This is a genomic window from Modestobacter caceresii, from assembly GCF_000761485.1.
GTDB lineage: Bacteria > Actinomycetota > Actinomycetes > Mycobacteriales > Geodermatophilaceae > Modestobacter > Modestobacter caceresii.
Genome location: NZ_JPMX01000024.1, coordinates 70,130 through 117,683 on the forward strand (window position 1 = coordinate 70,130; position 47,554 = coordinate 117,683).

47 protein-coding genes are annotated in these 47,554 nt (G+C 73.2%); 24 read left to right on the forward strand and 23 right to left on the reverse strand.

Features of this window, described 5'->3' with window-relative positions; all coding sequences use genetic code 11:
* Positions 1-162 (reverse strand): biotin/lipoyl-containing protein (locus tag IN07_RS26255; protein WP_331437125.1); only part of this gene is annotated, 162 nt, incomplete at its 3' end.
* A 78-nt stretch (positions 163-240) separates the two neighbouring features.
* Positions 241-1,623, reverse strand: a complete 1,383-nt coding sequence (gene lpdA, locus IN07_RS07670; protein ID WP_036334837.1) for a dihydrolipoyl dehydrogenase — start codon at positions 1,621-1,623, stop codon at positions 241-243.
* Between the two features lie 124 nt (positions 1,624-1,747).
* Here lpdA and IN07_RS07675 point away from each other — a divergent pair, with 124 nt between their 5' ends.
* The gene (locus IN07_RS07675) at positions 1,748-2,143 is read left to right on the forward strand and encodes an oxidoreductase (protein WP_231558046.1); all 396 of its coding nucleotides are present in this window, start codon (positions 1,748-1,750) and stop codon (positions 2,141-2,143) included.
* Positions 2,144-2,180: 37 nt separating this feature from the next.
* Here the strand turns inward: IN07_RS07675 and IN07_RS07680 are convergent, their stop codons facing one another.
* Complete coding sequence (locus tag IN07_RS07680) at positions 2,181-3,695, reverse strand: leucyl aminopeptidase (RefSeq protein ID WP_036334842.1); 1,515 nt, start codon at positions 3,693-3,695, stop codon at positions 2,181-2,183.
* A gap of 69 nt (positions 3,696-3,764) precedes the next feature.
* Between IN07_RS07680 and gcvT the strand changes: the two genes are divergently transcribed.
* Positions 3,765-4,883: a glycine cleavage system aminomethyltransferase GcvT gene (gene gcvT / locus IN07_RS07685; RefSeq protein ID WP_036334934.1), complete on the forward strand. Its 1,119-nt coding sequence runs from the start codon at positions 3,765-3,767 to the stop codon at positions 4,881-4,883.
* A gap of 24 nt (positions 4,884-4,907) precedes the next feature.
* Here gcvT and IN07_RS07690 read toward each other — a convergent pair whose 3' ends face one another.
* The 3 genes from IN07_RS07690 to IN07_RS07700 all read right to left on the reverse strand — a co-directional run bounded on the left by IN07_RS07690 (position 4,908) and on the right by IN07_RS07700 (position 7,359).
* Positions 4,908-6,068: a YihY/virulence factor BrkB family protein gene (locus IN07_RS07690; RefSeq protein ID WP_036334844.1), complete on the reverse strand. Its 1,161-nt coding sequence runs from the start codon at positions 6,066-6,068 to the stop codon at positions 4,908-4,910.
* A gap of 134 nt (positions 6,069-6,202) precedes the next feature.
* Positions 6,203-6,919 carry a DUF3618 domain-containing protein gene (locus tag IN07_RS24370; protein ID WP_064972382.1) on the reverse strand — a complete coding sequence of 239 codons (717 nt, stop codon included), beginning with the start codon at positions 6,917-6,919 and terminating at the stop codon, positions 6,203-6,205.
* The gene (locus IN07_RS07700) at positions 6,916-7,359 is read right to left on the reverse strand and encodes a phage holin family protein (RefSeq protein WP_052091014.1); all 444 of its coding nucleotides are present in this window, start codon (positions 7,357-7,359) and stop codon (positions 6,916-6,918) included. Before IN07_RS07700 ends, IN07_RS24370 begins: the two co-directional genes overlap by 4 nt.
* A 143-nt stretch (positions 7,360-7,502) precedes the next feature.
* On the opposite strand from IN07_RS07700, the gene IN07_RS07705 reads away from it, so the two are divergent.
* Complete coding sequence (locus IN07_RS07705) at positions 7,503-7,715, forward strand: hypothetical protein (RefSeq protein ID WP_036334846.1); 213 nt, start codon at positions 7,503-7,505, stop codon at positions 7,713-7,715.
* A gap of 100 nt (positions 7,716-7,815) precedes the next feature.
* Here IN07_RS07705 and IN07_RS07710 read toward each other — a convergent pair whose 3' ends face one another.
* Positions 7,816-8,799, reverse strand: a complete 984-nt coding sequence (locus IN07_RS07710; protein WP_036334848.1) for an aldo/keto reductase family protein — start codon at positions 8,797-8,799, stop codon at positions 7,816-7,818.
* Positions 8,800-8,861: 62 nt separating this feature from the next.
* Complete coding sequence (locus IN07_RS07715; RefSeq protein ID WP_036334851.1) at positions 8,862-9,479, reverse strand: DUF3043 domain-containing protein; 618 nt, start codon at positions 9,477-9,479, stop codon at positions 8,862-8,864.
* Positions 9,480-9,683: 204 nt separating this feature from the next.
* Between IN07_RS07715 and IN07_RS07720 the strand changes: the two genes are divergently transcribed.
* Complete coding sequence (locus IN07_RS07720; RefSeq protein WP_036334939.1) at positions 9,684-10,040, forward strand: HesB/IscA family protein; 357 nt, start codon at positions 9,684-9,686, stop codon at positions 10,038-10,040.
* A 448-nt stretch (positions 10,041-10,488) separates the two neighbouring features.
* Here IN07_RS07720 and asnB read toward each other — a convergent pair whose 3' ends face one another.
* The 3 genes from asnB to IN07_RS07740 are packed head-to-tail and all read right to left on the reverse strand — an operon-like array spanning position 10,489 to position 13,202.
* Positions 10,489-12,423 (reverse strand): asparagine synthase (glutamine-hydrolyzing), encoded by a 1,935-nt coding sequence (gene asnB / locus IN07_RS07730; RefSeq protein ID WP_036334853.1) that lies wholly within the window; start codon positions 12,421-12,423, stop codon positions 10,489-10,491.
* A 49-nt stretch (positions 12,424-12,472) separates the two neighbouring features.
* Positions 12,473-12,847: a DUF3817 domain-containing protein gene (locus IN07_RS07735; RefSeq protein ID WP_231558047.1), complete on the reverse strand. Its 375-nt coding sequence runs from the start codon at positions 12,845-12,847 to the stop codon at positions 12,473-12,475.
* Entirely contained in the window at positions 12,837-13,202 is a 366-nt protein-coding gene (locus IN07_RS07740; protein ID WP_036334854.1) for a metalloprotease, read from the reverse strand. The genes IN07_RS07735 and IN07_RS07740 overlap by 11 nt, the downstream gene beginning before the upstream one ends.
* Positions 13,203-13,510: 308 nt before the next feature.
* On the opposite strand from IN07_RS07740, the gene ctaC reads away from it, so the two are divergent.
* Together ctaC and IN07_RS07750 are read left to right on the forward strand one after the other, a co-directional pair.
* Positions 13,511-14,386 carry an aa3-type cytochrome oxidase subunit II gene (gene ctaC, locus IN07_RS07745; RefSeq protein ID WP_197058389.1) on the forward strand — a complete coding sequence of 292 codons (876 nt, stop codon included), beginning with the start codon at positions 13,511-13,513 and terminating at the stop codon, positions 14,384-14,386.
* A 33-nt stretch (positions 14,387-14,419) separates the two neighbouring features.
* Positions 14,420-14,821, forward strand: coding sequence for a cytochrome c oxidase subunit 4 (locus IN07_RS07750; RefSeq protein WP_036334856.1), 402 nt, complete (start codon positions 14,420-14,422; stop codon positions 14,819-14,821).
* Between the two features lie 131 nt (positions 14,822-14,952).
* On the opposite strand, the gene IN07_RS07755 is transcribed toward IN07_RS07750, so the two are convergent.
* The 5 genes from IN07_RS07755 to ctaE all read right to left on the reverse strand — a co-directional run bounded on the left by IN07_RS07755 (position 14,953) and on the right by ctaE (position 20,001).
* On the reverse strand, positions 14,953-15,561 hold the full coding sequence (locus IN07_RS07755; protein ID WP_052091016.1) for a class I SAM-dependent methyltransferase: 609 nt from the start codon (positions 15,559-15,561) through the stop codon (positions 14,953-14,955).
* Between the two features lie 146 nt (positions 15,562-15,707).
* On the reverse strand, positions 15,708-17,390 hold the full coding sequence (gene qcrB, locus IN07_RS07760; protein WP_081975263.1) for a cytochrome bc1 complex cytochrome b subunit: 1,683 nt from the start codon (positions 17,388-17,390) through the stop codon (positions 15,708-15,710).
* Complete coding sequence (qcrA, locus tag IN07_RS07765; protein ID WP_036334857.1) at positions 17,390-18,499, reverse strand: cytochrome bc1 complex Rieske iron-sulfur subunit; 1,110 nt, start codon at positions 18,497-18,499, stop codon at positions 17,390-17,392. Before qcrA ends, qcrB begins: the two co-directional genes overlap by 1 nt.
* Entirely contained in the window at positions 18,496-19,377 is an 882-nt protein-coding gene (qcrC, locus tag IN07_RS07770) for a cytochrome bc1 complex diheme cytochrome c subunit (RefSeq protein ID WP_052091017.1), read from the reverse strand. Before qcrC ends, qcrA begins: the two co-directional genes overlap by 4 nt.
* Positions 19,378-19,386: 9 nt before the next feature.
* A complete protein-coding gene (gene ctaE, locus IN07_RS07775; protein WP_036334859.1) occupies positions 19,387-20,001 on the reverse strand; it encodes an aa3-type cytochrome oxidase subunit III in 615 nt (204 codons plus the stop codon).
* Between the two features lie 135 nt (positions 20,002-20,136).
* Between ctaE and IN07_RS07780 the strand changes: the two genes are divergently transcribed.
* Both IN07_RS07780 and trpD read left to right on the forward strand, forming a co-directional pair.
* Positions 20,137-20,559, forward strand: a complete 423-nt coding sequence (locus tag IN07_RS07780; RefSeq protein WP_036334860.1) for a hypothetical protein — start codon at positions 20,137-20,139, stop codon at positions 20,557-20,559.
* A 4-nt stretch (positions 20,560-20,563) separates the two neighbouring features.
* Entirely contained in the window at positions 20,564-21,610 is a 1,047-nt protein-coding gene (gene trpD / locus IN07_RS07785; RefSeq protein WP_036334862.1) for an anthranilate phosphoribosyltransferase, read from the forward strand.
* Positions 21,611-21,674: 64 nt separating this feature from the next.
* Here the strand turns inward: trpD and IN07_RS07790 are convergent, their stop codons facing one another.
* Positions 21,675-21,965 carry an Lrp/AsnC family transcriptional regulator gene (locus IN07_RS07790; RefSeq protein WP_036334864.1) on the reverse strand — a complete coding sequence of 97 codons (291 nt, stop codon included), beginning with the start codon at positions 21,963-21,965 and terminating at the stop codon, positions 21,675-21,677.
* Positions 21,962-23,824 (reverse strand): DEDD exonuclease domain-containing protein, encoded by a 1,863-nt coding sequence (locus tag IN07_RS07795; RefSeq protein WP_081975264.1) that lies wholly within the window; start codon positions 23,822-23,824, stop codon positions 21,962-21,964. Before IN07_RS07795 ends, IN07_RS07790 begins: the two co-directional genes overlap by 4 nt.
* Positions 23,825-24,108: 284 nt before the next feature.
* On the opposite strand from IN07_RS07795, the gene IN07_RS07800 reads away from it, so the two are divergent.
* The 4 genes from IN07_RS07800 to IN07_RS07815 all read left to right on the forward strand — a co-directional run bounded on the left by IN07_RS07800 (position 24,109) and on the right by IN07_RS07815 (position 28,299).
* Positions 24,109-24,492 carry a hypothetical protein gene (locus IN07_RS07800; protein ID WP_036334865.1) on the forward strand — a complete coding sequence of 128 codons (384 nt, stop codon included), beginning with the start codon at positions 24,109-24,111 and terminating at the stop codon, positions 24,490-24,492.
* 318 nt (positions 24,493-24,810) lie between these two features.
* Complete coding sequence (locus tag IN07_RS07805) at positions 24,811-25,797, forward strand: C40 family peptidase (RefSeq protein ID WP_231558048.1); 987 nt, start codon at positions 24,811-24,813, stop codon at positions 25,795-25,797.
* Positions 25,798-25,885: 88 nt separating this feature from the next.
* Entirely contained in the window at positions 25,886-27,169 is a 1,284-nt protein-coding gene (locus IN07_RS07810) for a M48 family metalloprotease (RefSeq protein WP_036334869.1), read from the forward strand.
* Positions 27,166-28,299, forward strand: coding sequence for a glycosyltransferase family 4 protein (locus IN07_RS07815; protein WP_036334871.1), 1,134 nt, complete (start codon positions 27,166-27,168; stop codon positions 28,297-28,299). Before IN07_RS07810 ends, IN07_RS07815 begins: the two co-directional genes overlap by 4 nt.
* A gap of 54 nt (positions 28,300-28,353) precedes the next feature.
* Here the strand turns inward: IN07_RS07815 and IN07_RS07820 are convergent, their stop codons facing one another.
* On the reverse strand, positions 28,354-30,087 hold the full coding sequence (locus tag IN07_RS07820; protein ID WP_156119077.1) for an AMP-dependent synthetase/ligase: 1,734 nt from the start codon (positions 30,085-30,087) through the stop codon (positions 28,354-28,356).
* Positions 30,088-30,319: 232 nt separating this feature from the next.
* Between IN07_RS07820 and IN07_RS07825 the strand changes: the two genes are divergently transcribed.
* Genes IN07_RS07825 through IN07_RS07840 form a run of 4 tightly spaced genes read left to right on the forward strand, consistent with a single transcriptional unit; the run spans position 30,320 to position 33,415 of the window.
* Positions 30,320-30,751, forward strand: a complete 432-nt coding sequence (locus IN07_RS07825) for an SRPBCC family protein (protein ID WP_036334875.1) — start codon at positions 30,320-30,322, stop codon at positions 30,749-30,751.
* The gene (locus IN07_RS07830) at positions 30,751-31,932 is read left to right on the forward strand and encodes an ArsA family ATPase (RefSeq protein WP_231558049.1); all 1,182 of its coding nucleotides are present in this window, start codon (positions 30,751-30,753) and stop codon (positions 31,930-31,932) included. The genes IN07_RS07825 and IN07_RS07830 overlap by 1 nt, the downstream gene beginning before the upstream one ends.
* On the forward strand, positions 31,929-32,396 hold the full coding sequence (locus IN07_RS07835; RefSeq protein ID WP_156119078.1) for a hypothetical protein: 468 nt from the start codon (positions 31,929-31,931) through the stop codon (positions 32,394-32,396). The genes IN07_RS07830 and IN07_RS07835 overlap by 4 nt, the downstream gene beginning before the upstream one ends.
* Positions 32,393-33,415 carry an ROK family protein gene (locus tag IN07_RS07840; RefSeq protein ID WP_052091018.1) on the forward strand — a complete coding sequence of 341 codons (1,023 nt, stop codon included), beginning with the start codon at positions 32,393-32,395 and terminating at the stop codon, positions 33,413-33,415. Before IN07_RS07835 ends, IN07_RS07840 begins: the two co-directional genes overlap by 4 nt.
* A gap of 43 nt (positions 33,416-33,458) precedes the next feature.
* Here IN07_RS07840 and IN07_RS07845 read toward each other — a convergent pair whose 3' ends face one another.
* From IN07_RS07845 to IN07_RS07855, 3 genes are all read right to left on the reverse strand, one after another.
* On the reverse strand, positions 33,459-34,691 hold the full coding sequence (locus tag IN07_RS07845) for an ornithine cyclodeaminase, nickel-pincer nucleotide-dependent (RefSeq protein WP_036334877.1): 1,233 nt from the start codon (positions 34,689-34,691) through the stop codon (positions 33,459-33,461).
* 92 nt (positions 34,692-34,783) lie between these two features.
* Positions 34,784-35,476, reverse strand: a complete 693-nt coding sequence (locus IN07_RS07850; RefSeq protein WP_036334878.1) for a hypothetical protein — start codon at positions 35,474-35,476, stop codon at positions 34,784-34,786.
* Complete coding sequence (locus IN07_RS07855) at positions 35,473-36,264, reverse strand: alpha/beta hydrolase (RefSeq protein WP_036334880.1); 792 nt, start codon at positions 36,262-36,264, stop codon at positions 35,473-35,475. The genes IN07_RS07850 and IN07_RS07855 overlap by 4 nt, the downstream gene beginning before the upstream one ends.
* A gap of 93 nt (positions 36,265-36,357) precedes the next feature.
* Between IN07_RS07855 and IN07_RS07860 the strand changes: the two genes are divergently transcribed.
* From IN07_RS07860 to IN07_RS07880, 5 genes are all read left to right on the forward strand, one after another.
* Complete coding sequence (locus IN07_RS07860; protein WP_036334881.1) at positions 36,358-37,140, forward strand: lysophospholipid acyltransferase family protein; 783 nt, start codon at positions 36,358-36,360, stop codon at positions 37,138-37,140.
* Between the two features lie 156 nt (positions 37,141-37,296).
* Complete coding sequence (locus IN07_RS07865; RefSeq protein WP_036334882.1) at positions 37,297-38,586, forward strand: cation:proton antiporter domain-containing protein; 1,290 nt, start codon at positions 37,297-37,299, stop codon at positions 38,584-38,586.
* A 35-nt stretch (positions 38,587-38,621) separates the two neighbouring features.
* Positions 38,622-39,128: a polyadenylate-specific 3'-exoribonuclease AS gene (locus IN07_RS07870; protein WP_231558050.1), complete on the forward strand. Its 507-nt coding sequence runs from the start codon at positions 38,622-38,624 to the stop codon at positions 39,126-39,128.
* Positions 39,129-39,154: 26 nt separating this feature from the next.
* Positions 39,155-40,366: a PucR family transcriptional regulator gene (locus IN07_RS07875; protein WP_036334884.1), complete on the forward strand. Its 1,212-nt coding sequence runs from the start codon at positions 39,155-39,157 to the stop codon at positions 40,364-40,366.
* A 143-nt stretch (positions 40,367-40,509) separates the two neighbouring features.
* On the forward strand, positions 40,510-41,157 hold the full coding sequence (locus IN07_RS07880) for a hypothetical protein (protein WP_036334886.1): 648 nt from the start codon (positions 40,510-40,512) through the stop codon (positions 41,155-41,157).
* A gap of 39 nt (positions 41,158-41,196) precedes the next feature.
* On the opposite strand, the gene IN07_RS07885 is transcribed toward IN07_RS07880, so the two are convergent.
* The gene (locus IN07_RS07885) at positions 41,197-43,287 is read right to left on the reverse strand and encodes a methyl-accepting chemotaxis protein (protein WP_231558051.1); all 2,091 of its coding nucleotides are present in this window, start codon (positions 43,285-43,287) and stop codon (positions 41,197-41,199) included.
* Positions 43,288-43,473: 186 nt separating this feature from the next.
* Here IN07_RS07885 and IN07_RS07890 point away from each other — a divergent pair, with 186 nt between their 5' ends.
* The 3 genes from IN07_RS07890 to IN07_RS07900 all read left to right on the forward strand — a co-directional run bounded on the left by IN07_RS07890 (position 43,474) and on the right by IN07_RS07900 (position 47,500).
* A complete protein-coding gene (locus IN07_RS07890; RefSeq protein ID WP_036334890.1) occupies positions 43,474-44,811 on the forward strand; it encodes a class II 3-deoxy-7-phosphoheptulonate synthase in 1,338 nt (445 codons plus the stop codon).
* A complete protein-coding gene (locus tag IN07_RS07895) occupies positions 44,811-45,866 on the forward strand; it encodes a threonine aldolase family protein (RefSeq protein ID WP_052091019.1) in 1,056 nt (351 codons plus the stop codon). Before IN07_RS07890 ends, IN07_RS07895 begins: the two co-directional genes overlap by 1 nt.
* A gap of 134 nt (positions 45,867-46,000) precedes the next feature.
* The gene (locus tag IN07_RS07900; protein WP_036334891.1) at positions 46,001-47,500 is read left to right on the forward strand and encodes a GntP family permease; all 1,500 of its coding nucleotides are present in this window, start codon (positions 46,001-46,003) and stop codon (positions 47,498-47,500) included.
* Positions 47,501-47,554 lie beyond the last annotated feature (54 nt).

Below are 47,554 nucleotides of genomic sequence, written 5' to 3' on the forward strand. Positions count from 1 at the left end.
GCCCGCCGCGGGGGAGGGGATCTCGGTGTCCACCTTGTCGGTGGAGACCTCCAGGAGGGGCTCGTCGACCTCGACCTGGTCACCCTCCTGCTTCAGCCAGCGGGTGACCGTGCCCTCGGTGACGCTCTCGCCCAGGGCGGGCATGGTGACGGACGTCGGCATCGAAGGCAGGTCTCCTCAGGTCGTGGGGTGGTGCTGAGCGGGTCGTGCGGGTCCAGCGGTCGTGCTGAGCAGGTGGTGTCAGTTGTGCGCGTGCAGCGGCTTGCCGGCCAGGACCAGCGCCGCCTCGCCGAGGGCCTCGCTCAGCGTCGGGTGCGGGTGGATCAGCTGGGCGACCTCCTCCGGCAGGGCCTCCCAGTTGTAGACCAGCTGGGCCTCGGCGATCATGTCGCCGACCCGGCTGCCGACCATGTGCACGCCGACGACCGGCCCGTTGCCGGCGACGCGGATCAGCTTGACCGCGCCCGCCGTCTTCAGGATCGCGGCCCGGCCGTTGCCGGCCAGGTCGTAGGTGGCGACCTCGACCTCGCCGTGCTTCTCCTTGGCCTGGGCCTCGGTCAGGCCGACGGAGGCGACCTCGGGCTCGGAGTAGGTGACCCGCGGGACACCCGCGTAGTCGATCGGCACGACCGGCAGGCCGGCGAGGCGCTCGGCCACCAGGATCCCCTCGCCGAAGCCCACGTGCGCGAGCTGCAGGGTCGGGATCAGGTCACCGACGGCGGAGATGGTCGGCACGTTGGTCTGGCAGTACTCGTCGACCAGGACGTAGCCACGGTCCATGGCGACGCCGGCCTCCTCGTAACCCAGGCCCTCGCTGACCGGGCCACGGCCCACCGCGACGAGCACGAGCTCGGCCTCGTAGTCCTTGCCGTTCTCCAGGGAGACCTTCACGCCGTCGGCGGTGGTCTGCACCTTGGCCACCCGGCTGCCCAGGGAGAAGTCGATCTTGCGGCGGCGGAAGGCGCGCTCCAGCAGCTTGGAGGACGACTCGTCCTCCAGCGGCACGAGGTGGGGCAGGCCCTCGACGATGGTCACGTCGACGCCGAAGGACTTCCAGGCGCTGGCGAACTCGCAGCCGATGACGCCGCCGCCGAGGATGATCGCCGACGTCGGCACCCGGTCGAGCTTCAGCGCGTGGTCGCTGGTGATCACCTTGGTGCCGTCGATCTCGATGCCGGGCAGGGAGCGGGCGTAGGACCCGGTGGCCAGCAGCACGTGCTTGCCCTCGAAGGTCTCGTCGCCGACCTGGACGGCGGTGGGGGAGACCAGCCGGCCCTCGCCGCTCACGTACTTGATGCCGCGGCTCTTGATCAGGCCCTGCAGGCCCTTGTGGTTCTTGGAGATGACGCCGTCCTTGTAGGCGTTCACCCCGTCCATGTCGATGCCCGAGAGGGTCGACTTGACGCCGAACTGCTCGCCCTCGCGGGCGTTGTCGGCGACCTCGGCGGTGTGCAGCAGGGCCTTGGTGGGGATGCAGCCGCGGTGCAGGCAGGTGCCGCCCACCTTGTCCCGCTCGATCAGGACGACGGACATGCCGAGTTCGGCGGCCCGCAGTGCGGCGGCGTAGCCACCCGAGCCACCACCGAGGATGACCAGGTCAGCGGGGGTGGTCGGTGCGCTCACGGCTGCTCCTCAGTGCTGGGTGGCCCGGAGCTGCTCCGGGCACGGCGATCCTGCGCGTGCCCATCCTGCCACTCCCGGGAACGGCGCGTTCGGATGCTCCGTTGCTCCTTGCAAGAGCGTCGCGGTGCAGTCCGCGGCAGGCGAGGACGGGGGCAGTGCGATGGGGCTGATCGACCGGCTGCGGAGCCGCAGGGCGAGGGGCGCCGCAGGGGACGGTCGGGGCCGGCGCGGCACGCTCGACCGCCCGTCGGGGTCGGCGGACCTCAGCCACCTGGAGCAGTTCGTCGCCACCCGGCGCGGCGTCGAGGGGTACGTCGAGCCCCGTACCGCGGTGACCGAGACGACGATCCTGCTGGTCGCCGCCGACGGGGAGTGGACGCGGCGACGGATCGACGGCCCGGACACCGCCCGCAAGCTGTCCCGCGACCTCGCCGTCCCGGTCTACGACGCGCAGATCACCGGCTACCCGCAACGGATGCGTGACTGGTCCGCGCGCCAGCGGGCGGACGACGAGCTGTAGCCCCCGCCCCCGGGTCGGGGGGCAGGGGGCCGGCAGCTCACTGTGCGGCGATGAGGCCCTCGATCGTGGCGAGCAGGGTGCGGACCGGGACACCGGTGCCGCCCTTGGGCGTGTAGCCCCAGGGCGCCCCGGTGTTGTAGGCCGGACCGGCGACGTCGATGTGCGCCCAGGGCAGGCCGGCGGGCACGAACTCGGACAGGAAGTGCCCACCCACGAGCATCCCGCCCATCCGGTCGGCGTTGGCGTTCACCAGGTCCGCGATCGGGGAGTCCAGCCCGCGTCGCAGCTCCGGCGGCAGCGGCATCGCCCACATCGGCTCCCCGCTGCGCCGGCTGGCCGCGACGACGGCGTCCCGCAGGTCGTCACTGCCCATCACGCCGGAGGTGCGGGTGCCCAGCGCGACCAGCTGCGCGCCGGTCAGCGTCGACGTCTCCAGCAGGTGGGTGGGGGAGTCCTCGACGGCGCGGCAGATGGCGTCGGCCAGCACGACCCGGCCCTCGGCGTCGGTGTTGGTGATCTCCGCCTTCTTGCCGTTGCGGAAGGTGACCACGTCGGCCGGACGGTAGGCGGTGCCGCTGGGCATGTTCTCGGCGATCGGCACGGTGGCGGTCACGTCGACCGGGAGGCCGAGCTCGGCGACGAGGCAGACGGTGGCGATCACGGCCGCGGCGCCGGCCATGTCGCTCTTCATGTCCTCCATCTTCGCCGCGGGCTTGATCGAGATGCCGCCGCTGTCGAAGGTGATGCCCTTGCCGACCAGCGCGACGCTGGTCTTGGCCCTCTTGCCCTTGTACTCCAGGCGCAGCAGTCGCGGACCGCGGCTCGAGCCGCCGCCGACGGCGAGGATGCCCCCGTACCCGCCGGCCGCCAGGGCCTTCTCGTCGAGCACCTCGACCGACAGCCCGGCCTTCTTGCCCGCGGCGGCACCCCGGGCGGCGAGCTCCGCCGGGTACAGGTCGTTGGGCGGGCTGTTGACCAGGTCACGGACCAGGGCGACGGCGGCGGCGACCGCGCGCACGCGGGCCAGCGGTGCCTTCGCGGCGCCGGCGTCGGGGACGACGAGTTCCACCGAGGACGGCGGGGCGGGACGGTCGGCCGGGAGGTCGGACTTGTAGGCGGTGAACTCGTACGCGCCGAGCAGCGACCCCTCGCCGACGGCGTGCAGCCGGTCGGTGTCCGGTGCGCCACCCACGGCGGCGAGCAGGCTGACCAGGGAGCTGCGGCCGGTCAGCGCGCGGCTGGCGGCACCGGCGGCCCGGCGGACCGCCTCCGCCGAGTACGAGCCGTCGGCCTGCGGGGCGCCCAGCCCGGCCACGGCGACGACCGGGAACGGACCCTGGCCGAAGGTGGGCAGCTTGGTGACCTCGTCCTCGGCCCCGCGGGCGCCGAGATCGGCCAGCGCGGCCAGGAGCCGACCGCCGAGGAGCCGGTCGACCGCGTCGGCCCCGGGCGTGGACAGCAGGCCTGCCGGTCCCTGGCCGACCCCGACGACGAGGGCGTCGGCGGTCAGCTTCTCGAGCGGGCGGTCGGTGGCGGAGATGGTAGGCGGCACCCGTCGATCGTAAGGAGGTGGTGAGGACGGCGTACGACCGGCAGGCCGCCGACCACTAGCGTGCTGGCGGTGAGCCCGCTGACCTCCCCCCTGCACGATCGTCACGTCGCCGCCGGTGCGAAGTTCGCCGACTTCGGTGGCTGGTCCATGCCGATCGAGTACGCCGGTGGTGGCGTGCTGGCCGAGCACACCGCGGTCCGGGAGGGCGTCGGGCTCTTCGACGTCTCGCACCTGGGCACCGCGACGGTGCGTGGTCCGGGGGCCGCCGACTTCGTGAACTCCTGCCTGACGAACGACCTGGGCAAGATCGGGCCCGGCCAGGCCCAGTACACGCTGTGCTGCGTCCCCGACGGTGAGCCGCAGGCGGGGGGCGTGGTCGACGACCTGATCGTCTACCTGCACGGCCCGGACGACGTCCTGCTCGTGCCCAACGCGGCCAACGCGGCCGACGTGCTGGCCCGGCTCTCGGCCGAGGCGCCGGCGGGGGTCACCGTCACCGACCGGCACACCGAGGTCGCCGTCCTGGCGCTGCAGGGACCGCGCTCACCGGAGGTGCTGGCGGCCGTCGGCCTGCCCGGCGAGCTGCCCTACATGTCCTTCGCCGAGACATCCGGCTCCGGCGGGGACGAGGTCACCGTCTGCCGGACCGGCTACACCGGCGAGCACGGCTACGAGCTGCTGGTCGCCGCCGAGCGTGCCGGGACGCTGTGGGACGCGCTGCTGGCTGCCGGCGAGCCCGAGCAGATCCGGCCGTGCGGCCTGGGCGCCCGGGACACCCTGCGCACGGAGATGGGGTACCCACTGCACGGCCACGAGCTGTCGCGGGACATCACCCCCAACCAGGCGCGGTCGGGGTGGGCCGTGGGCTGGGGCAAGGACGCGTTCTGGGGGCGCGAGGCGCTGGCCGCGGAGAAGGCGGCCGGCGCGCCGCGTCAGCTGTGGGGTCTGCAGGCGCCGGGTCGTGGGATCCCGCGCCCCGGCATGCTCGTGCTCGGTGCCGACGGCTCGCGGGTCGGCGAGGTCACCAGCGGCACGTTCTCCCCGACCCTGCGGACCGGGATCGCCCTGGCCCTGCTGGACAGGTCCGCCGGTGTCGCCGAGGGGACCGAGGTCGCCGTCGACGTCCGGGGACGGCCCCAGACGGTCGTCGTCCGGCGTCCCCCGTTCGTGGAGTCGCACGTCCGCTGAGGGCCGGGGCGCCGCTCGTGGTGACTACTTGCTGGGCACCGGGGGGTCGGGCACCTCGTCGGCGACCACGGCGTCCCGCTTCCCCATCGGCTCGGGATCGCCCTGGGTGGTGTCCTGCGCGGTCTGGTGCTCGGTCTCGGCGTTGATCTCCGCGCCCAGCAGCACCAGGTAGCAGGTCAGGTACAGCCACAGCATCAACACGATGACGCCGGCGATCGCGCCGTACGTCTCGTTGTAGGAACCGAAGTTGTTCACGTAGAAGCTGAAGGCGACGCTGACGACCGCCCAGATGACGGTGACCACCAGGGAGCCGAGGCTCACCCAGCGGATCTTCGGCGCATCCCGGTCCGGGGCGACGCGGTAGAGCACCGCCAGGGAACCGACCACCACGGCCAGCAGGAGCACCCAGCGCAGGACCTGGGCCAGGACCGTGCCGACACCGCCCAGCGGGAGCGCGTCCAGCACCACCGGGACCACGGCGATGAGGGCGAAGGTGATGAGGATGAAGACGATCGCGCCCAGGGTGAGCACCAGGGAGAGCGCGCGCAGCTTGAGGAAGTTGCGGGTCTCGACCTCGTCGTAGGCGATGTTCACCGCCTTCACCATGTTGTTCACACCGCCGGACGCCGTCCACAGCGCACCGAGCACCGAGGCGATCAACCCGAAGGTGAGCGCCCCGCCGGCGTTGCTGGTGATGTCGGTCAGCTGCTCGGTGAGGATCTCCTGGGCGCTCTCCGGGAGCTGGTCGGACAGCGACTCGATCTGCTGGGTGACCTGCTCGGGGGAGGCGACCAGGCCGTAGATCGAGATGGTCGCGATCAGCGCCGGGAAGATCGAGAGGAAGGCGAAGAAGGCCACCCCACCGGCGATGATCGGCATGTTGTCGGCGTTGTTCTCCGCCCAGGACCTCTTGAGGACCTGCAGCCAGCCGCGCGGTGGGATGTCCGTGGGCCGGTCGGCGTGGATGCCCGGCATCTCCTCGGCCTCGGGCACCTCCGGAGCCGGGCGGGCGGCTTCCCGCTGCTCGCCGCGGACGACGGCCGTGGAGGATGCCCCGCTGGCCCCGTCGTCGCGTCCCGCAGCGCGGGCTTCTGCAGCCCTCATCGCGGCCCGCCGCTCGGCCTTCTCCTGGACCCGCACGCGGATGTTCTCCACGGCGCTGCCCGGCCGCCCGTTGTCGACCATCGGTCTCGTCCCCTTGTCTCGGGTCTGCAGGTGGATCGGTGGAACGGCGGCGTCCACCGGTTCCCGGCCGGCCCCACGCGGGGGCCGGCCGGGAGGCGGACCGTGCAGCTCAGGCCGGGTTCACCGGCGTGAGCTCAGCGGCTCAGCTGGGCCAGCGTGCGGCGCCAGCCGGAGCGACGGCGCGGCAGGCGCCGGGCGGCGGCCCGCTGGGTCGCGGTGACCTGCTGCACCGCGACGCGCTCGCCGGCCCGCACCCGGGCAGTGGCGGCCCGCTGCGTGGCCGACAGCTGCCTCGACGCGGCCCGCTGCTTCGCGGACAGCTGCTCGGTGGCGGTGCGCTTGTGCGCGGTGAGGCTCTTGACTGCGGCCTTCCGGCGAGCCGTCGCGGCCTTTCGGCGGACCTCGGCGCGCTCGGCCGCCTTCTTCCGTGCCGCCACGCGCTCCTTGCCGGCGCGCTTCGCCCGCTGCTGGGCCGCCTTCCGGGCCGCTGCCTGACGGCGGGCGGCCTGCTTGGCCGCCGCCCGCTCCTCCGCGGTCCGCCGGCGCTTGCGGCGCCAGGAGAGCAGCCCGATGACCGCGGTGAGGGCGGCCACGCCGCCACCGATGACGGCCGGCGGGTTCTCCCGGTACGTCTCGACCGCGGTGTCCTTCGTCCGGTTGGCGCTCTCCAGTGCCGAGCTCTTGGCCTGGTCGACGCGCTCGTGGGCCCGGGCCGGGACGTCGAGCCGGTGGCTGAGCTCGTCGACCGTGCGGCCGAGCTGTTCCCGGGTCTGCTCGATGTCGGCGCGGATCGCGTCGGGGTCGTTGGGCCCCGCAGCGCCGTCCGCTCGGGTGTCGTCGGCTCCGGTCATCGGGACGCACTCTCCTTCACGGTCGCGACGTCGGTCTTGACGCTCGCGATGGCCTCGGTCGGCACCGGCGGGGCGGCCTGCTGGACGTCCTTCTTGCCGATCAGGGCGAGCACGGCGGCGACCACGAAGAGCACGACGGCGACGATGACGGCGGCCAGCCAGCCGGGGAGGACCAGGGCGAGGGCGAGGACGGCGGCCGCGACGAGCACCTGGAGACCGAGGAAGCCGAACAGCCCGGCGCTGCCGAAGAGGCCGGCTCCCAGCCCGAACTTCTTGGCCTTGGTGCTGACCTCGGCCTGGGCCAGGCGCATCTCGTCCCGGACCAGCCGGGTCAACTGCTCGGAGAGCTGCCCGATCAGCTGACCGGTGGAGGCGTTCTCGGGGGCGGGCGGGGGCGTCTCCACCCGGCTGGCACCGGCGCCCGTGGTGGGCTGGCTCATCTGTACTCCGCGTGGTCGGGCGTGGGTGATGCCCTCACCATGCCCCTGTGCTTACCGCGTAAACCAAGATCGCCACCGCACGCGCCGGTACGGCCGGCTCGGTCCGGGCTGCTCCGGGGGCAGGAGATCGCTAGCCTGCCGCCATGAGCTGGACCTGGCAGCTGGAAGACCCCTCGGGTGCGCCGATCGACCCTGCCACGCTCGGGGTGGAGGTGCCCGAGTGCGACAACCAGGGCGACGCCGAGTCCTGGCTGGGGGAGTCCTGGCGTGACCTGCTGGAACGCGGCGTCGCCACGGTGACGCTGCAGGAGGACGGCGAGCGGGTGTACGGCCCGATGGGCCTGGCGGCGAACTGAGGCGGCCCGCCCTGTCCCACGGCTCGTGGGCCGGCGGCGGGCCTCTGGGAGAGGGGCCCGCCGCCGGCCTGCGAGCGGGGGGTGGAGGGCTGTGCCCTGCTCAGCCGCGCGAGGTCTTGGCGGGGTCGCGCTCCACGACGTCGCCCAGCACCTGGTCGATGCGGGTCAGGACCTCGGCCGGCAGCTGGACACCGGCGGCCTGCACGTTGTCGTGCACCTGCTCGGGCCGGCTGGCGCCGATGATGGCGGCCGCCACGTTCCGGTTCTGCAGCACCCAGGCGATCGCCAGCTGCGCCATCGACAGGCCCAGCTCGTCGGCGATGGGCCGGAGCTCCTGGACGCGGGTGAGCACGTCGTCGGTCAGGTAGCCCTTCATCGACCCGCCCACCGTGGCGTGCCCGCCGCGGCTGTCGGCCGGCGGCTGCTGGCCGGGCAGGTACTTGCCGGTGAGCACGCCCTGCGCCAGCGGGGACCAGACGATCTGGGAGAGGCCCTCCTGCTCGCTGGTGGGCACCACCTCGGCCTCGATGACCCGCCACAGCATCGAGTACTGCGGCTGGTTGCTGATCAGCTGGACCTTGAGCTCGCGAGCCAGCTCGGCGGCGGCGGCGATCTCCTCGGCGCGCCACTCGGAGACGCCGAGGTAGAGCACCTTGCCCTGCCGCACCAGGTCGGCGAAGGCGGTCATCGTCTCCTCCAGCGGCACCGAGGAGTCGTACCGGTGTGCCTGGTACAGGTCGACGTAGTCGGTCTGCAGCCGCTGCAGTGACGCGTTGCAGCTCTCGGTGATGTGCTTGCGGGACAGGCCGCGGTCGTTGGCCCCCCGGCCGGTGGGCCAGTAGACCTTCGTGAAGATCTCCAGGCCCTCCCGGCGCTGGCCGGCCAGCGCCCGGCCCAGGACCGACTCGGCCTTCGTGCCGGCGTAGACGTCGGCGGTGTCGAAGGTGGTGATCCCGACGTCGAGGGCGGCCCGCACGCAGGCGTGGGCGGCGTCCTCCTCGACCTGGCTGCCGTGGGTCAGCCAGTTGCCGTAGGCGATCTCGGAGATGGTCAGGCCGGAGCGGCCGAGGCGTCGTGTCTGCACGACTGCGGAGACTACTTAGCGGGGCTCACCAGCGTCGGCCCGTCCTGCGGGAGGGTCCCTCTTCAGACCTCGGCGCCCAGCGGCACCTGCGGCTTGGGGAAGCGCCAGCGGCGGATCATCGTGGCCCGGCTGACGCCGTACCAGACCAGGCTGCGCATCTTCTGGTCGGTGTCCGGGAAGCGCTCGGTGACCTTCGCCTTGATCTTGCGGCCGAGGAGGAACGAGTCGCCGATGATCACCAGGAAGAAGGCGAACCACACGAACACGGTGTAGCTCTGCACGGCCGGGATTGGGATGAAGTAGCCGACCAGCACCAGCGCGGCGACCGCCAGGAAGAAGCTGCCGGCGTTGCGGCGGGCGTCGACGACGTCGCGGACCAGTCGGCGCACCGGGCCGCGGTCACGGGCGGGCAGTGCGCTGTCGTCGCCGCGGGCCACGGCGAGACGGGTGTTGCCACGGCCCGCGACCTGCTGCTCGCGCATCCGCTTGTAGGCCTCCTTGCGGGTGGTGGGCGGCGGCGGCACCGGCCCACTGCGCCGTCCCTGCGCCTCGTTGCGGCGCGGGGTGGGGCGGCCCTTGCCCGTCGTGCCGACCGCCGTCGACCCGTGCGGGGTGACGGTGGTGACGGCGTCCGACGCCGTGTCGGAGGTGGGACGGCGGCCGGGCAGGCGGAGCTTCACGGCGGCGAGTCTACGTGGACACCGCCTCTCATCAGGGGCGCCACGACAGCGGTGTGCCCCGGGCGAGCGGTGCGGGCACCGCCCCGTGCGGCATTCGCGCCGTACAGTGGGAAGCAGCTCCGCCACGGCGGTGTTGGCCGTTCTGAGAGCCCGCCCTCCGTGGCGGGCCGAGCAGGACACCCTCGAGTGTGGGAGGACCACGACATGACCGTGCAGGACACGCAGGCCCCCGGCGCCACCGGCGTCATCCTCAGCGACCCCGCCGCCCTCAAGGTGAAGACGCTGCTGGAGCAGGAGGGTCGCGACGACCTGCGGCTGCGGATCGCGGTGCAGCCGGGTGGTTGCTCGGGTCTCCGCTACCAGCTGTTCTTCGACGAGCGCTTCCTCGACGGCGACCAGACCTTCGAGTTCGGTGGCGTCGAGGTGATCGTCGACCGGATGAGCATCCCGTACCTCAGCGGCGCGACGATCGACTTCGTCGACACCATCGAGAAGCAGGGCTTCACCATCGACAACCCGAACGCGGGCGGCTCCTGCGCCTGCGGCGACTCGTTCCACTGATCGCCCGCTAGCCCGAATGCACCGAGGCCCGGCACCCCGCGAGGGGGCCGGGCCTCGGTGCGTCCCGGGTGGGAGGAGCGGCCTCAGTCGGCCGGCTGCGAGGGGATCGGCATCGGGACGCCGGCCGAGGCGGACGGCATCCTCGGGACCACTGCGCCGGGGTCCGGTGCCGGCGTCGGCAGGGTCGTCGGTGCGGGGGGCGCCGCCCCGGGTCCGGGTGCGTCGGCGGACGGGTCCGGGCGGGGGGCGATCGGCGGTGGGGTCCGCGGCGAGGGGGTCGTGGACGTGGGTCTCGTGGACGTGGGTGTCGTGGACGTGGGTGTCGTGGACGTGCGGACCGGATCGCCCGGCACCTCGCCGTCCGTGCCGGAGCAGGCGGTGATCAGCAGCCCGGTCAGCAGCGGGGCGGTCAGCAGGCCGCCGGCCGCGGCGACCCTCCGGCGGACGGTCACATCCGGACGGGGTAGGCCGGCTCGGGGATCTCCGGGGTGATCCGCTCCTCGACGAAGATCCCGTGCCAGATCATGAAGACCAGCACCTCCCAGACCTGCCGGGCGATCCGCTTGCTGGGCACCTCTGCCTCGCGCAGCCGGTCGAGCAGACCCAGCACGTGGTCGCGGTCGAGCCGCTCGTCGGTCTGGCTGGCGGTCACGATGTCCCGGGCCCACCCGTGCAACGGGCCGGCCAGGAACTCCGCCGTCGGCACCGGGAAGCCCAGCTTGCGGCGGTTCATGATCTTCGGCGGGACGATCTGCCGCATCGCCTGCCGCAGGGCGTACTTGGTCGCGTCCCCGCGGCGGGGCACCCGCATCTCCAGCGGCAGGGTGCTGGCCAGGGCGAAGACCTCGGGGTCCAGGAACGGGACCCGCAGCTCGAGGGAGTTGGCCATCGTCATCTTGTCGGCCTTGACCAGGATGTCCCCGCGCAGCCAGGTGAAGAGGTCGACGTACTGCATCGCCGTCACGTCGTCGTAGCCGGCCTCGCGGGTCTGCTGGTAGAGGGCCTCGGTGACGGTGACGTGGGAGAGGTCGGGGTCGCGGCCGGGGAGCAGCTGGGCGAGCTCGGTGGCGTTCAGGTTCCGGGCGTTCCCGTAGTACCGCTCCGCCAGTGGCTGCGACGCGCGCTCCAGCAGGCTCTGCCCGCGGACGCCCTCAGGCACCAGCCTCGACAGCCGGCCGAGCGCCTGCCGCCCGACCTCCGGCAGCTTCGTGGCCCAGGCCAGGCTCAGCGGCTCGCGGTAGATCGTGTAGCCACCGAACAGCTCGTCGGCGCCCTCGCCGGAGAGCACCACCTTGACGTGCTTGCGGGCCTCGCGGGCCACGAAGTACAGCGGCACGAGCGCCGGGTCGGCGACCGGGTCGTCCAGGTACCAGACCACCGTGGGGATGACGTCGGCGAACTCCTGCGCGGTGATCTCCACGGGGACGTGCTTCACCCCGAGGATCGCCGCGGACTCGGCCGCGATGTCGACCTCCGACGTGGCCTCCCGCTGGAAGCCGACGGTGAAGGTGACCAGGTCCGGGTTGTACTTGTGGGCCAGGGCCGCGACGGCGGTGGAGTCGATGCCGCTGGAGAGGAACGAGCCGACCGTGACGTCGGCCCGCATGTGCTTGGCCACCGAGTCGTCGAGCACCTCGGCGATCCGGTCGAACAGTGCCTGCTCGCCTCCCGGGGCGACCGGCTGCGACCGGAACGACGGGTGGAACCACCGCTTCGTGTGTAGTTCGCCGTCCACGACGGTGAAGCTCGTCCCGCTCTCGATCCGCCGGATCCCCCGATGGAGGGTGGCGGGCTCGGGGACGTACTGCAGGGTCAGGTAGTGCTGCAGCGACGCCGGGTCGACGCCGCCGGCGCCCGGGGTCCCGCCCAGCAGCTCCAGCAGGGCCTTCTTCTCCGAGCTGAAGACCAGGCCACCGTCGGCCAGTCGAGCGGTGAACAGCGGCTTGATGCCGAAGGCGTCCCGGGCGCCGAACGCCGTCCCGGTCCGGGTGTCCCAGATGACGAACGCGAACATGCCGCGCAGTCGCGGGACGATCGCCTCGCCCCACAGGTGGTAGCCCGCGACGATCGCCTCGGTGTCGCCCTCGGTGGCGAACGTGGCGCCGGCCGCCCTCAGCTCCTCGCGCAGCTCCAGGTAGTTGTAGATCTCGCCGTTGAAGACGATCCGGTACCGGCCCTGGGCGTAGGGCATCGGCTGGGGGCTGCCCTCGATGTCGATGAACGCCAGCCGGTTGAAGCCGAGCACCGCGTGCCCGTCCGACCAGACCTCCCGGTCGTCGGGACCCCGGTGCCGCAGGCAGCGCAGCGCGTGTTGCACCCCGGAGACGGTCTGCTCGTCGACCCGCTCGGCGTCGGTGGACAGGTAGGCCAGCAGGCCGCACATGCGGGAGGTCTCCAGGAGGTGGGGGAGGGCGGGGCGGGAGGCCCCGTGGTCAGACGCGCTCGCCGGCGCGGGTCTTGCGGGTGGCGATCCGCTCGGCGACGAAGGACAGGATCGGGACGGTGCCCGCCAGGAGCACGAGCACCGAGCCCTTGACCGTCCACCGGGCGCGGAGGGCCAGGTCGCAGGCGGTCACGAAGAAGATCGCGTAGAGCCAGCCGTGCGCGGTGCCGATGACCTCGACCGGGCCCTCGACACCGGCGGTGTACTTCAACGGCACGGCGACCAGGACCAGGGCGATCAGCAGGACGCCGACGACCCAGGCCATCACCCGGTAGCGGATCAGCGCGGCCGGCACGTCCTGCCCGACCCGGCGGGCGAGACCGCGCGGCAGCCGCGACGACGTCGCGGTGCGGTCAGCGGTCACTGTCGCTCCGCGGCCTGAGCGCCTTCTCGTTGAGCTCGGCGAGGTAGGCGTTGTAGGCAGCCAGCTCCGGGTCGCCGGTCGTGTCGATCCGCGGCCGCTGGTACAGCACCAGGGAGGCGCCCGGCTCGTCGTCCGCGGGATCCCGGGCCAGCTCGTCCTTGGCCATCTTCAGGTAAAAGCCCAGACCCATGAACCCGTAGAGCGGCCACTGCAGCGCATAGCTCCAGTTGACGGCGCCGCCACCGGCCTCGGCCTTGGTCAACTGCCAGTAGCCGAGGAAGAACGTCATCACGAAGAGCGCCACGACCACCAGGTGCATGAAGAGCCACCCGGGGCTGAGCAGGCGTCGGTACACGCCCGCGACTGTAACCGGCGGGCCGCCCGTGGGCCGTCGCCCACGGCGTGGCCCCGAGCACGTCAGCGCCTGCGCTGCCGGCCGGCAGCGGGCTCGCCGTCCCGCCGGTGGACGACGCCGGCCGTGTCCGACCAGCGGGCCCGGGGCGACCCGCCGGGGCGGTGCTCCCGCCCCCGGGACGACGGGCGGGGTCGGCTAGTCTCGGCGAGACTGTGGTCGGGGTGGGCAGAGCCTGTCGGGCAACCGAGGAGCACCCGCCGGTGAGACCGCGTGGCGCCGCCACGCGGGGGATGAGGAGGCAGCGGGCAGTGGCTCGACGCAGCAAGCTGGCGAAGGTCGCCGGGCTCGGTCTCCTGGGAGCGCTGACGCTCAGCGGGTGCGACGTCACGGGCAGTTGGCTCAGTTGGGGATGGCCCGAGGGCATCACCGACCAGGCCGAGCGCATGCACGACCTGTGGATCGGTTCGACGATCGCGGCCCTGGTGGTCGGCATCGCGGTGTGGGCGCTCATCGCCTACGCGACGATCCGGTACCGGAAGCGCGGGGACGAGCTGCCTCGCCAGACCGCCTACAACCTCCCGCTCGAGGTCGTCTACACGATCATCCCGTTCCTGATCATCGCGGTGCTCTTCTTCTTCACCGTGAACACCCAGAACGAGGTCCGTGACGTCAGCGACGACCCCGACGTCACGGTGCAGGTCAACGCCTTCAAGTGGAACTGGCAGTTCGTCTACCCCGAGACGGAGACCGCGGGCGGTGAGGCCGTGTCGACGGTCGGCACCAGCACCGAGATCCCGATCCTGGTGGTCCCGACAGACCAGACGATCCGCTTCGAGCTGGCCTCGGCGGACGTCATCCACTCCTTCTGGGTGCCGGAGTTCCTCTTCAAGCTCGACATCCTCCCGGGCAACGACAACGGGCGGGACAACGTCTTCGAGGTCACGGTCCGCGAGGAAGGCGCCTACGTCGGCCGCTGTGCCGAGCTGTGCGGCACCTACCACGCGTTCATGAACTTCGAGCTCCGCTCCGTGTCACCTGATGCGTACGAGGACTACCTCGCGGCACGCGAGGACGGGCTGTCGGGCTACGACGCGCTGGTGCTCATCGGCGAGCCGGGCGAGGCGGTCTCCACGGAGCCGTTCCTGCTCCAGCGCGAGCAGCAGGCGGTGGCCTCGGATGACTGACTCCATCACCTCGCACCACCTGGAGGAGCGGCCGTGAAGGTCGAAGCGCTCATCTTCAACTTGATCACGGTGTTCTGCCTCGTGACCGCAGTCGTCTACGGCATCTGGTCCCGTGAGCCGATCGGGACGACGGCGCTCGCGCTGTCCGGCGGGCTCACCGCCCTGATCGGTGGCTTCTTCTGGTTCGTGAGCCGGCGCATCGACGCTCGCCCCGAGGACCGCAAGGACGCCGAGATCGCCGACGGTGCCGGCGAGCTGGGCTTCTTCAGCCCGGCCAGCTACTGGCCGTTCGGGCTGGCGTTCTCGGCCGGCATCATGGGCCTCGCGCTGGCCTTCTGGTACCCGTGGCTGGTCCTCATCGGTGCCGTCGCGCTCATCGTGACCATCGGTGGGCTGCTCTTCGAGTACTACGTGGGGCAGAACGCACACAGCTGATCATCACCTGCACGGCACGACTCAGCGGGGCCCCTTCCCAGTCGGGAAGGGGCCCCGCTCGGCATGTGGGCCTGGAGCAGCGGACGTGGCGGCTGACGCCCTGTTCGGTCGCTGGTCGGGGTGGCGGAGCCTCAGGACGCTCGTGCGGCGATGGCGGCGTAGCTCCGATCGGGCCGTTCCGGGGACTGGCGCTGCAGTCGCTCCACCTCCGTGAAGCCCACCTTCGTCAGGTGCTGGGAGAAGGCGTCGACGGGCCAGCGGTAGGCGGTGACGACCTTGTGGTCGAACCGCGTCACGTCGTCGTGGCTGTCGAAGAAGCCGACGACGAGAACGCCGGAGGAGCCGAGGAGCCGGCGGAACACCGCGAGCACACGGTCGAGTTCTGGCGGCGGCAGGTGGATGGTCGAGTACCAGGAGAGGATGCCGGCCACGGAGTGCTCGGGGACGTCCAGCTCGGTCATCGAGCCGAGCTGGAACTCCGGGCCGGGATGAGTCGCCTGAGCGTGCGCGATGAACTCGGGGACCATGTCGACCCCCGTCACCTGGGCGCCAGCGGAGTGCAGGAGGGCGGTCCAGTGACCGGGCCCGCAGCCGAGGTCGAGCACTGGACCGGGGAGCCCGGTCAGGTGCCGTCGCACGAGGGCGGTGTCGTCCTCGTGCTCCAGCCAGCCGCGGTCGAACAGGTCGATGTACTGACCTGAGATGGTCGAGTACGCGTCACGCACCGGCCGGAGGTCCACCGCTGGAGAGTAGGACTTGATGCACGCCGATGCGGAGGACGACCGGGCCTGGAGGAGCAGCGGCTGGGCGGATCGAGCCCGGCGGAGATGCAGCAGGGCCCCGACGGAGGTGTCCGTCGGGGCCCTGCTGTTGTTGGTGTCCTGCGTCAGTCGCGCGGAGCCTGCGGCCGACCGCCTTCGGAGGGACGGCCCCCCTCGGACGGGCGTCCGGAGGTGATGGACTGGCGGTCGGACTGCTCCGACTCCAGCCCGCGGGCCTCGAGCTCTGCCTGCCGCTGCACCTCGGCCGGCTCCTCGACCGGCTTGAAGAAGCCCTTGATCGCCCGGCGTGCGCCGCCGACCTGGTTCATCTTCTTGGGCACGGAGGCGCCACCGTAGGCGAGCTGACCGTGGCCGTGCTCGTCCACCGGGCCGAGGGGCTGGTGGACCTCGATGAACTCGCCGCTGGGCAGCCGCCGGATGACCCCGGTCTCGATGCCGTGCTCGAGCACCTCGCGGTCGTGCCGCTGGAGCCCGATGCACAGCCGGTAGGTCAGCCAGTAGGCGAAGGGCGGGAGCACCAGGCAACCGATCCGACCGAACCAGATCATCGCGTTGAGGCTGAGGTCGAACTTCTCCGCGATGACGTCGTTGCCACCGGAGATCCACAGCACGACGTAGAACGTGAGAGCCATGGCGCCCGCCGACGTCCGGACAGGGACGTCGCGAGGGCGCTGCAGCAGGTGGTGCGATGCCGTGTCCCCGGTCAGCTTGCGCTCGATCATCGGGTAGAGCGCAAGGACGGTGAACATCAGGCCGGCCCCGACGACGGTGGGCCAGAACAGGGCCGGGATCGTGTAGTCGCCGGGCAGGTTGAGGTCCCAGGCCGGGAAGAGCCGGGTCGAACCGTCGAGGAAGCCGATGTACCAGTCCGGCTGCGAACCGGCCGACACCTGCGCCGGGTTGTACGGACCCCAGAGCCAGATCGGGTTGATCTGCACCAGACCGCCCAGGGCGGCGCACAGCCCGAAGACGATGAAGAGGAGTGCGGTCGCCTTCCCGGCGAACGCGGGGAAGAGCCGGTTCCCGACGACGTTGTGCTCGGTGCGACCGGCACCGGGGAACTGCGTGTGCTTCTGCTTGACCAGGATCAGCAGGTGCGCCGCGATCAGCGCCAGGATGATCGCCGGGAGGATCAGCACGTGGACGATGTAGAACCGCCCGATGATCTCCGTGCCGACGAAGTCACCGTTGAAGACCGCCCAGTGCGCCCACGTCCCGATGACCGGGATCGACAGGATGATCGCGCTGATGATCCGCAACCCGGTCCCGGAGAGCAGGTCGTCCGGGAGCGTGTAGCCGGTGACGCCCATGAGCAGCGCCAGGACCAGCAGCACGACGCCGATCAACCAGTTGGTCTCGCGCGGGCGGCGGAACGCACCGGTGAAGAAGATGCGGAGCAGGTGGACCACGATCGCGGCCACGAACAACAGCGCGGCCCAGTGGTGGATCTGCCGGATCAGCAGACCGCCGCGGACGTCGAAGGAGATCCCGAGCGTCGACTCGTAGGCCGCCGACATCTCCACGCCGCGCAGCGGTGAGTAGCTCCCCTCGTAGACGACCTCTTGCATCGTGGCGTCGAAGAAGAACGTCAGGTAGGTGCCGGAGAGCAGCAGGATGACGAAGCAGTAGAGCGCGATCTCCCCGAGCAGGAAGGACCAGTGGTCGGGGAAGACCTTGTTCAGGGTGCGGCGCAGCGGGCCGGCGACGATCAGCCGGTCGTCGAACTCGAGTGCCGCCTGGCCGATCTTGGTCGTCGGCGCACCAGGCGCCGCCGTGGTGGTGGCCATCAGATCCGTTCCCGGTTCCAGTAGGTGGGGCCGACTGCCTCAATGTAGTCGCTTCGTGCCACGAAGTAGCCTTCGTCGTCGACCGTGATGGGCAGCTGAGGGAGTGGGCGGGTCGCCGGCCCGAAGACCGGCTTCGCGCCCTGGGTCACCTGGAACTGTGACTGGTGACAGGGGCAGAGGATCCGGCCCGTCTCCTGCTCGTACAGGGACACCGGGCACCCGGCGTGCGTGCAGATCTTCGAGTAGGCGACGTAGTCGCCGTAGGAGAAGTCGGCCTGACCCTCCCGTGGCTCCTCGCTGAACTGCTGCTCCGGCCGGAGACGGATCAGCATGGTGGCTGCGTCGGCCTGCCGGTTGCCACCCTCGACGGCCGGGAAGACCGTCTCGAGCGAACCGGGCTGCTGGTCACCCGGACGGATCGGGGTGCCGTCGTCGCGGAGGAGCCGGACCCCCTCGGCCCACGACGTGGTCCCGAGCGGGTTGCCCGTGTTGGGGTTCTTGATCAGACCGCCCAGCGGAGCGATCAGCATGGCGCCGAAGGCGGCGCCCATCACACCGAGCGTGCCCAGGAGCAGCTTGCGGCGGGGGAGCCCGGACTTGTCCAGGCCGCTCATCAGGGTCGCACCGGTGGTGACCCGGTCGAAGTGTGAGCCGTCGTGCTTGTCCTGCACCGCGGTCTCGTGCGGGAGGAGCTTCTTGACGTACTGCACCAGGCCGATGCCGATGCACAGCAGCGACAGGCCCATCGCCAGGCCGAGGAGCGGGGTGAACAGCGCGCTCCAGGCGTCGGCGCCCACCTCCCACTCCCAGCCGGGGAGGAACCAGCCGGAGCCGGCGTAGACGACGAGGAAGGCGACGGCGAAGAACGCGGCGAGGGCGAACCACATGGTCACCTGGCGGGTGGCCTGCTTCTCCAGCCCCGAGCCCGGCAGGGGTCCGGGCTCGACGTGGAGGATCTCGACGCCGTCGTAGCGGGCGCCGAGCCGGTCCAGCTCCGTGCGGTCCATCGCCGCCAGCTGCGCCGGGGTGTGGTCGTCGTCCGGCCCGCCGTGGGTGGGGCCGGCGACGTCGCTGCCGCTCGAACCAGGGTGCTCGTCCGTCGTGCTCACGCCTTCGTCCCCATCCAGAAGATCCCGAACAGCAGGGCGCCGACGCCGGCGACCCAGAGCACCAGGCCCTCGGCGACCGGCCCGGCGCGACCGATCGGGACGCCACCGGGGTCGGCCTGGTCCTGGATCGTCTGCACGTAGTCGATGACCGAGCGCTTCTCCTCGGGCGTCAGCTGGTTGTCGCCGAACACCGGCATGTTCTCCGGGCCGGTCAGCATGGCCGCGTAGATCTGCGCGTCGGTGAGGCCGTCCAGCGAGGGCGCTCGCTTGCCGGAGGAGAGCGCGCCGCCCTCACCGACGAAGTTGTGGCAGGAGGCGCAGTTCAGACGGAACAGCTCGCCGCCCTCGGCCAGCTCGCCGTCGCGCAGGTCGCCCGAGGGAACGGTCGGACCGCCACCGTTGGCCTGCACGTAGGCCATCAGCTGCGCGATCTCCGCCTCCGTGAACATCACCGGGTGCTCGGGGGCCTGGGCCTCCTGGCGGACCAGCGGCATGCGGCCGGTGGAGACCTGGAAGTAGACCGAGGCCGAGCCGACCCCGATGAGCGACGGGCCGCGGTCCTCCACGCCCTGCAGGTTGGAACCGTGGCAGGTGATGCAGCTCAGGACGTAGAGCTCGCGGCCGGCCTCGACGGCGATGGACTCGCTGTCCGACCGTTCGTCCGCGGCGATGGCCCCGGGGGCGAAGGCCGAGTAGCCCACCCCGGTCAGGACCAGGGCGGCCATCAGCCCGGCCACGTTGGCCAGGCGGCGGCGCTGCTTGGAGCGGCGCCGGTCACGGGCGGCGGCGGCCGGCGTGCCAGCGACCGGCCGGCGACGCAGCAACCCGCGACGGCCGCCCTCGAGAGGGGCTTCGGACGAGGCCTTCGTGGTGGACACCCGGTTTCCCTACTTGATCAGGTAGATCGTGATGAAGAGGCCCACCCACACGACGTCGACGAAGTGCCAGTAGTAGGACACCACGATCGCGGACGTCGCCTGGGCAGGCGTGAAACGGCCCATGGTGGACCGTATGAGCACGAAGACGAAGGCGACGAGGCCGCCGATCACGTGCAGAGCGTGGAAGCCCGTCGTCAGGTAGAAGACCGACCCGTAGGCCGACGACGCGATGGTCGTGCCGTGGTCGACCACGAGGGTGCGGTACTCGAACATCTGGCCCAGCACGAAGACCAGGCCCATCACGAAGGTGATGGTGAACCAGCGCCGCAGGCCGTACACGTTGCCGATCTCCGCGGCGAAGACGCCGAACTGACAGGTCACCGACGAGGCGACCAGGATCAGTGTGAAGAACAACGCATACGGCACGTTGAGCTCGGTCGGCTCCGGCGGCCAGCCGTCCTCTGCGCGGGCGCGGGCGGTGAAGTACATGGCGAACAGGCCGGCGAAGAACATCAGCTCACTGGCGAGCCAGACGATCGTGCCGACGCTGACCATGTTCGGTCGGGTCAGGGAGTGCACCCGCGAGGTGTCGAAGGTGCTGCTCGCCACGGGGGCCGTTGTCACGGGTTCATCATGGCATCGGGACAGCCGCCCCACGACGCGGGGTGCGTGGGCGTGGCGCGCTCGGTCAGGCCACCTGTGACGGGCCCGGCACGTCGCCTCCCCACCCGTCGTCCCGGGGGCACTAGGCTCGCGCGGGTGAGCCCTGACGCCGCACCGGCCACCGTGCTGGTCTTCAGCCAGCGGGCCGAGGTCCGCACCGCCGTCCGGACGGCCCTGGGCAACGCTCCGGCGCCCGATGTGGGGCCGGTCACGTACCTGGAGTGTGCGACCGCTGACGAGGTGGTGGCCGCCGTCGACCGGGGTGGTGTCGACCTCTGCGTGCTGGACGGTGAGGCGCAGCCGACCGGGGGCATGGGGATCAGCCGCCAGTTGAAGCACGAGATCGCCGACTGTCCGCAGCTGGTGGTGCTCATCGCCCGGCAGGCGGACCGCTGGCTGGCCCACTGGTCGATGGCCGACGCGACGTTGGCCTACCCGGTCGACCCGCTGACGGCGCCCGAGGTCGTCGCCGGGCTGCTCCGCGACCGGGCAGCACAGCGCCCGGCCGTCCGTCGCTGACCCGATGACGTCAGCCAGCCCGACCTGGCCCGGCCTGCTCACCCGACTCACCAGGGGTGAGCACCTCGCGGCCGAGGACACCCGCTGGGCGATGCGCCAGGTGATGACCGGGGAGGCGACCCCGGCCCAGGTCGCCGGGTTCGTCGTGGCCCTGCGCGCCAAGGGCGAGTCCCCGGAGGAGGTGGCCGGGCTCGCCGCGACGATGCTGGAACAGGCGACCCCGGTGCAGCTGCCGGTGGAGTGCGTCGACATCGTCGGCACCGGGGGCGATGGCGCGCAGACGGTGAACATCTCCACCATGGCCGCGATCGTCACCGCGGCGGCCGGCGTCCCGGTGGCCAAGCACGGCAACCGGGCGGCGTCGTCGGCCTCGGGCACCGCCGACGTCCTCGAGGCGCTCGGGGTGGTCATCGACCTGCCTGCCCCGGCGGTGGCGCACTGCGTGCGGGAGGCGGGGATCGGCTTCTTCTTCGCCCCTGTCTTCCACCCCGGGATGCGGCACGCGGCGGCTCCCCGACGGGAGCTGGGGATCGGCACGGTCTTCAACTTCCTGGGCCCGCTGACCAACCCGGCCCGCCCGGTGGCGGCCGCGATCGGCTGCGCGGACACCCGGATGGCCCCGGTGCTGGCCCAGGTGCTCGCCGACCGGGGCACCCGCGCGCTGGTCTTCCGTGGGGACGACGGTCTCGACGAGCTCACCACCAGCACCACCTCGGCGGTGTGGGTGGTGCGCGACGGTGAGGTGGTGGCCGAGCGGCTCGACCCCACGGCGCTGGGCATCCCGGTGTCCGGGCCGGGGGCCCTGCGCGGTGGCGGGCCCGAGGTCAACGCCGAGGTGGTGCGCCGGCTGGTGGCCGGTGAGCCGGGGCCGGTCCGGGACGCGGTGCTGCTCAACGCGGCCGGGGCCCTCGCCGCGTTCGACCCGCGCGGGGCCCGGCTGCACGACGCGCTGGGCGCCGGGCTGGAGCGCGCAGCGGCCGCCGTCGACGACGGCAGGGCGGCCGCGAAGCTGGCCGACTGGGTACGGGTCAGCCGCGCCGCCCGCGGGTGAGGACCCGGTCGCCCTCAGGCCCCGCAGGCGCGGGCTGAGCCGGCTACGTGACGTCCGGGTCGATCTACTGGTCCGGCGACTCGAAGCCGATCGAGAACGCGGCCTCCAGGTCGTGCCGGGAGTGGGCACGGAAGGCGATGTGCGTGGCGGTGTCGACGACGCCGGGCACCTTGTTGATCCGACCGGCGATGACCTCGGCGATCTCGTCGAACTCGTGCACCCGGACGAGCGCGACCAGGTCGACGTCGCCGGCGACGGAGTAGACCTCGCTGACCCCGGGCAGCGCGGCGACCGCCTCGGCCACCTCGCCGATCGAGTCGGTGGCGGCATCGATCATCACGATGGCGGTGATCACGTCCGGGATGCTAGCCCGGTCGCGACCCGGCCGCGCCGTCCGGCGGTGCGCCCACCGGCTGGCGGGGCACCCGGGGCGACCCGGTCCGGCTGGCTGCGGGTGCTGAGTGACCGGGTGTCGGCGAAGGGGTCGCGCTCGGCGCGGCCGGCCTCCACCTGGGCGAGGAAGCCGCTGTAGTCGCCCGTGCCTGGGGTGCGGCTGGCCAGCGTGCCGGTCAGGTCGACCAGGCGGGTGCCGGGCTTCTCCATCCAGCGCAGCACCAGCTCCGTCTCGTCGACGGAGGCGGCCAGCTCGTCCTCCGGGCCGGTCGGGGTCTCGGCGGTGGTGCGCAGGTCGGCCAGGTGGCCACGGACGGACCGCCCCCGTTCGGCGACGCCGGCCGCGACCAGCCGGCCACGACGGACCACCGCCAGCTGCCACCCCCCGGCGCCGTCCGGCCGGGCGAGGACCAGTTCGGGCACGGTGGCCAGCGACTCCAGGCGCTGTCGGCGCCGGACCGCCCGGACCAGCACGGCCACCCGGTCGCGCAGCACGGCCGCCTCCTCGTACCGGCCCTCCTCGGCCAGCCGCTCGACCCGGTGCAGCAGCGGTGCGACCAGGTCGCGGGGGTCGGACTCGACAGCCGCCCGGAACACCGTTGCGATCGAGGCGTACTCCTCGCGGCTCTGGTCGCCGGTGCAGGGCGCCCCGCACCGGCCCATCCCGGCCAGGGCGCAGGCGCTGCCCAGCACGGTCAGCGACAGGCGGGAGGTGCACTGCCGCAGCGGCAGGGACTCGTGCACGGCGGCGACGGCGGCGTCGGCTGCGCGCCGGTCGGGGAAGGGGCCGAGGAACGCGCCGGCCCCTGGGCGCACCCGGCGCACCACCGACAGCCGGGGGAACGGCTCGTCGGTCAGCCGGACCCACAGCGCGCGCTCGGGGAACCGGGACCGCCGGTTGTACCGGGGCTTGTGCTCGGCGATCAGCCGGAGCTCCCGGACGGCGGCCTCGAGGTCGTGCGCGCACGGCAGCGCCTCGATCCGCTCGGCGAGGGTGATCATCTCGGTCATCCGGCTGCGCTGCTCGCCGGCGGAGAAGTAGCTGCGCACCCGGCTGCGGAGATCGCCCGACGTGCCGACGTAGAGCGGTTCGTCGCGAGGGCCGCGGAAGACGTACACCCCGGGGCCGGAGGGGACGTGCTCGGCGAGGTGGCGCTTGCGGCGACGCTGCGGGTCGACCTGGCGGGTCAGCCCGGTCAGCTCCTCCAGTGAGGTGATGCCCAGCGGCCCGAGGAGCTCGAAGAGCCCGTGCAGGACGTCGACGGTCGCGCGGGCGTCGTCCAGCGCGCGGTGACAGGGCTGGGTGGAGGTGGAGAAGTAGGGCGCGAGGGTGGCCAGCTTGCAGTTGGGCACCTCGTCGCGGCTGAGCAGCCGGCGGGCCAGGACGGCGGTGTCGACCGAGGCGAACACCGGCCAGGGCACCCCGCTCGCCTCGCAGGCCGCCCGCAGGAACCCCAGGTCGAAGGGGGCGTTGTGCGCCACGAGGACGGCGCCGCGGGCGAACTCCAGGAAGGCCGGGAGCACCGCGTCGATCCGCGGTGCCGCGGCCACCATCATCGAGGTGATCCCGGTCAGCACGCTGATGTAGGGCGGGATCTCGTGACCGGGGTCGACCAGGGTCTGGAACTCGCCGAGCACCTGACCGCCGCGGACCTTGACCGCCCCGATCTCGGTGATCGCGCTGTCCTTGGGCGAGCCCCCGGTGGTCTCCAGGTCGACGACCACGAAGGTGACCGCGGCCAGGGGGGTGCCCAGGTCGTCGATCGTCGCCTGTTGGAAGCGTGGCCCGGCCTGCTCCCGGTGGCCGCTCGGCAGCGCCACCTGCCGCCACCGGGAGGGGGCGGGGCCCGTGCTGGGGGCGGGGGCCGGAGGGGGTGCTGGTGGCTGCGCTGACGGCAGGGCAGGTACGGACGGCACGGCGCGGACGCTAGGTCGCGGGTCCGACAGTCCCCGGGAGGCCACGCCGCGTGAGCCGTCGGCCGGGGCCGCGGGGCCCGGCTCGTCGACGCGTCGTCCGGGACCCCCGGCCGGGAGCTGAGCAGAACTGTCGGTGGTCGCTCCTACGGTCCGTGGTGTCTGGACCACAGGAGACAAGGAGAGCCGCCGTGCTCATCGACTGCGACACCTGCACCGTCCGCGGTCACGGCTGCGACGACTGCGTCGTGACCGTCCTGCTGGGCGCCCCGCCGGACTGGCGGGGGAGCGCCCCGACCGTCGTGCCGCTCACGCGACGCCGGCCAGGGGTGTCCGCCGGCGTCCCGGCCGGTGAGGGCGTGCTGGTCGCCGGTGCCGCACCGGGGGAGGCGTCGGCCGACAGTGCGGGCGGGCCTGGCCAGGGCGTGGCCCAGGGCGTGGCCGAGGGGGCGCGCCCGGTCGTCGAGTGGGACGACGTGGAGGAGCAGGCCGTCCGGGCCTTGGCAGACTTCGGGCTGGTTCCGCCCTTGCGTCATCAGGATGCGTCGTCCCACGGAGACCGCCACGTGAGCTGACAAATCGCAACCCTGTGATTTGTCAGTTCCTGGGGTCATTTCGAGGTTTGACGGGGCTAGGTCTCGATCCGGTCACGGACATACGTTTGTCGTGTCCGAACGAGACGAAGTCGCCACAGAGGGTGACCTCGCTCGGGCACCGCCGGATCACCGACCCGTTCCACGGGTGGTGCGCCGCGGTCCGAGTGAGAGAAGTGGAGTCCGCCGCCCGTGGCGAGCCCTCAGTCCCGCGCCCTGCCAGCATGGTCGACCCCCGCCGCCGACACCCCGGTGCACGCGCGCCCCGGCCGTATCGCCGGTCGGTTGGGCGTCGGGATCGTGGCAGTCGTCGCCGCGAGCCTGACGCTGGCGGTCCTGCCGGGCGATGCCGCCGCGGCTCCGGGCGACCAGGCCACCGAGGCGACCAGCCCGGAGCAGGCCACCCAGCTGGCGGCCGACGCGACCCACGAGCTGGAGGTCGTCACCGAGCAGTTCAACGAGGCGCAGGAGACGCTCCAACAGCAGCACGCAGCCGCAGCCGCCGCGGCACAGACGGTCGCCGAGGCGCAGGCCGCCCTGGCCGCCCTGGACGAGCAGGTGCGCCGGGTCGCCCGCAGTGCCTTCACCGGCGAGAACCTGTCCCGCTTCAACGCCCTGATGACCAGTGGGTCGCCGGACGAGTTCGTCTCCCAGGTGACCACCCTGGACAGCATCGCCGGGCACACGAACGACGTCCTCGCCCAGGTGAGCGCGGCGGCGACTGCTGCTGCGCAGGCACAGGCGGAGGCGGAGGCGGCGGCCGCGGCCGCGGCCGAGACGCTGCAGGACGTCGCGACGCGGCAGCGCGACCTCACCTCCCGGGTCGACGACTACCAGGCTCAGTACGACGCCCTGACCGTCGTCCAGCAGGAGGAGGTGGTCGAGGAGCACGCCGGGCCGGTGCTCGAGGCGCCGGTCGAGGTGGTGGCCACCAGTTCCTCGGCGCAGGTCGCCGTGGACACCGCCATGGCCCAGCTCGGTGATCCGTACGTGTGGGCCGCCGGCGGCCCGGACGCCTTCGACTGCTCGGGCCTGACGCAGTACGCCTATGCGGCGGCGGGGGTGACCCTGCCGCACTCCAGCCGCCTCCAGTCCACGATGGGGACGGCGGTCTCACGGAGCGAGCTGCAGCCCGGCGACCTGGTCTTCTTCCGCAGCCCGGTGAGCCACGTGGGCATGTACATCGGCGGTGGCCAGATGGTGCACGCGGCCACGTTCGGCGTCCCGGTGCAGGTCACCAGCGTCGACATGGCCGGCTACGCCGGGGCGCGCCGCTTCCTCGGCTGAGCCGTCCGGTCCGGCCGTCCAGCCGGGTCACAGGCAGCCTGCCTAAGCTCGGCGCCGTGCCCCTCCCGTCCGGTCCGCGAGCCCACGGATGAGCCGAGGAGGAGCCGCCGGGTCCCGGCGCGTGGCGCTGCTGGTGGCGGCGGTGCTCGGTGCCGCGCTGGTCGCCGTGATCGCCGTGGCCACGCCGTGGGACGTGCTGCCCGTGCCGCCTGGCGGCCGCACCCCGGTCGATCCGGGCGCCGCGTTCGGCCCGGAGCAGGTGGCCCGGGCGGAGGCATTCACCGCAGCACTGCGCCCGGCCTCGCTGACCTCGCTGGTGCTGAGCCTGCTCGTCTCGGCGGTCTTCGGGCTCACCCGGGCCGGGGCGGCGACGGCGCGGGCCGTCGCCCGGCCGCTGGGCGGTGGCTGGGCCTGGCAGGTGCTGCTCGGCTCGCTCGCGATCCTGCTCGTCGGCCGGTTGGTGACCCTGCCGCTGTCGGCCTACGGCGAGGTGGTGCGGCGTCGCTACGGCCTGTCCACGCGCGGCTGGGACCTGTGGGCGCGCGACGTCGCCACCTCGTACGGGATCTCCGCCGGGTTGACCGCGCTGGGGCTGCTGGCCCTGGTCGCGCTCGCCCGGCGGGCCCCGCGCACCTGGTGGGCGTGGGCGGGCACGGCGGCCGCGGCCCTGGTCGTCATCGGGTCGTTCCTCTACCCCCTGGTGATCGAGCCCGCGTTCAACCGCTTCGAGTCCATGCCCGCCGGTCCGCTGCGCACGGAGCTGATCGAGCTCGCCGATCGCAGTGGCACCCCGGTCGACGACGTGCTGGTCGCCGACGCCAGCCGGCGCACCACTGCGTTGAACGCCTACGTCTCCGGCTTCGGCTCCACCCGGCGGATCGTCGTCTACGACACCCTGCTGGACCAGCGGCCCGACGAGGAGATCGTCTCGATCACCGCCCACGAGCTCGGGCACGTGGCGAACGACGACGTCCTCACCGGCACGCTGATCGGGGCGCTGGGCGCCGGGGCGGGCGTCGCGCTGCTGGGCTGGCTGCTCGGCTCGCCTCCGCTGCTCCGCCGGGCCGGCGCGGCGGGGCCAGGGGACGGGGCGGTGGTCGGCCTGCTGCTCCTGCTGCTCTCCCTCGGCACCCTGGCGTCGACGCCGGTGCAGAACCTGGTCTCCCGGCACATCGAGGCACGGGCGGACCTGCACGCGCTCGACCTGACCCAGGACCCGAACTCCTTCGTGGCGGTGCAGCAGGCACTGGGGGGCGCCAACCTCAACGACCCCGATCCGCCCGCGATCTGGCAGTGGGCCTTCGGCTCGCACCCCACGGTGCCGCAGCGGATCGCCTTCGCCGCCGACTGGGTGGCGGTGCGCGACCGGTGAGCGGGGACCGCACCCTGGTCGTCACCAACGACTTCCCGCCCCGGCAGGGCGGCATCCAGACCTTCGTCGCCGCCCTGCTGGCCACCCGGCCGCCCGACTCGCTGGTCGTGCTGGCCTCGGACCACCCCGGCTCCGCCGCGTACGACGCCGCCCTGCCCTATCCGGTGGTGCGTGCTCCCACCGGCATGCTGCTGCCGACGCCGCGCGTCGCCCGGACCGCTGCCCGGCTGGTCCGCGAGCACGGCTGCCGGACGGCGTTCTTCGGCGCGGCGGCACCGCTGGGACTGCTGGCGCCGGCGCTGCGCCGGGCCGGGGTCGAGCGCCTGGTGGGGGCCACGCACGGCCACGAGACCGGCTGGGTGGCCCTGCCGGCGGCCAGGCAGCTCCTGCAGCGCATCGCCGGCGGGCTGGACGTGGTGACCTACATCAGCGAGTACACGCACGGGCGGCTGGCCCCGGCCCTCGGGGTGCGCACGGACCTGGCCCAGCTCTCGCCCGGGGTCGACGTCGACCGGTTCACCCCGGACGCCGACGGGGCGCCCGTCCGGGAGCGGTACGGGCTCGGGGACGACCCGGTGGTGGTCTGCGTGTCCCGGCTCGTACCGCGCAAGGGGCAGGACCTGCTCGTCGAGGGCTGGGCGCAGGTGCTCGCCCGGCACCCGCGCGCCAAGCTGCTGCTGGTGGGCGGCGGTCCGCTGGAGCAGGCGCTGCGGCGCGCCGTCTCCGACCGGGGGCTGACCGGTTCCGTCGTCCTGACCGGGGGAGTGCCACCGGCGGACCTGCCGGCGTACTACGCAGCCGGGGACGTGTTCGCCATGCCCTGTCGCACCCGACGCGGTGGGCTGGACGTCGAGGGGCTGGGCATGGTGTTCCTGGAGGCGGCCGCCTGTGGCCGACCGGTCGTCGCCGGCACCTCGGGCGGGGCGCCGGAGACCGTCCGGGAAGGGGTGACGGGGCACGTGGTGGACCCGCGGTCGCCCGCCGCGGTCGCGGGCGTGCTGGCCGACCTGCTGGACGACCCGGCGCACGCCCGGGCGATGGGCGAGGCCGGCCGGGCGTGGGTCGAGCAGCGGTGGTCCTGGACGACGATCGCGTCGACCTTCGCCGACCTGCTCGACCCCGCGCGCTGAGCGCGGGGCCGAGCAGCTCGACCGTCAGGCGCTACCGCGCTCGACCGTCAGGCGCTACCGCGTGTAGAGCGCCTCGACCTCGGTGCCGAACTGCTTCATCACCACGGCCCGCTTGAGCTTCAGGCTCGGGGTGAGGGTGCCGTTGTCCTCGGTGAAGTCGTCGCTCAGCACCCGGAACTTCTTGATCGCCTCGGCCTGCGAGACGGCCTTGTTCGCCTCGGCGACCGCGGTGTCCAGCTCGGCCAGCAGCTCCGGGTCGTCGCGCAGCTGCTCGGGGGTGAGCGAGGTGTCCTTGCCCTGGGCCTTCAACCACGTCGGGAGCGCCTCGACGTCCAGGGTGACCAACGCGGCGATGAAGGGCCGCTGGTCGCCCACCACGAGGCACTGGCTGACCAGCTTGTGCGCCCGCAGCCGGTCCTCGAGCACGGCGGGGGCCACGTTCTTGCCGCCCGCGGTCACCAGGATCTCCTTCTTCCGCCCGGTGATGCGCAGGAAGCCCTGGGCGTCGAGCTCACCGATGTCGCCGGTGCGGAACCAGCCGTCGGCGTCGATGGCCTCCGTGGTGGCCTGCTCGTTCTTCCAGTACCCGCGCATGACGATCCCGCCGCGCAGCAGCACCTCGCCGTCGTCGGCGATCGCCGCATCGACGCCGGGCAGCGGGCGCCCGACGGTGCCGATGCGCAGCGCCGCGTCGTGGTTGACGGCGGCGGCAGCCGTGGTCTCGGTCAGGCCGTAGCCCTCGAAGATCGTCACGCCGATGCCCCGGAAGAAGTGGCCGAGCCGCTCGCCCAGGGGGGCGCCGCCGGAGATGGCGCCGGCACAACGCCCGCCGAGGGCGGCGCGCAGCTTGCCGTAGACCAGCTTGTCGAACAGGGCGTGCTGCACCCGCAGCGCCAGCCCGGGGCCGCCGGTGTCCTGCGCGCGCGACCAGTCGACGGCCACCTCGGCAGCCCGGCCGAAGATCTTGCCCTTGCCGTCGGCCTCCGCCTTGGCCTTGGCGCCGTTGAACACCTTCTCGAAGACCCGGGGCACGGCCAGCACGAAGGTGGGCTGGAACCGGCCCAGGTCTCCCACCAGGTCCTTGATGTCGGGGGTGTGGCCGATGACCGTGCGGGTGTTGAGCGCCCCCACCTGCATGACGCGGGCCAGCACGTGGGCCAGCGGGATGAACAGCAGCAGCGAGCCGTCGGGGTTCATGAACCGGCTCAGCAACGTCATGCCGTTGCGGATCTCGAACAGGAAGTTCGCGTGGGTCAGCTCGCAGCCCTTGGGCCGGCCGGTGGTGCCGCTGGTGTAGATGAGCGTGGCCAGGCTGTCGGCGGAGAGGCTGGCCCGCCGGGCGGTCAGCTCGCTGCCGGGCACGTCGGCGCCGGCGGCGGTCAGGGTGTCCAGCCCGCCGTCGTCGATCACCCACACCGGGCCCAGCTCGGGGGCCTCGGAGCGCACGGACTCCACGGTCGCGGCGTGCTCGGCGTTCTCCACCACGACCGCCCGCGCGCCGGCGTCGGAGAGGATCCAGGCGACCTGGTCGGCGCTGGAGGTCTCGTACATCGGGACGACGACGGCGCCGGCGGTCCAGATGGCGTAGTCGAGCACCGTCCACTCGTAGCGGGTCCGGGCCATCAGCCCGACCCGGTCGCCGGCCTGCACGCCACCGGCGATCAGCCCCTTGGCGACACCGGCGACCTCGGCGGCGAACTCCGCGTAGGTGACGTCGACCCACTGACCGGCCTGTTGGCGCCGCAGCCCGACCTCGTCGGGGTGCTCGGCCGCGTTCGTGGCGACCATGTCCGTCAGGGCGTCTCCGGGCCCCACGCTGGCGGTTGGGGGAACGCTCAGTTCGCGCACGCCGTCCTCTCTGTCCTGCCCGGCCGGGGGCTCCGTCGCCCCGCCGCTCCGGACCAGGGTCCGGGGCCAATCTAGTCCGCGCGGCCACCGCGCAGTAGCCGAGCGGCCCGTGCGGGGGAGGAGGCCCGGGAGGAGGCCAGGCCGGGGGTGGGCAGCGACTACCCTCCGCCCCATGGCTGACCAGTCCACCCAGTCGATCGTCATCGACGCGCCTGCCGCCGAGGTCATGACCGTGATCGCCGACTTCCCGGCCTACCCGTCGTGGGTGTCGGCAGCCAAGCAGGTGGAGGTGCTCGAAACCGGAGCGGACGGGCGCGCCCGCCGGGTCCACTTCGTGCTCGACGCCGGTGCGGTCCAGGACGACTACGTCCTGGACTACACGTGGGACGACGACCGCCGGGTCGACTGGACGCTGGTGCAGGGCCAGATGCAGAAGCAGCAGGACGGGTCCTACTCCCTGTCCGATTCCGGGGACCGCACCACCGTCACGTACTCCATCACGATCGACCTCTCGATCCCGATGCTCGGGATGATCAAGCGCAAGGCCGAGAAGGTCATCCTCGACACCGCGCTCAAGGAGCTCAAGAAGCGCGTCGAGGGCTGATGCGCGCCGTGCAGGTCCTCCTCGTGACCGGCCCCGGTGGCGCCGGCAGCTCCACCGTCGCCGCGGCCACCGCCGCCCGGCTGGCCGAGGCCGGTTCCCGGTGCGTGCTGCTCACCGGCCAGCCCGTCGGGATCGCCGACCTGGCCGACCGGGTGACCGTCGACGTCGTCAGCCCCCAGCCCGCGCTGGAGGAGCTCTGGGACCGGCACGCCGGTCAGCTGGCCGACGCACTGCCGTTGCTCACCGTGCCGCCGGCCTCCTCGGTCGTCCCGCTCCCCGGGGTCGCCGAGTTCGCGCTGCTCGCCGCCCTGGCCGGGCACCTCCGCGACAGGGACACCGACGTCGTCGTGCTGGACCCCGGCCCGACGGCGACGGCGACGGCCCTGCTCGGCCTCCCCGGGGCGCTGCGGTGGTGGCTGGCGCAGGCCGCGCCGACCCGGCTCCGGGTGCTCGCCACGCTGCGGGCGGCCGCCACCCCGGGCCGCGCCGGGGTCACCGCCGGGCTGCTCGCCGGCGCCGCGGCGACGGAGGAACTGCTGGACGCGGTGGCGCTGGCCGACCCCGCCCGCACCGCTGTCCACCTGGTGCTGCGCCCCGACGCAGCCGCGGCAGAGCACGTGCGGAACGCGGCCACGGCACTGGGCGTCCACGGTCAGCGGATCGCCTCGGTCACCGTCTCCCGGCTGCTCCCGGGCGGCTCGGGGGAGTGGTGGCAGCAGCGGGCCGCGGCGCAGGAGCAGGCGGTCCACTCGGTGCGCGCGCTGCTGGGGCCGGTGCGGGAGGTGGCCGAGGCCGCGGTCCCGCCCGCCGGTGTCGCCGACCTCCTCGCGCTGGGCGCCGCCGTCCCCGAGACCGCGGTGCAGCCGCTCACCCGGGCCGTGCCCCGCCGGGTGGGCGGCGAGTGGTTGCTCGACGTGCCGCTGCCCTTCACCCGCCGCGGCGAGGTGGAGCTGACCCGCTGGGCCGACGACCTCGTGGTCACCGCGGGCGGGGTGCGCCGGTCGCTCGCGCTGGACGCACTGCTCCGCCGGTGCACGGTCTCCGGCGGGGCGCTGACCGATCCGGGCACCGCCCGCGCGGTGCTGGAGGTGCGCTTCGTCCCCGACCCGGACCAGTGGCCGGCCGGGCTGCTGGCCGTCGGCGCCACGGCGGGTGCGCCGGCCGAGGGGGGCGGGGCATGACCGCACCCGGCCCCGACTGGGTCGAGCAGGTCCGTCGACTGGCGGCGGGACTGGCCGCCGAGCACACGGCGGGAACGCGGCTGACCGACGTCCTGGGTGAGCTGCTGGGCACCCCCGCCGCACGGCCCGAGGACGACGGTGCGGCGACACGGCCGCAGCCGGCGGACGACTGCCGCTGGTGCCCGGTGTGCGTGGGCCTGGCGGCGCTGCGCGGACGCCGTCCGGACCTGGTCGAGGCGCTGGCCGACGTGCTGGCCAGCGCCGCCACCGCACTGCGCGCCCAGGCCGGCGCCCCGGCCGACAGCACGCATCCGGCCGACCCTTCCCGCACGACCCCGGACGGCAGCGTCGCCGCGCCCGAGGCCCCTGCCCCCGACGTCCGCACCGCGGACGCGTCTGCCCCTCCCGAGGAGACCGTGACCCACCCGGCCCCCGCCCCCGTCCAGCGGATCGACGTCGCATGACCGACCCCGACTCGCAGGGCCCCGCCCCGACCCCGACCGGCCGGGCCGCCCAGTTGCCTGCGCTGGGCATCGACATCGGCGGCACCAAGGTCGCCGGCGGCGTCGTCGCCCCCGACGGCACCATCCTGGACACCGCCCGCCGGGCCACCCCGGGCAAGTCGGTCACCGCCACCGAGGACGCCATCTCGGCCGTGGTCGACGAGCTCGCCCAGCGGCACGGCGGCCCGCTGGTCGGCGTCGGCGTCGGCGCGGCCGGCTGGTTCGACCGCACCGGTGACACCGTGCTGTTCAGCCCGCACCTGGCCTGGCGTCACCAGGCGCTGCGCAAGGACCTCGCCGGCCGGCTGCAGCGTCCGCTCTGGGTGGGCAACGACGCCGACGCGGCCGCCTGGGCGGAGTACCGCTATGGCGCGGCCCGCGGCAGCAGCCTGATGCTGATGATCACCCTGGGCACCGGGATCGGCGGCGGCATCGTCATCGACGGCCGGCTGCAACGGGGCTCGCACGGCGTGGCCGGCGAGTGGGGGCACATGCGCGTGGTGCCCGACGGCCGGCTGTGCGCCTGCGGCAACCGCGGGTGCTGGGAGCAGTACGCCAGCGGGAACGCGCTGGGCCACACCGCCCGCGAGGTCGCCGACCACTCCCCGGCGGCCGCGGCCGATCTGCTCGACCGGGTGGACGGCAACGCCGCGCGGCTCACCGGGGAGGTCGTGGCCCGGGCCGCGGCCGACGGCGACCCGCTGGCCATCGAGCTGCTGTGCGAGGTCGGCACCTGGCTGGGGCAGGGGATCGCCGACCTCTCGGCGATCCTCGACCCGGACGTGGTGGTGATCGGCGGCGGGGTGAGCGTGCTCGGCGAGACGGTGCTGGCGCCGGCCCGGGAACGGCTGGAGCGGGCGCTGCCCGGTCGTGGGTTCCGGCCCGGGCCGCGCGTGGTCGCCGCCGAGCTGGGTGCGCAGGCCGGGCTGGTCGGCGCCGCCGACCTGGTGCGCCGTGCGGTGGCCGACGGCGACGGCTGAGGGAGGCCGCCGCTGCAGGGGCCGACCGGCGCGGTGCCCCGGCTCACTCCGGGGCGAGCTCGCGGGCCAGCTGCTCGAGGAAAAGGCCGATGTCGGTGACGATGCCCATCGCCTGGGCGCTGCCCCGGTCGGCCAGCTTGGTCACCGTCGCCGGGTTGATGTCCACGCAGACCAGCGGCACCGACGCCGGGAGGATGTTCCCGGTGGCGATCGAGTGCAGCATCGTGGCCACCATGATCGCGAAGCCGACGTCCGGCAGCTCGGCACGCATCGCCCGCTGACCGTCGATCACGTCGGTGATCACGTCGGGCAGCGGACCGTCGTCGCGCACCGAGCCGACCAGCACGAACGGCTTGCCGGCCTGCACCAGCGCGTGCATCACCCCGCCGGTGAGGACGCCGTTCTCCACCGCCGCGGCGATCGACCCGGCCGCCCGGATGGTGTTGATCGCCCGGATGTGGTGCTCGTGCCCGTGCGGCACGCCCGAGCCCTTCGCCAGGTCGACCCCGAGCGAGGTGCCGAACAGCGCGGACTCGATGTCGTGGGTGGCGAGCGCGTTGCCGGCGAACAGGACGTCGACGTAGCCGGCCTGCACCAGCCGGACCATCGCCGGCGCGGCACCGGTGTGCACCACGGCCGGGCCGCCCACCCACAGCACCCGCTTCCCGGCGGCCTTGACCTCCCGCATCCGCTCGGCGATCTGGCGCACCAGCAGGGCCTGGGGCTTCTCGCTGGAGACGGAGGAGGACATGAAGCCGAAGTCGTCCTCGTCGCCGCGGGGCGCCTGCGGGGGGAGCTCCACGCGCACCCCGTGGGCGCCGCAGACCACGGCGTCCCCGGCCCGCACGTCGCTGACCGGGACGGTGCGCACGACCGGACCATCGGTCACCACCAGGCCGCAGTCCATCTCCGGGCGCTGCACCCGCAGCCACTCCCGGTCCAGCCGGACCAGGGTCTCCAGGTTGGTGGTCGAGTAGAAGTCCTCCGGGAAGACGCCGTCGGAGGGTGCGGGCCGTGTCGTCGCCGTCCCCGGGTCGACGGCGTTGGCCCCGTGCACCTGCACCCGCATCAGGATGCGCTCCAGCAGTTCGGGTTCGCTCGCGCTGACCTCGACCAGCGCCCGGGACTCGTCCTGGTGCTGACGACCCAGGTCCAGGTTGTCGATCCGGTAGTCCCCGCCGTACTCGAGCACGTCGTCGAGCACCCGGGCGAGGATGCCGGTGTCCATCAGGTGACCGGTCAGGGTGACGACGGCGGAGTGCGTCGAGGAGCTCATCCTGCGGAGGCTAGCCGCCCCCCGTACGTCACCCGGCCCCGCTGCTGGGTCCCGCGCCGAGCCGGCGAGGCGTGGGGGCAGCGGGGTCCTCCTCAGACGACGGCGCCGTTGTCCCCGTCGTCCGAGTCGCGGTCCCGCATCCGGGACACCAGCACGCTGACGCCGCCCACCACCGCGGCCACCCCGAGCACCAGCCCGAGGTCGATGGACAGGCCGACCCGGGTCGGGGCGATGAGCAGCACGGCGCCGAGGCCGATGAGCAGCAGCGCGTAGAGGGAGGCCGGTGCCAGCACCGGCAACGGCGGGGGAGGGGGCGGCTCGTAGTGGTCGTCGAAGGCGTCCAGCACCGACCGCTCGGCCGGCGGCGGGGGCGGGTCGTCCCGCGGCTCGGCGGCCACCACGTTGCGGCCGTGCTCGGCCTCGAAGGCGGCGACGATCCGGGCGAACTCGGCGTCCTCGTCGGTGACCCGGTCCGACCGCGGCGGCACGGGCCGCGGAGCGGTCGGCTCGTCGGTGTGCTTGTCCACGACGGCGGCGGCCTCGGCGCGCTGGGCGCGGTCGACGAACAACCGGTCCGACGGCGGGCTGGGGAAGGAGACGCTGCGGGTGTAGGGCTGCACGTCGGTGGCCGGCTCGAGGTAGGCGGCGATCCCGGCGGCGGCCAGCAGGTCGAGCAGGTGCTCGCCCACCCGCGGGTCGACGTCGCGCAACGGGTGCCACAGGGTGGCGTCCAGCCCGTTGTCGCGGCGGCCGCGGCCGCGGCCCGGACCGCGGGGGAGCGTCACGAGCTGCTCACCCGGGCCGCGGGGACGCGCTCCCGGATCCACTCCACCGAGCGGGCGAAGACCATCGGTGCGTCGTTGTCCAGGGTGGCCACGTGGTAGCTCTCGTGCAGCAGCACCTCGGTGGTGTCGGTGCTGCCGACCCCGGCCAGCAGCACCCGGGTCGAGGCAGGCTCCACGACGTGGTCGGTGACGCTGCGGAACACCAGCAGCGGGGCTCGTACGGAGCCCAGGTCGGCGCGCACGGCGGTCCACAGCCGGCGGAGTGCCAGCGCGGCCCGGGTGGGCAGCCGCGGGTAGGCCAGCTCCACCGGCCCCGGCTTCTTGATGTCGTTGGCGACCGGCGCCCAGGCCGGGGTGAGCCGCGCCAGCAGCGGCAGCAGCCGGGCATCGCGTCGTTCGGTGAGCAGCGAGGGGTTGACCAGCACCAGGGCGGCGACGTCGTCCGGACGCCGCTGGGCCAGCCGCAGTGCCAGGGTGCCGCCCATCGACAGCCCGGCCACCACGACCGAGCTGCACCGGCCGCGCAGGTCGTCCAGCGCCGCGGACAGCTCGCGGTACCAGTCCTCCTCGGTGCTGACGTTGGCGTCCTGCCAGCGGGTGCCGTGGCCGGGCAGCAGCGGGCAGCGCACGGTGAGGCCGGCGGCGGCCAGGTGCTCGCCCCAGTCCCGCAGGCTCTGCGGGGTGCTGGTGAACCCGTGGCACAGCAGCACCCCGACCGACCCGCCCGGCAGGTCGAACGGGACGGCGCCGGGCATCAGCGACCCGGCCTGCGGTGCGGCCTGCGGCATCGGTCCTCCGGAGCGGTCTGGCCGTGCGGCGTCGGCTGCGATTGTCGGGGTGTTGTGCCCCTCCTTAGTCTGACAGTCGCTGAGGGAGGCGCGTTGTTCTACTGGTTCCTCAAGTTCGTGGCCCTCGGGCCGATCGTCAGGCTCGTGTTCCGGCCCCGCGCCGAGGGCATGGAGCACGTTCCGTCGACCGGTGCGGCGATCATCGCCAGCAACCACCTGTCGGCGGCGGACTGGATCTTCATGCCGCTGTCGCTGCGTCGGCGGGTCACCTTCCTGGCCAAGGCGGAGTACTTCACCGGCAGCGGGCCCAAGGGAGCCGCCCAGCGCCTCTTCTTCGGCGGCAGCGGCCAGGTGCCGATCGACCGCACCAACGCCTCCGCGGCCGAGGACGCGATCCGCACGGGCATCCGCATCCTCACCCAGGGCAGGCTGCTGGGCATCTACCCCGAGGGCACCCGGTCGCCCGACGGCCGGCTGTTCCGCGGGAAGACCGGCATCGCCCGGATGACCCTGGAGACCGGCGCGCCCGTCGTCCCGGTGGCGATGGTCTACGAGCCGCGGACGGTGCCGCTGCCGGGCGCGCTCGGCCGCCGGCTCAGCAAGCACATGGTGCGGGTCGTGGTGCGGTTCGGGAAGCCGCTGGAATTCTCCCGCTACGACGGGCTCTCCGGCGACCGCTTCGTCGAACGGTCGATCACCGACGAGATCATGTACGAGATCATGGAGCTCTCCGGCCAGGAGTACGTCGACCTCTACGGGGCGAAGGTGAAGAAGTCGATGGACACCACCGGCGTCACCGCGACCGAGGCCGTGGCCCGGCTGCAGCCCCCGCCGCACGAGGCCGCCGACCGGTTGCCCAGCTCGCTGGCCGGCTGAGTCTCCGCCCGGCGCCCGGCTGAGACGCGGGCCCCCTGTGGGGCAGCGCTCCGCAGCGCCGGTGGTGTGGCCGGACGTCGACCCGGGCACTCCCGGCAGATGCCCTCCCGGAACGAAGCCCCGGCGCGACGGCGCCCGAGCGTCCGCTGATCGGGGATGGACCCCACCGGTCTGGCCTACCTCGTCGCCGGCGCCGCGGCCCTGCTGACCGCCCTGTTGCCCCGGCTGCTCCGCCGGCTGCCCATCTCGATGCCGATGGTGGTGGTGACCATCGGCATCGCTGCCTTCGCCACCGTCGACGGACTGCCCATCCCTGACCCGCTGGCGCACGAGACCATCGCCGTCCACCTGACCGAGGCCGGCGTGATCGTCTCGTTGCTGGGCGCCGGGCTGGCACTGGACCGACCGCTGGGCTGGAAGCGCTGGTCGACCACCTGGCGACTGCTCGGCATCACCATGCCGCTGACCGTCGTGGCGACGGCCCTGCTCGGTGGCTGGTTGCTGGGGCTGGGGGCGGCCGCTGCGGTGCTGCTGGCCGCTGCCCTGGCCCCCACCGACCCGGTGCTGGCCACGGAGGTCCAGGTGGACGAGCCGACCGGTGAGGCGGAGAGCGAGGACGAGGCGCGCTTCGCGCTGACATCGGAAGCCGGCCTCAACGACGGGCTGGCCTTCCCCTTCACCTACGCCGCGGTCGCCATGGCCACCCTGGGTGCAGCGCCGTCGAACTGGCTGGGGCAGTGGCTCCTGCTCGACGTCGGCTGGCGGATCGCCGCAGGTGTCGCCGTGGGCATCGGGGTGGGCTGGGTGCTGCGCGCGATGTTCTTCTCGGCCGGGCAGGAGCGGGCCCGGCTCGTCGAACGGGCCGAGGGGTTCGTCGCGCTCGCCACCGTCTTCCTCGCCTACGGGATCGCCGAGCTCGTCGAGGGCTACGGCTTCGTCGCCGTGTTCGTCTGCGCCTGCACCATCCGGGCCGCAGAGCGGGCGCACGGCCACCACCAGGTGCTGCACACCTACGTCGAGCAGCTGGAACGCCTGCTGACCATCGTCGTCCTGGTCCTGCTGGGCGGTGCGGTCGCCCGGGGGGCGCTGGCCGACCTGAGCGGAGCCGAGGTGGGCCTGGCCGTCGTCCTGGTGCTGCTGGTCCGGCCGCTGGCAGGCTGGGTGGGGCTGCTCCGCGGGCGCACGGGCCTGCGGGAGCGCAGCGCCATCTCCTTCTTCGGGGTCCGTGGCATCGGGTCGCTCTACTACCTCGCCTACGGCCTGAGCCAGGCCGAGTTCGCCGGCGCCGAGCAGCTGTGGCGGGTGACCGTCCTCGTCGTCCTGGTCTCGGTGGTCGTGCACGGGATGGCCGCGACGCCGGTCATGACCTGGCTGGACCGCCGCTGGCAGCGCGCTGCCGCGGCGGTGCGCGGGGACGACGCAGCGGCCCCGGTCACCCCGGTCTGAGCCGACGTCGAGGGGCCGACGCCTACGGTGTGCCGGTGAGCGTGCGGCGGTACTTCTACGACACCGAGTTCATCGAGGACGGCACCACGATCGACCTGGTGTCGATCGGCGTGGTCGACGAGACCGGCCGGGAGTTCTACGCCGTCAGCACCGAGTTCGACCCGGACAGGGCGATCCCGTGGGTGCGCCGCAACGTCCTGGACCAGCTGCCCTCCCCGGCGGACAAGGCCTGGCGCAGCCGGGAGCGGATCCGGGCGGACCTGCTGTCCTTCCTCACCGCACCCGGCGAGGAGATCGAGCTGTGGGCCTGGTTCGCCGCCTACGACCACGTGGCCCTGGCCCAGCTGTGGGGTGCGATGCCGGCGCTGCCGCGGCCGATCCCGCGCTTCACCCGTGAGCTGCGCCAGCGCTGGGACGACGCCGGCCGGCCCGAACTGCCGCCCAAGCCGGCGGGGACGCACGACGCGCTGGTCGACGCGCGCTACAACCTGACCCGCTGGCAGGCGATCCAGGCGGCCGGAGGTCGTCCGGCGCCCCGCTGACCTGCGCGGGGCACGACACTGGCCCGGTGGACGCAGCTGCGACGCCGGAGGAGGCGCTGGCCCGGATCGCGCGGGCGGCGGCCGGTGAGCAGGGTGCGCCGGTGGGGCTGCTGGACGGCTACCTGCCGGCGGTGCTGGCCGTGGCGCGCACCGGGCGCCGGCTCGGCGTCGCCGAGGAGGAGTCCTGCCGTCGGCTGGGTGGGGAGGCCGCGCGGGCCGGGGTGTCGTTGCCGGCGCTGGTCGACCTCTACATGACGGCGTCCCGGCGACTGTGGCCAGAACTGCCCGACCTGCTGGGCCGGGTGCGGTCCCGGCCGGTCCGGCCCGCGGAGCTGGTGGGCATCGGCGAGGTCGTCTGGCGGGCCGCGGACACCGCGCTGGCCGCCCTGGCCACCGGCCACCTGGACGCCCAGCACGAGGTGGTGCGCCGGGAGGAGGCCTACCGGCGGGAGTTCGTCGACGACCTGTTCAGCGGCCGGTCCGACGTCGGGTCCCTGGTCGAGCGGGCCGAGCCGTTCGGCCTGTCGCTCACCGCGACGCACGTGGTCACCGTGGCCGGGACCGACCGGCCGATCGACTCGGGCATGCACGTGGCCGGTGCGGTCGAGGCGGCGGTCCGCGCCCGCACGGACGGCCAGGGCCTCCTGGTCGCCGCCAAGGACGGGCGGCTGCTGTGCATGCTCTCCTCGCCCGCCGCCGACGGCCGCGGCGGTGGCGGGATCGGCCCGCAGGAGCTGGCCGAGGTGGTGGGCCGGGCCGTTGCCCGGCTGACCCACCGCTCGTCGTGGCGGGTGGGGGTCGGGCGCCCGCACGCCGGGCCGCGCGGGGTGCTGCGCTCCTACCGGGAGGCCATCGACGCCCTGGACCTGGCGGCCCGGCTGGAGCTGCCGCAGCCCGTCGTCCACGCGCGTGACCTGCTGGTCTACCGGGTGCTGCTGCGCGACGAGACGGCGATGGCCGACCTGGTGCAGACCGTGCTCGGCCCGCTGGTGGACGCCCGGGGCGGGGCCGAGCCACTGGTGTGCACGCTGGCCGCCTACTTCGCCACCGGCGGGAACGCCGCGGCGACCGCCCGCGCCCTCCACCTGAGCGTGCGGGCGGTCAGCTACCGGATCGAGCGCGTTCACGCCCTCACCGGACACGACGCCACCGACCCGGCCGACCACCTGCCGCTGCTGGTCGCCGTGACCGGGGCCCGGATGCTCGGCTGGCCCCGCCGCCGGCTGGTCGTCGACTGAGGCCCCGCCGGTTGCCGGGACCCGGCAACCGGCGGCGGCGGACGGTGCCCGGTCATGGCGGTGCGGCCGCCCGGAGGACGGGCCACCGTCGGCGGACGGCGAGTGTCCATGGTCGGCCTCGCCCGTGGCCCGAGGAGGCGGCCGTGTCCACGTCCACCGGAGGCAACGGCGCCAGCTCGACCGGGGGCGTCCGGGCGTTGCGACTGCTGCTCGTCGTCCTGTACGTGGGGATCGCGCTGCCCGGGGCGCTGGTGACCCCGGTGCCGCGGATGCTGCTGCTGGCGCCGCTGGTCGGCGCCTTCGCCGCCGTCGTCGCCGGGCTGGTCGACCCCGGGTTCCCGGCGCAGCCGCGCGCGCGGCGGGTCGTGCTGGGGGCCTTCGCCGGTGCGGCGCTGACCGTGCCGTTCGCCAGCGGTGTCGGCCTCCTGGGGCCGTCCGGCGCCTGGCTGGTGATCGGCATGATCCTGCTGGCGGCGACCGTGGTCGGGTCCTGGATCGCCGAGTGCGACTCGGCACCGCTCCCGCTGTCGGACCCGCGGCGGGTGGCGGCGTTGCGTGACTTCGTCAGCGTGCTGTCCACCGAGGCGCTGATCCGCGAGTGGCGGGCCACCGGGACACCGCTGCAGGTGGCGACCGACCCGCAGGAGCGGGCAGCGCTGGTGCGGGTCCGTGGGCTCATCCTCGACGAGCTGGTCCGCCGGGACCCGGAGGCCATGGCCCGGTGGCTGGAGGACGGCGGACCGGCCGACCCCGGGACGGACGTGCGCCGGCAGCGGGGCCCGGCCGGCTGAGGGCCGCCGGCAGCAGGTCGCTGCCGGCAGCCCTCCTGCTCAGACCGTGAAGACGTTGATCAACCGGTTCAGCTCCCCGGAGAGCTGGTCGAGCTCCCGGGCCGCGCTCCGGGCGGAGTCGACGTCGGCCGCGGTGCGGTCGGCGTCGGTGGTCACGTCGTTCATCGTGTCGGTCACCGACGTGGCCCCGTCGGCCACCGAGTTGACGCTGCGGGACAGCTCGTTGGTGACCGCCGTCTGCTCCTCCACCGCGCTGGCGATGGTGGTCTGGTGGTCGTTCATCTCCCGGATGACCGCGACGATCTGACTGATCGAGCCGACCGCGGCGGTGGTGTCGGCCTGGATCGACTGCACCCGCTTGTGGATCTCCTCGCTGGCCCGCGAGGACTCCTGGGCCAGCTCCTTGACCTCGGTGGCGACGACGGCGAAGCCCTTGCCGGCCTCACCCGCGCGGGCCGCCTCGATCGTGGCGTTGAGCGCCAGCAGGTTGGTCTGCTCGGCGACCGCCGAGATGACCTTGACCACGTCGCTGATCTCGCGCGAGCTGGTGCCCAGGGCCGCGATCGCCGTCTCGGTGCTGGCGGCCAGCTCGACCGCACCCTGCCCGACGTTGCTGGCGTCGCTGGCGCTGCGGGCGATCTCCCGGATCGCCGACCCCATCTGCTCGGCGCCGGCCGCTGCGGAGGTGACCCCGGAGCTGATGTCGGCGGCCGCCTGGTGGGCGTGCCGTGCCTGGTCCCGGCTGCGGGCGGCCCGCTCGCTCAGCCCGTCGGCCACCCGGGCGACGCCGGAGGCCGAGACCGCGAGCGAACCGGCGGCGGAGCCGATGTCGCGGATCGTGCCGGCCACCTTGTCGACGAACCGGTTGAAGGCGCCGGCGAGCTCGCCCACCTCGTCCTGTGCGGAGTCGTCGACCCGCTGGGTCAGGTCGCCCTCGCCGTCGGCGATCTCGGCCATCCGCTGCCGCAGCGCCTCCAGCGGTGCGGTCAGCCGCCGCCCCAGCCACCAGGCGAGCGCCAGACCGGCGAGCCCGACCAGCAGCGCGGAGACGACCAGCGCACTGAGCATGGACGAGCGGCCGTCCTCCAAGCCCTCGACGGCGGCCGCGAAGTCGCTGTCCTGCGCGTCGACCACCAGCACCCAGTCCCAGGGCGCGTAGTAGCTGACCTGCACCGTGTGCGTGCCGGTCGCGGCGTCGCGGTAGCGGACGGTCGCCTGCTCACCCGGCTCCAGCCCGACGGCGGCCGCCACCACCTCCTGGATCCAGGGCTTGCCGTCGGCGTCCTGCGCCTCCAGCAGGGAGGTGCCCTCGGCCTGCCCGTCCTTGCTGATCAGCACCGTGCCGGCCCGGTCGCCGGTGCCACCGAGGGCCCAGACCGTGCCGTTCGCGCCGGCAGCGGTGGTCTGCAGGCTCTCCCGCAGCGCGGGCAGGTTCTCCTGCTTCACACCCACGTAGAGCATGCCGATGACCTGTCCGTCCGCGTCGAACAGCGGCTCGTAGGCGGTGACGTACCAGGAGTCGACGACGAACGCCGTCCCGCGGTAGGTCTGGCCGTTCAGCACGGCGGAGACGACGGGGCTGGGCGCGCCACCCGCGCCGACCGCGGGGATGTAGGTGCCGATCGCCCGGGAGCCGGTGGCGCTGACCACGTTCGTCGCGACGCGGAGCATGTCCCCCGCGGGGTTCATCCGCTGGAAGACCGTCGCGGTGCCGCCGACCAGCTCCTGCACCTGGTCCACGACCGGGGTGGGCGCCGCGACGTCGGCGTTCTTGCCCAGCCACGTCCCGCCGACCTCGACGCGGGGAAGCGCGACGGGGACGACCTCGCCGGTCACCTGGTTCTTCGCATCCCAGGCGACGGTGTTGCGGGTGGCCGAACCGAGCCCGAAGCCGCCGGCCTGCTGCAGCACGTAGCCGGCCACCTCCAGGTCGTTGTCGACGGCCGCGGCGATCGAGTCGCCCTGGCTGGAGACGACGTCGTACACGCCGTCCGCGGTCTGCTCGATGCTGTGCTGGACCATCTCCTGGACGTCGGCCTTGGCGGCGTCGGCGAACTCGCCGCTCTGCCAGGCACTCACCGCCAGCATGGCCGCCGCGGTCACGGTGACGCTGGCCACAGCCAGTGCCACCACCTTCGTCCTGATGCCCCTGCGCACGTGTGCTCCCTGGCCCGCTTCCCCGGGCGGGAGAGATCCCCGCCTCGAACGGGGTCATCGGCAGTCGAGTGGATCTTCGGTACCGGCCGGCGTCCGGGTGCGTCCCACCAGCCGGACAGGAGTTCTCGGAGGGGGTGCGGCGCGCCGTACGCTCAGGGGGTGAGCCTCCCTGAACCCGCCGAGCTCCTGCCGGACCTGGACCGGTGGCGGGGACTGCCCGCCGCCCAGCAGCCGGAGTGGCCCGACCGGGCCGCCGTCGACGCCGTGCTGTCGACCCTGTCGAGCGTGCCGCCCATCGTGGCGCCGGCCGAGGTCGACACCCTGCGCCAGCAGCTGGCCGACGTCGCCCAGGGCAAGGCGTTCCTGCTCCAAGGCGGCGACTGTGCCGAGACCTTCGACCTGAACACCGAGCCGCACCTGCAGGCGACCACCCGCACGCTGCTGCAGATGGCCGTCGTCCTCACCTACGGGGCGAGCGTGCCGGTGGTGAAGGTCGGCCGGGTGGCCGGGCAGTACGCCAAGCCCCGTTCGTCGAACACCGACGCCCTCGGGCTGCCGTCCTACCGCGGCGACATGGTCAACTCGCTGAACCCGGTGCTGGCGGAGCGGATCCCCGACCCGGGCCGGCTGGTGCGCGCCTACGCGAACTCGGCGGCGGCGATGAACATGATCCGCGCCTACGCCCGCGGCGGGCTGGCCGACCTGCACGCCGTGCACGACTGGAACAAGGACTTCGTCGCCAGCTCGCCGGCCGGGGTGCGCTACGAGGTCATCGCCCAGGAGATCGACCGGGCGCTGGCGTTCATGAAGGCCTGCGGCATCGACGACGCGGCGCTGCGCGGGGTGGAGCTCTACAGCAGCCACGAGGCGCTGATCCTGGACTACGAGCGCGCGCTGACCCGGATGTACGAGGGCCGTCCGTACGCGCTGAGCGCGCACTTCGTCTGGGTGGGGGAGCGCACCCGGCAGATGGACGGTGCGCACATCGAGTTCGTCTCCAGGCTGGCCAACCCGATCGGCGTGAAGATCGGTCCGGGCACCACGCCGGAGCAGGCGACCGAGCTGGTCGAGCGGCTGGACCCCGACGGCGTCCCCGGCCGGCTCACGCTGATCAGCCGGATGGGCAACGGCAAGATCCGCGACGTCCTGCCCGGCATCGTGGAGAAGGTCACCGCCAGCGGCCACCAGGTGGTGTGGCAGTGCGACCCGATGCACGGCAACACCCACGAGTCGCCCAGCGGCTACAAGACCCGGCACTTCGACCGGGTGGTCGACGAGGTGCTCGGCTTCTTCGACGTGCACCGCGGGCTGGGCACCTGGCCCGGCGGCATCCACGTCGAGCTCACCGGTGAGGACGTCACCGAGTGCCTGGGCGGGGCCATGGAGATCAGCGACGCCGACCTGAACAGCCGGTACGAGACGGCGTGCGACCCGCGGCTGAACACCGGCCAGTCGCTGGAACTGGCCTTCCTCGTCACCGAGATGCTGCGCGGCTGATGTACGGCATCGACACCGACGGCCCGGCCACCCGCGGCGACGCGGTCGACCTGCGTTCGGACACGCTCACCCGGCCCACCCCGGCCATGCGCCGGGCCATGGCCGAGGCGGAGGTCGGCGACGACGTCTACCGCGAGGACCCCACGGTCAACGCGCTGGAGGAGCGGGTCGCCGAGCTGTTCGGCCACGAGGCCGCGCTGTTCGTGCCCTCCGGGACGATGGGCAACCAGATCGGACTGCGGCTGGTCTGCGAGCCCGGCCAGGAGGTGCTCGGGGACGCCGACGCGCACGTGCTCACCTACGAGATGGGTGCGGCGGCGGCGCTGTTCGGGCTCTCCTCCCGCACGGTGGTCTCCGAGGGGGGCCGGCTGTCGGCCGACCAGCTGATCGCCCAGGTTCGGCCCCATGGCGACTGGCACCTCACCGCGACCGCGGCGATCGCCGTGGAGAACACCCACAACCGCGGTGGCGGGCTGGTGCAGCCCCTCACCGAGCTGGAGCGGCTGTTCGCCTGGTCCCGCACCGCCGGGGTGAACGTGCACCTGGACGGCGCCCGCGTGTTCAACGCGTCCGTGGCCTCCGGGGTCCCGCTGGCCACCTACGGGCGGCTGGCCGACACCGCGTCGGTGTGCCTGTCCAAGGGGCTGGGCGCGCCGATCGGTTCGGTGCTGGTCGCGAACGCGGAGCGGATCGCGGCTGCCCGGTTGTGGCGCAAGCGGCTCGGTGGCGGCATGCGCCAGGTCGGCGTGCTCGCCGCGGCGGCCCACCATGCGCTGGACCACCACCTCGACCGGCTGGCCACCGACCACGAGCACGCGCGGCTGCTCGCCGAGCGCCTCGGCGTCGACCCCACGACGGTGGAGACGAACATGGTCGTCGTCGACGACGTGCCGGCCCCGGCCGTCGCCGAGGCCGCCAAGGCCCAGGGGGTGCTGGTCGGCCAGGTCAGCGCACGGCGGGTCCGGCTGGTCACCCACCTGGACGTCGACCGGGACGGCGTGGAGCGGGCGGCCAAGGTGCTGACCCAGGTGATCGGCGACCTCGCGGGCCACTGAGGCGGCCACCTCCGGGCGAGACCTGATCGTCACCTGGGGACCTCTCGCGCGCAGGTGATCACGACTGCCAGAGTGGTGCCCTCGTCCGCGCCCGCGGTCGAGACCACGTCGCCGTCGACTCTAAGAGGTCTCCCGTGCCAGAAGTCGAACCAGCCCTGGGCACCACACCGCTGTTGCTGATCGCCGTGGGCGCCGTCGCCGTGCTGCTCGTGTTGATCATGAAGTTCAAGGTCCACGCCTTCGTGGCGCTGGTGCTGGTCAGCCTGCTGACCGCGCTGGCGACCGGGATCGCCATCGGGGACGTCATCGACACCATGCTGGCCGGGTTCGGCTCGACCCTGGCCGCGGTCGCGCTGCTGGTCGGGCTGGGCGCGATGATCGGCAAGCTGCTGGAGGTCACCGGCGGCGCCACCGTGCTGGCGGACTCGCTGATCAACCGGTTCGGGGAGAAGCGGGCACCGCTGGCCCTGGGCGTCGCGTCGCTGCTGTTCGGCTTCCCGATCTTCTTCGACGCCGGCTTCGTGGTCTTCCTGCCGATCATCTTCAGCGTCGCCCGTCGGTTCGGTGGCTCGGTGCTGCTCTACGCGCTGCCCTCGGCGGGCGCCTTCGCGGTCATGCACGCCTTCGTGCCACCGCACCCGGGGCCGGTCGGCGCCGGCGACATCCTGGGCGCCGACATCGGGCTCCTGGTCGTCGTCGGCCTGGTCATCGGCCTGCCCACCTGGTTCATCTCCTGCTACCTGTTCAGCCGGTGGATCGGCGGGCGGGTCATGGTGCCGATCCCGTCCACCCTCGCCGGTCGCAAGTCCGAGGCCGACGACCCCCGGGTCGACACCGACGTCGACGACGCGGGCGGTCCGGACGGCCGTGGCCCGGGTGGCCCGGCAGGCACAGGTGGCGGCGCCACCGTGGCCGCCGGCACGGCGACGTCGACGGACACCCGGACCGGGCCGCCGAAGTTCACCACCGTGCTGGCCCTGCTGCTCCTGCCGCTGGTGCTCATCCTGCTCAACACCGGCTTCAACACGCTGGCCACGGCCGGGGCGGTCGACGGGGACGCCGGGTGGCTGGACTGGGTGACCCTGCTCGGCCAGACGCCGGTGGCGCTGCTGATCACGCTGCTGGTCGCCGCCACGGTGCTCAGCCGTGAGCGGTTCTCCCGCGCGGAGACCGAGGACCTGCTGAACTCCTCGATCGGTCCGGTCGCGGCGATCATCCTGATCACCGGCGCCGGCGGCATGTTCGGTGGGGTGCTGCGGTCCAGCGGCATCGGCACCGCGCTGGCCGACAGCCTGGAGTCGATCGGCCTGCCGGTGATCGTCGCGGCCTTCGTGATCGCGACCTGCCTGCGGGTGGCCCAGGGCTCGGCGACGGTCGCGCTGCTGACCACCGCCGCGCTGATCGCCCCGGCGGTGGCGGAGAACGACCTGTCCCGGATGGACACCGCGCTGGTGGTCATCGCGATCGCCTGTGGCGCCACCGTGCTCTCGCACGTCAACGACTCCGGGTTCTGGCTGGTCGGCCGGTTCCTGGAGATGGACGTGAAGACGACCCTGCGCACCTGGACGGTGATGGAGACCCTGATCGGGGTGGTCGGTTTCGCCATCGCCTGGGCGCTGAGCCTGGTCTTCTAGTGCCGAGTCAGGCAACCTTCGCCCGCTTGATGGTCTCGGCTCGGCGGATGACCT

Excerpts from the sequence above, each read along its gene's own strand:
- IN07_RS07700 (WP_052091014.1), bottom strand. The coding sequence starts at position 7,359 with ATGAGCCAGCCCACCACGGGCGCCGGTGCCAGCCGGGTGGAGACGCCC.
- IN07_RS07705 (WP_036334846.1), top strand. The coding sequence starts at position 7,503 with ATGAGCTGGACCTGGCAGCTGGAAGACCCCTCGGGTGCGCCGATCGAC.
- trpD (WP_036334862.1), top strand. The coding sequence starts at position 20,564 with ATGACGTCAGCCAGCCCGACCTGGCCCGGCCTGCTCACCCGACTCACC.
- IN07_RS07840 (WP_052091018.1), top strand. The coding sequence starts at position 32,393 with ATGACCGACCCCGACTCGCAGGGCCCCGCCCCGACCCCGACCGGCCGG.
- IN07_RS07845 (WP_036334877.1), bottom strand. The coding sequence starts at position 34,691 with ATGAGCTCCTCGACGCACTCCGCCGTCGTCACCCTGACCGGTCACCTG.
- IN07_RS07895 (WP_052091019.1), top strand. The coding sequence starts at position 44,811 with ATGTACGGCATCGACACCGACGGCCCGGCCACCCGCGGCGACGCGGTC.
- IN07_RS07835 (WP_156119078.1), top strand. The coding sequence starts at position 31,929 with ATGACCGCACCCGGCCCCGACTGGGTCGAGCAGGTCCGTCGACTGGCG.
- qcrB (WP_081975263.1), bottom strand. The coding sequence starts at position 17,390 with ATGGCCACCACCACGGCGGCGCCTGGTGCGCCGACGACCAAGATCGGC.
- asnB (WP_036334853.1), bottom strand. The coding sequence starts at position 12,423 with ATGTGCGGCCTGCTGGCCTACCTGTCCACCGACGCCGAGCGGGTCGAC.
- IN07_RS07855 (WP_036334880.1), bottom strand. The coding sequence starts at position 36,264 with ATGCCGCAGGCCGCACCGCAGGCCGGGTCGCTGATGCCCGGCGCCGTC.
- IN07_RS07810 (WP_036334869.1), top strand. The coding sequence starts at position 25,886 with ATGAGCCGAGGAGGAGCCGCCGGGTCCCGGCGCGTGGCGCTGCTGGTG.
- IN07_RS07825 (WP_036334875.1), top strand. The coding sequence starts at position 30,320 with ATGGCTGACCAGTCCACCCAGTCGATCGTCATCGACGCGCCTGCCGCC.
- IN07_RS07720 (WP_036334939.1), top strand. The coding sequence starts at position 9,684 with ATGACCGTGCAGGACACGCAGGCCCCCGGCGCCACCGGCGTCATCCTC.
- IN07_RS07820 (WP_156119077.1), bottom strand. The coding sequence starts at position 30,087 with ATGGTCGCCACGAACGCGGCCGAGCACCCCGACGAGGTCGGGCTGCGG.
- IN07_RS07830 (WP_231558049.1), top strand. The coding sequence starts at position 30,751 with ATGCGCGCCGTGCAGGTCCTCCTCGTGACCGGCCCCGGTGGCGCCGGC.
- IN07_RS07690 (WP_036334844.1), bottom strand. The coding sequence starts at position 6,068 with ATGGTCGACAACGGGCGGCCGGGCAGCGCCGTGGAGAACATCCGCGTG.
- IN07_RS07865 (WP_036334882.1), top strand. The coding sequence starts at position 37,297 with ATGGACCCCACCGGTCTGGCCTACCTCGTCGCCGGCGCCGCGGCCCTG.
- IN07_RS24370 (WP_064972382.1), bottom strand. The coding sequence starts at position 6,919 with ATGACCGGAGCCGACGACACCCGAGCGGACGGCGCTGCGGGGCCCAAC.